We start from the raw sequence: 57,671 nt of genomic DNA on the forward strand, positions 1-57,671 counted from the left end.
CCGGGGTGTCTGACGCGGAGCGAGACACCCCGGAGCGCCAGCCAGAAACCGCGACCGGCGCGCCGCCCACCGGGAGCCCCGCGGGGGCGGCAGCCGGTGCCACGGCGGGAGCAGCCGGTGCCACGGCGGGAGCAGCCGGTGCCACGGCGGGAGGAGCCGGTGCTACGGCGGGGGCGGGGCGGTCGTCTCGCGGGTGATCAGCGTGGTGGAGAGGCGGATCTGGCGGGAGACCGGGTCGATGCCCGCGGACATCTGGAGCAGCGTCTTCAGGGCCAGGTCGCCGATGCCGTGCATCGGGGTGCGCACCGTGGTCAGCAGGTGGGTGGAGGCGGCGATCGCGGCGTACGTGTCGTCGTACCCCACCACCGACACGTCGCGCGGGACCGAGAGCCCCAGCTGGTACGCCACCCGGATCACGCTGAGCGCGTCGCCGTCGGTGGCCGCGAAGACCGCCGTCGGCCGGGCACCCGGCGGCAACGCGAGCATCGGCCCGACCGCGCGCTCCGAGCTGCCCATCCCCTCCTGCGACACCAGCCGGGGGTCGACGGTCACCCCGGCGGTCTCCAGCACCTCCCGGTAACCGCCGAACCTCTCCCGCAACCCCGCGTTGTCCGGCTCCCCGCCGACGAACGCGATCCGCCGGTGGCCCAGCGACAGCAGGTGCTGGGCCGCCTGCATGCCGCCCACCCAGTGGTGTGAGCCGATGCTCACCACCGAGCCGTCCAGCGCGTTCGGCGGGTCCACCGCCACCAGCGGCAACCCGGCCGAGGCGCAGGCGGCGACCACCGCGTCGCCGATGCGGGTGGTGACCACGAGCAGTCCGGTGTGCCCCTTGGCCGCGATCCGGTGGACGTACGCCGGATCGAACGGTTTCGCGGGCCGCCCGCTCGGGTTCGGGGCGAGCGCGCTGGTCACCAGGTCGACGCCGGCGGAGTCGGCCGCGTCGATCGCGCCCTCGAGGACCTTCAGCGAGTAGAGGTTGACCAGCGTGTCGAAGACCGCGGTGACCGTCCGGCCGGGGACCGGCGGGGTGGTGGTCAGGCTGTAGTCGAGCTCGCGCATCGCCTCCTCGACCCGCCGCCGGGTGGACGCGGAGATGCCGGGCCGGTGGTTGAGCACCTTGCTGGCGGTGGCCTTGGAGACGCCGGCGTGGGCGGCCACCTCGTCGAGCGTCGCGCGCCGCTGGCGGGTCATGCCGCGAGGGTAAACCCAACGAAACTGTTTCCACAACATACCCGGGCCCGATGACCATTGACGCGCAGGTCACACCGCCTTAAGGTCCAGGAAACTTGCGAAACATTGCGAAACAGTTTCGAAAGGCAACACCATGGCCGATCTCTGGCGTGACCCCACCCGTACCGTCGCCGAGCGCGTCGAGGCCCTTCTCGCCACGATGACCCTCGAGCAGAAGCTGGCCCAGCTCGGCAGCTACTGGCCCCGGGAGGAGGAGAAACAGCAGGACCCGGAGGGGGACGTGGCGCCGCTCGCGCACGCCATGCGCCCGCTGCACGACGACTTCGAGAGTGCGATCGAGAACGGTCTCGGGCACATCACCCGCGCGTTCGGCTCGGGCGAGGTGACCCCGGAGCGGGGCACCGCCCAGGTCCGGGAGATGCAGGCGCGGATCGCCGCCCGTTCGGAGATCCCGGCGATCGTCCACGAGGAGTGCCTCACCGGGTTCACCACCCTCGGGGCGACGGTCTACCCCTCCTCGCTCGGGTCGGCGGCCACCTTCGACCCCGAGCTCGTCCGGGAGATGGGTGCCGCGATCGGGCGGGACATGCGCGCGGTCGGCGTCCACCAGGGGCTCGCGCCGGTGATGGACGTGGTCCGCGACTACCGCTGGGGACGGGTCGAGGAGACCATGGGCGAGGATCCGTACCTGGTCGGGACGCTCGGGACGGCGTACGTCGCGGGCCTGGAGCGGGCCGGGATCGTGGCGACGCTCAAGCACTTCGCGGGCTATTCGGCGTCGCGGGCGGGGCGCAACCACGCCCCGGTGCCGATGGGGCGGCGCGAGCTGGAGGACGTGATCCTGCCGCCGTTCGAGATGGCGATCCGCGAGGGCGGGGCCCGCTCGGTGATGAACTCCTACGCCGATCTCGACGGGGTGCCCGCCGGGGCCAGCGAGTTCCTGCTGACCGAGGTCCTCCGGGATCGATGGGGGTTCACCGGCACGGTCGTCTCCGACTACTGGACCATCCCGTTCCTGGAGATGATGCACCGGCTCGCCGCGGATCGGGCGGGTGCCGGTGCCGCCGCGCTGCGGGCCGGGATCGACGTCGAGCTGCCCGACACCGACGGTTTCGGCCGACTGGTTCCGCTTATCAATTCCGGTCAACTTCCCCTGGTGTACGTCGATCGGGCCGCCCGCCGGGTCCTCGCCCAGAAGATCGAGCTGGGCCTGCTCGACCCGGGCTGGCAGCCGGTGCCGGACGAGCCCGTCGACCTGGACGGCCCGGGCAACCGGGAGATCGCCCGGCGGCTGGCCGAGGAGTCGGTGGTGCTGCTCGCCAACGACGGCGTCCTGCCGTTGACTTCCCCGAAAACCATCTCGTTGACCGGGCCGACGGCGGATCAGGCGCGCAGTTTCCTCGGGTGCTACTCGTTCCCGAACCACATTCTCGCGCGGACCAGTGACACCGAGAACGGCATTCCGATCGCCTCGCTCCGTGACGCTCTCGCCGAGGCGCTGCCTTTTGAGCGGATCGAGTACACCGACGGCGTACCTCTGAAGGATCTTGATCGAAGTGGCCTGGAGGCCGCGGCAGCGAGCGCATCCGCGGCGGACCTGGCGATCGTGGCCGTCGGAGACATGGCCGGGCTGTTCGGGCGCGGGACGTCGGGCGAGGGGTGCGACGCGCAGGACCTGCGGTTGCCGGGCGCGCAGGCCGATCTCGTGGAGGCCGTGCTGGCGACCGGAACGCCGACCGTGCTCGTGGTCATTTCCGGACGGCCCTACGCGCTCGGAGCGTTCGCGGATCGATGCGCGGCGATCGTCCAGGCCTTCATGCCGGGCGCCGAGGGTGGTGCCGCGATCGCCGGGGTGCTCACCGGGCGGGTGACGCCGAGCGGACGGCTACCGGTCGGTGTGCCCCGCCTGAGCGGCGGGCAACCGGGCACCTACCTCGCGCCGATCCTCGGGCGCGGCGACTACCCGGTGTCGAACCTGGACCCGACCGCGCTGTTCCCCTTCGGTCACGGCCTCTCCTACACCACCTTCGCGTACGAGACGATCGAGCTGGACCGCACGGCGATCGACGCCGAGGGCACGGTCGGCGTGACCGTCACCGTGCGCAACACCGGTGAGCGGGACGCCGACGAAGTGATACAGCTCTATCTCACCGACGACGTCGCCCAGGTGGCGCGGCCGGTCCGCGAGCTGGCCGGCTACCGGCGGGTCCGGATCGCCGCCGGGGCGACCGCGCGGGTCACGTTCGCGCTGCACGCCGAGCGGACCAGCTTCACCGGTCTCGACGGGCAGCGCCTGATCGAGGCCGGCACCTTCACCGTCGCGAGCGGCCCGTCCAGCGAGGACCTGCCGCTGAGCGCGACCTTCACGATCACCGGGAGCCGGGCCGTCACCGGCGCCCGGGTGCTGACCACCCCCACCTCGATCGGGTAGCGGAATGACCACCACTCTCAGTGATGAACAGCAGGCCACCAACCGTTTCGACTGGCGGCTCGCCGCCGGGCTCTTCCTCGCCGCGGTCCTCTGGATCGGGCCCTACATCGGCGCGATCGGCGTGGTCGTGCCCGCCCTGGCGGAGAAGGTCGCCCCGGACGACAAGGTCTCGGTCGTCGCCACCGCCGCGCTGATCGGCGCGCTGCTCTCGCTCTTCTCCAACATCGTCTTCGGGGCGCTGTCGGACATCACCCGGTCCCGCTTCGGCCGGCGCGCGCCGTGGATCGTGCTGGGCTCGGTGCTCAGCTTCGTCGGCATGTACTTTCTCAGTCAGGCGAGCAGCGCGGGCGCGCTGATCTTCTGGTGGTGCTTCTACATCCTGTTCCTGAACGCGATCATCGCGCCGATGGTGGCGGTGATCTCGGACCGGGTGCCGGAGAAGCACCGGGGCACGATCTCCTCGCTGTACGGCGCGGGCATGGTGCTCGGCGCGTCGCTCGCCCAGATCATCGGTTCGCGGTATGTCGGGGATCCGGGCGCGGGCCTGTTCCTCTTCGCGGTGATCTCGCTGGTCTCCGGGCCGCTCTTCGTCCTGCTCTCTCCGGACAGATCGAACCTCGACGTCGTTTCTCAAAAGCTCAGCGGAAAGGCGCTGCTGCACAACTTCAGCTTTCCGCGGCGCGGCGCCCGGGACTTCTACTTCGCGCTCTCCGGCAAGTTCCTGCTGCAGGCCGGGATGTACGCGATCACCAACTACCAGCTCTACATCCTCACCGACTACATCGGGCTCAGTTCGGCGAAGGCGGCCGGGATCATCGCGACCTCGGCGACGATTCAGCTGGTCACCTCGCTGATCTGCGGGTTCGGGTCGGGACCGCTCTCGGACAGGGCCGGGCGCCGCAAGCCGTTCGTGATCGGCAGCGCGCTCTTCGTCGCGGCCGGCCTGATCGTGCCGTTCCTCTTCCCGACCGCGTGGGGCATGCTCGTCTTCGCGCTGCTCGCCGGGATCGGCAACGGCGCGTACGCCTCGGTCGATCAGGCGCTCAACATCGAGGTTCTGCCGGACAAGGCCACGGCGGCCAAGGATCTCGGCATCCTGAACATGGCGAACTCGGGCGGTCAGATGCTCGGGCCACTGGTCACCTCGGTGATCGTCGGGGTGGCGGGCGGCTACCGTCCCGTCTTCCTGGTGGCCTTCCTGATTTTGATCGTCTCCGCACTGCTCATCAAGCCCATCCGCGGCGTACGGTAAAGAGGTTTTTTCGTGACTTACACTCCGCCGCAGGTGCTCTTCGGTGCGGCCTACTACCACGAGTACCAGCCCACGCCGCGGCTCAAGGAAGACTTCGCCGCGATGAAGGAGGCCGGCTTCACGGTGATCCGGATCGGCGAGTCGGTCTGGTCGACGTGGGAGCCCTCCGACGGCGTGTTCGACCTGGAGTGGATCACCCCGGTGCTCGACGAGGCGCAGGCGTCGGGGATATCCGTCATCCTCGGCACGCCGACCTACGCGATCCCGCCGTGGCTCCAGCGCCGCTACCCCGAGATCAACGCGGACATCGCCACCGGCCGCCCGTTCGGCTGGGGCATGCGCCAGGAGATCGACGTGACGCACGCGGCGTTCCGCTTCCACGCGGAGCGGGTGGTCCGGCAGATCCTCTCCCGGCATGCCGATCATCCGGCGATCATCGGCTTCCAGGTGGACAACGAGCCCGGCGCCTGGATCCTGCACAACCACGGCGTCTTCGAGCAGTTCCGTGATCACCTGCGGACGCGATACGGCACCGTCGACGCGCTCAACGAGGCCTGGGGTCTCACCTACTGGTCGCACCGGCTCAGCGACTGGTCGGACCTGTGGCGGCCGGACGCCAACTCGCTCCCGCAGTACGACCTCGCGTGGCGGCTGTTCCAGGGCGAGTTGCTCACCGAGTACATGTCCTGGCAGACGAGCATCGTCACCGAATATGCCGGGGACCGGTTCGTGACCACGTGCATGTCGTACACCCGGCCGACCATCCGGGACGACGCGCTGGGGCAGCTCTTCTCCGTCACCGCGGGGAACCCGTACTACAAGGCGCAGGACGCGCTGACACTTCCGGACACCGAGGTCAAGCAGCAGACCTGGTGGACGCAGGGCACCTGGGCGCTGTACCAGAGCGCGGACTGGATCTACGGCACCCGGCACGAGCCGTTCCTGGTCACCGAGGTGGGCGCCCAGTCGATCGGGTTCTCCTCGATGAACCACTCGGCCTACCCCGGCCAGCGCCGCCAGGGTGTCTGGGCACTGATCTCCCGTGGCGCCCAGATGATCGAGTACTGGCACTGGCACACGCTGCACTTCGGCCCGGAGACATACTGGGGTGGCGTCCTCCCGCACAGCCAGAAGCCGGGGCGGACGTACCGGGAGATCGCCGCGATCGGCGCCGAACTCGGGCGCCTCGGTGACCGGATCGTCGGGCTGCGGCCGGACGCGCAGGTCGGCATCCTCTTCGACCACGCCAGCAAGTGGTCGCTGGAGAAGTGGGGCTTCCTGCCCCGCCCCGGCGACGGCATGCCGATCGAGGACTCCTACTCCCCCACGGTCGAGGCGTTCGCCCGCGGCGCGTTCGACGCGGGCCTGCAGAGCCGGGTCTTCCACGCGTCGCTGCTCACCGATCACGATCCGGCGGCGGTCGCCGCCGAGATCCCCGTCTTCGTCGCGGCCGGCTACTACGTCGCCGACGATGCGGTGGTCGACTGGCTTCTCCGGTACGCCGCGGCGGGCGGCCACCTGATCATCGGCCCGCGCACGGCGTACGCCGACGTCGAGGCGCGCGCCCGGCTCGAGGTGGCCCCGGGTGCCGGGCTGTCCGCGGCGGCCGGCGCGTTCTACGACGAGTACTGCAACCTGGACGCCCCGGTGCCGGTGGTCGGCGTCGATCCCTCGTTCACCGCGCCCGAGGACGCCGCCGCCCAGCTCTGGATCGAGAACTACACGGCCACCGACGCCGAGGTGATCGCCCGCTACGAGCACCCGTTCCACGGTTCGTACGCCGCGGTGACGTCACGCGTTGTCGGTTCCGGCCGCATCACCACCGCCGGCCTGATCCCGAACCCGCAGCTCGGCGCGGCCCTGCTCACCTGGGCCGCGGGGCCGGACGCGGCGGCCTGGCAGCTCCCGGCACCGAGCGTACGGGTCCACTCCGCGGTCAACCAGCACGGCGAGCGCCTCTGGGTGGTGCAGAACTGGTCGTGGGACACGGTCACCGTCCCGGTCCCGTTCGACGCGACCGACCTGCACTCGGGAGAGAAGGTGGCATCCCTGGAGCTGGGTTCCTGGGATGTCCGGGTCCTGGTGACCCCGGTCTGAGGACGATAATCGCCGTGTGACGTTCAGCGGCTGGCCGGTCGAGGCCCTCGAGTTCTACGAGGGCCTCGCCGCCGACAACTCGAAGACCTACTGGACCGCGCACCTGGAGTTCTACGAATCCCGGGTGCGCGGCCCCATGCTGGAACTGCTCACCGCCCTGGAACCCGAGTTCGGGCCCGGCAAGATCTTCCGGCCCTATCGCGACGTACGGTTCAGTAAGGACAAGTCGCCGTACAAGACGCACCTGGGCGCGTGGATCGAGTCCGGCTGCTACGTCCAGCTCTCCGCCGACGGCCTGGCCGCCGGTTCCGGGCTCTACCAGATGTCGCCCGAGCAGCTCGACCGCTACCGCACCGCGATCCTCAACGACCTGACCGGCCCGGAGCTCTCCGTCGTTATCGCCGACATCGAGAAGGCCGGCATCGCGGTGCACGGCCACGGCAGCCTGAAGACCGCGCCGCGCGGCTATCCGAAGGACCATCCCCGGGTCGAGCTGCTCCGCCACAAGGGATTGACCACGTGGAAGGAGTGGCCGCCGGCCGAGTGGCTCGGCACGCCCCGGGCGCAGACCGAGATCCTGGAGTTCCTCCGCGCCAGCCTGCCCCTGCGCGACTGGCTGGACCAGAACGCGCGTTAGCTGGTCGCCTTCTCGATCACCGTCACCACCTCGGCCGCCGTGTCGATCCGGGCGTAGGCGCGGCTCATTCAGCGGCAAGAGGCAGGACCAGGCGAAACGTGCAGCCAGCGCCGGGACGGGTGTCGAGTTCAAGACGGCCACCGTGCGCCTGGGCGATCGATGTGGCGATAGCCAGCCCCAAGCCGGTGCCACCGGCGTCGCCGGAGCGGGACGGATCGGTCCGATAGAACCGCTCGAACACCCGGATGGCGTCACCCGCCTCCAGCCCGAGTCCATGATCGGCGACTTCGACGACGGCAACCGGTGTACCAGGCGGCAGAGCCGGCGTCGCGCTGAACCGATCGACCGGGTCGGAAGCAACCACGGCGCGGCCGACGCGTACATGAACCGGGTTTCCGGGCGGAGTGTGGATCAGCGCGTTGGTCAGGAGATTCGTGAGCACCTGCCGAAGGCGGTCGGCGTCACCGACGGCGTGTACCCGCTCCAGCGCCCCCGTCCCGGAAAGCCGCTCCAACCGGACCGGGCGTTCCAACCCTTCCTGTCGCCGCCCCCTCTTCTCCTGCTTTTCCGGGCCTTCCCAGCCTTCTGTTCTTTCTGTTCTTTCTGGTCTTTCTGGGTATTTCGGCACGCGCGGGGCGACCGCCGGAATGACGTCGGCAGCGAGTGCGAGCAGGTCGACGGGGTGGCGATGCTGATCCGGCTCGCGGTCCACCTCGGCAAGCAGCAGCAGGTCGTCGACGAGCCGGGACATCCGGGCGGCGTTCTCCGCGACGAGCTGATCGGCCTCACGGCGGGCCTCCGCGTCCGGCTGGGCACGCAGGGTGAGCTGGGCGAACCCCTGAATCGTGGTGAGCGGGGTGCGCAGTTCGTGCCCGGCGTCCGCGACGAACCGGCGTAGCCGCTGCTCGGAGGCCTCCCGGTCATCGAGCGCGGACTGGAGCTGGTCGAGCATGGTATTGAGAACCGCACCCAGCCGGCCGATCTCGGTAGCCGGATCGGTGTCCCGCGCCCGGGCGTCCAGGTCCCCCGCCGTGATCTCCCTCGCCGTACGCTCCATCCGCCACAACGGCCGCAACCCCAGCCGCACCACCCAGTGACCGATGACGATCAGCGCAATCAACAGCGCCGCCAGGACACCCGTGTCGAGCGCGATCAGCCGCGCGGTGGCCCCGTCCACGGTGTCCAGGGGCAGACAGACGACGAACACGGCACCGTCCGCAGCGGTATCCCGGCGAACCCGCCACCGGTCGTCGCCGCTCACCGCCCCGACGGTGGCGGGGCGGCCTTCGGGAAGGGTCAGCTCCGCGACGGTATCCGGCAGATCGGGCGTAGGCGTGGGACCGGACCCGACGACACCTCGCCGTTCCCCATCCGCGGCATAGACCACGATCCGGAAGTCCGAGGGCAACGACATCCCGGGCGGCGGCCCGAATTCGACCACGGCAACCGACCGCGGCACCGGAAACCCGTCCAGCTGGTCATCAACCTGCCGCAGCAGCCACGACCGAAGAACCTGCACCCCGATCGCCTCGGTGACGAGAACCGCGATCACGGCGAGTGCAACGGTCCCCCAGAGAAGCCGCCCGCGCAGCGACCGGGGCCGCCCGATCACGGCCCTCTCCCCGACTGTCCCTCCGGCTCTCCCCGTTCCCCCAGCTTCCCCCGTTCCCCCGGGTCTCCAGGGTTTCCAGGGTTTCCCCGCGGTTTTCCTCCCGAGTCGTGCAGGCGGTAGCCGATCCCCCGAACCGTGTGCAGCATCGGAGCACCGAGGCGATCGACCTTGCGGCGGAGGTACCGAACGTAGGTGTCCACAATCCCGGGATCACCGTCGAAGTCGTACCCCCAGACATCCTGAACGATCTGCTCCCGGGTCAGCACCTGTTCGGGGTGCCGCAGGAGGTACTCCAACAGCCGGTACTCGGTCGGCGTGAGCGGAATCTGCCGCCCGGCCCGGTGCGCGCTGTGGGCATGCGGGTCAAGCGCGAGATCCGCGTACTGCAGCGGCCCCTCGACCGGATGCAGCCGCCCGAGAATGGCCCGGATCCGCAGCAGCAGCTCCTCCACGTTGAACGGCTTGGTCACATAGTCGTCCCCACCCGCACGCAGCCCGGCAAGCCGATCAACGGTCTGCGCGCGAGCGGTCAGAAACAGCACCGGGGTGTCCCGCCCCGCCTCCCGCAGCGCCCGGGTGAACGCGATACCGTCGATATCAGGCAACATCACGTCCACCACCAGCAGATGCGGCTCGAACCGCTCAAGCTCCCGCCGCGCCGCCCGCGCGTCTGGCGCATCCCGCACGTCATACCCGACCAGCTTGACCGTCGAGCTGAGCAGCGCCCGAATCCCGGGATCATCCTCGACAACCAGAATCCGCTGCCGGGCGAGAGCGGAGACACCCTCGGGCACCGCGATCACTGCGTAGGCGCGCAATCGTAGAGATTGCTCGACACAGCCGTCACCACCGTGCAGTTAGCAGCAACCCACTCGGACCGGGCGGTCGCAGCTCCCCCGCCCATCCCGCCGAAGCCCCCACCGCCGAAGCCCTCACCGCGCCCATCGCCACCGCCGCCCTCGCCGCTGCCGCTGTCGCCGTTGCTACCGGTGCCCGTGCTGCCGGTGCCCGTGCTGCCGGTGCCGGTGCTGCCGGTGCCCGTGCTGCCGCTGGTGCCGGTGCCGGTTTCGCCGCCGCTGCCACGACCGCTGCCGGTACCGCTGGCCAGGACGAAACGCAGGCGACCACTGGAAGTCCACGCCTGCAACTGGTTCACCGACGGAGCATCATCGCTTCCCATGAACCCTCCCATGCCGATCACCACGGCGTCGCTGTTCAGGATGTAGGAGGAGGTGGCATTAGCGCCGCCCTCCACAGCGAGCTTGATCTCCGCCGTCCCAGAGTTCTTCGTTGCGTAATCCAGTACCTTCTGCTGCTCGCTGGTAAGCGAGTCGCCCCCACCGAAGCCGCCCCCACCACGACCGCCACCGCCGGCCCCACCGTCGCCGCCCCCGCCGTCGCCCTCGCCGCCGTCGCCCCCGCCGCCCCCACCAGCGCCGAAGCCGCCACCGCCGCCGGTGAAGCTCCCATTGGGGAATTCACCACTCCCGCCACCAGGGAACGTGCCGCCACGACCCCGGCCGCCCCCACCCCCGAAGCCGGTGCTCGCGGGCCCGGCGCTGGGGTTGGCACCGCCCATCGCCCCACCGCCGGACGCCGTCACGGACACGGACCACACCGTCGGCGCCGCCAGCACAGCGAGCACCCCGGTCAGCAACGCGACGATCGCCACCCGCCGCCTCAGCAGAGTGACCACCAGCGCCACCACCGCGACGACCCCGAGCCCGATGACCACCCAGCGCAGCCACCCGTTCCACGAGGTGTCCCGGGCGACCACCACGTAGGCCCAGCCCGCCGTGACCGCCACACCGACCACGCCCACCGCCAGCGGCCACTTCACCGCACCGGCTCGGTGCGCCCGGACCAGCGCGGTCACGAGTCCACCCACGAGCGCCCCGATCGCCGGCCCGAGCTGCGTCGTGTAGTACGGATGGAAGATCCCCTCCTGGGTCGAGAACACCGCCGCACACACCACGAGCCAGGTCCCCCAGAGAACCCACCCCGACGCGGCCAGCCGCTCCCCCACCGCGACACCACGCCGCCGCAGCAATCCGATCACCACCGCCACCACCAGCGCGATCCCGCTCAGTGGTAACAGCCAACTGATCTGTCCGGCCACCTGCTCGTTGAACAGCCGCCCGAACCCCGCCGCACCCCCGAACGAGATCCCGCCGCCGCCCCCACCGCCGCCGCCGTTCCCACCGCCACCGAAGCCGCCGCCGTTACCGCCGCCCTCGCCGAAGATCCGCCCGAGCCCGTTGTACCCGATCACCAGGTCCCACGCGCCACCGTCGGTACTGCCGCCGATGTACGGCCGCTCCCCGGGCCAGAGCGCCACCAACACGACCCACCAGAGCGACGACCCCACCAGCACCACCGCGGTGAGTCCCAACTGCCAGAGCCGCTTCGGCCACGGCGCCCGCGACCCGACCAGCCAGGCCGCCGCGAACGCCGGGATCACCATCCAGGCCGCGAGCATCTTGGTCAGGAACCCGACCCCGATCAGGAATCCGGAGAGCACCAACCAGAACGTCGACGAACCACCCCACCGCAGCGCCTTCTCACGCAGCGTCGCTCTCTCCCCCGGCGTCGCCGTCTCACCCGGACTCGCCGTCCCACCCGGACTCGCCGTCCCACCCGGGCTGGGCGCCTCGCCGGGTGCGGGAGCCTCGCTCGAGGTAACCGCTTCGCCCCGCGCCACGTTCTCGCTCCGCAGGGCACGGGTCAGCGCGTAGGCGGCCGCCACCAGGGTCAGCACCAGGAGGCTGTCCGGGTTGTTGTCCCTGGTGATGGCCACGGTGATCGGCGTCATCGCAGCCACCAGCGCCGCTATCAGCGCCGCCCCTTCACCCGCCCAGCGGCGTACCGTCCGGTGCAGCAGGAGGACGGTCAACAGCGCCTCGATCACCTGTGGGAGCACCATCGCCCAGCCGTGCAGCCCGAAGACCTTAGTGCTGATCACCTGCGGCCACAGCGCCGCGGGTGGCTTGTCCACCGTGATCACGCCGGCCGGGTCGTACGCCCCGAACAGGAAATTCGTCCAGCTCCGGCCCATCGACTTGACCGCGGCCGAGTAGAACGAATTCGCCCAGCCGAGGGAGGTAAGCGCCCAGCCATAGAGCACAGCGGCACCGATCAGAATCGCCGTGAGTGCGATCGGACCGCGGCGGACGGCGATGGTCGTGACAGTCATAGGAGTCTTCACTCTCCAGCGGGATCATGCAGGGCGGCGGAAGACGACACTGCGCAGGACGACGAAGCGGATGACGGTGACCAGCAGCGACGCGGCCACCAGCACGAGGGTCTCGCCCCACACCGCGGCAGCCGGTTCGAGCTCGCGGAAGAGCAGCACCGCCCCCGAGGTGACCAGGTAGCCGATCAGAAACAGCACTCCGGCACCGAGATGGGCCCTGCCCGCCTTGGTACCCGACCCACGGAAGGTCAGCCGCCGGGTGGCCTCAGTGCTGAGGACGGTCAGCACCGCGAGCGAGACGAAGGTCGCGACGGCGGGCGGCCACCAGGTGCGCAGCAGCCAGTAGAGCAATGCCTGCCCGATGGTGCACGCCGCGCCGACGGTGATGAAGCACCCGACCTCCCACAGCAACCGAGCACGTCCGTCGTCCGCCGCGAGCACCGCGTCGGGATGTTCCGAGCGCGGCGCGGGCCGTTCCGGCACCGCGATGCGTGCCTCCCCGGAGGCTTTCATCCTCGCGATCCGCAGCAGTCCACGTACGTCTTCCGTGGCCGTACGAACCACATCGACCCGGGTGTCCACGTCCTCCACCCAGTCCACCGGCACCTCGTGGATCCGCAGCCCGTTGTGCTCGGCGAGCAGCAACAACTCGGTGTCGAAGAACCACGCGTCGTCCGTGGTCCTAGCCAGCAGCGGCCGCAGCACCTCGGTCCGCGCCGCCTTGAACCCGCACTGTGCGTCGCTGAACCGGCTCCCGTGACTCAGCCGGATCATCGCGTTGTAGCAACGGGAGATCACCTCACGCCGTGGACCGCGTATCGTCCGCGAACCGGGTGCCAGCCGGCTCCCGATCGCCAGATCCGAGTGTCCGCTCGCCAACGGGGCGAGCAACGGCAGGAGCCCATCCAGTCCGGTCGACAGGTCGACGTCCATGTAGGCCACGATGTCGGCGCTGCTCGCTCCCCACACCGTCCGCAGCGCGAGCCCTCGCCCCTTGCGGTCCAGGTGCACCACGTCGACCTGTGGAAGCTCTTTCGCCAATTCGTTCGCAACCCGGAGGGTCCCGTCCGTGCTGGCGTTGTCCGCGATCACGATGCGCCACGGGAACGGCAGGTCATCCCGCAGGCGAGCGTGCAGTGTCCGGACGCACCCCGGCAGCGCCCGCTCCTCGTTGTACACCGGAAGGACGATCTCCACAGCAGGCGCCGCCCGTGACACTGTGCCGCCGCTGGCTTCCCCGCTACTGCGAGGGGCTGAGGTCGCGGTCATGTTCTCCTCATCCGGGTCGGTTGCGAGATTCGCCGACTCTGACCGTTTCGGCCCGAAAATCCGGGGGAGAAACCTGGGAGGAACCTGAGTGTCCACAGCTCCGAGCCAGCCTGGAAGCACGAGGCATCGCTCGCCTGTAACCCAGAACACAGACATGGCCCCTCCAGAAACCCGTTGTTCAGTCCTCCGCCAGTCCCGGACGATCCGGAGATGGCAACCCTCACATCCCGTTCCCGTCCGGTCGCGCTCGTCACCGGAGTCGGCCGGACGGTCGGTATCGGCGCCGGCATCGCCACCCGCCTGGCCGCCTCCGGCTGGGACATCGCCTTCACCTACTGGAACCCCTACGACGAGCGGATGACCTGGGGCATCGAGCCGGATGGCACCGAGGCCATCACAAGGACGCTCACCGATCAGGGCGCCACGGTCACCACCGTCGAGGCGGACCTCACCGACACCTCCGCGCCCGCGACGATCTACCACGAGACCGAACAGCGCCTCGGCCCGGTCACCGCCCTCGTGATGTGCCACTGCGAGTCGGTCAACTCCGGCCTGCTGGACACCACGATCGAGAGCTTCGACCGCCACTTCGCCGTCAACGCCCGCGCCACCTGGCTCCTGATCCGCGAACACGCCCGCCGCTTCAGCGGCCCCCACGGCGACGGACGCGTCATCGCTCTGACCAGCGACCACACCGTCGGCAACCTCCCGTACGGCGCGAGCAAAGGCGCCCTCGACCGCATCACCCTGGCCGCCGCCCGGGAGCTCGCCTACCTCGGCATCACCGCCAATGTCATCAACCCCGGCCCGATCGACACCGGCTGGATGACCGACAGCATCCGCGAAAGCGGCATCCGACAGACTCCTCTCGGCCGCCTCGGCACCCCACAGGACACCGCTCATCTCGTCGACTTCCTGTGCTCGCCACAGGGTCAGTGGATCAACGGCCAGCTACTCATGAGCAACGGCGGATTCGCTTGACCACCTGCCAACCGCTGGAACCGCCGACCTGCCCGCATGCCTCTTCAGCCACCCGGCGCCACTCGCCCGGCAGCCCGCCCGACGACGCCACCCGACCACCCTGCCGCCCGACAACGCCACCCGGCCACCCGGCTGCCCGGCTGCCCGGCCACCCAGCTGCCCGGCTGCCCGGCTGCCCGGGAAGCGTCAGGGACAGAACACGCCCGTGAGAGCCTGGAGAAGGCGTCACTCACATCGGGAGCCAGCGGCTCGTCCACGTTGCCGCGCTGATCGCGGCCGGGATCCAACACGTTGGCCACGAACACGAGCTGCCGTGTCGCGTCCACGCTGGTCACCGTCTGCATGTCCGCTCCTCAACTCGGTGGATGTCTGCCGATGAGTCTGGTCGTTGGCGGGCCTCGAATCGACCATGCAGTCCCCCGTCTTGGTTGCCGGGTTATCCCGGCATCAAGTCGGGGGCTGACCGGCTGTCCGGCCTCGCCGCGATCGGCCATCCTGGATCGCATGCGACGGTTGTCATACTCCCTGATCGGGCTTCCCCTGGGCCTTCTCGGCCTGCTCTACGTGGCGGTCACCGTGCTGGCGGGGTCCGTTCTCTCCCTCACCGCGATCGGGCTGCCGTTCCTGGCGGCCGGGGTCCGGGGCGCCCGTCTACTCGGCCGGCTCCATCATGGACTCGCCAGACGCCTGCTCGGGGTGACCTCGATCGGCCCGGCACCACCACGTCGGAGCAGTGGGTTCACCGATTGGGTCAAGGTCGGGCTGACCGATCGCGCCGGCTGGCAGGCGGTCGTCTATCTCATCCTCAAGGCACCGATCGGTCTGCTCGCGGCGGCGATCTCCATCTTCTTCTATGGGTACGGCCTTGCCGCGCTCTCCTATCCGGTCTGGTGGCGATTCATCCCCGCCCAGCCCGACAAGACGGGTGTACCGCGCAGCGGGCTCCCCCTGCCGGGTGACATCTTCCTCGACACGTGGACTCTCGCGCTCCTCGCGTCCGTCGTGGGAGCCGCGATGCTGCTGGCCGGGCCGATGGTGCTCCAGGTTGTCCTGTCGCTCGACCGCCTCGCCATCGCGGGGTTGCTCGGACCGGGCACACTGCGCGACCGGGTCCGCGAGCTGGAGCAGACCCGCGCGTTCGCCGTGCAGGACTCCGCCGCCGCTCTGCGCCGCATCGAGCGTGACCTGCATGATGGAGCGCAGGCCCGGCTGGTGGCGATGGCCATGAATCTCGGCGCGGCCAAGGAACAGCTGGACCAGTCCGGAGCCGATCCGAAGGCCCTCGAGCTCGTCGACTACGCGCACCGGGACGCGAAGGAGGCTCTCGTCGAGCTACGGAACCTGGCCCGGGGCATCCATCCACCGATCCTGGACAACGGGCTCGACGACGCCCTCGCCACCCTGGTCGCCCGCAGCCGGGTCCCGGTGGACCTGACGGTCTCCCTCACGGAACGGCCGGCGCAGGCGGTGGAGAGCATCGCCTACTACTGCGTCGCGGAGCTACTCACCAACGTCGCCAAACACAGCCGCGCGGATCGCGCCGCGATCAGTGTCGACCAGCGAGACGGCGCCCTGCACCTGAGGGTCGCCGACCACGGCCAGGGTGGAGCCGAGCCCCGGGGTGGACTCGCCGGGCTGGCCGAGCGGGTGCGTACGGTCGACGGCCGGCTCGCCATCAGCAGCCCGGCCGGCGGCCCGACCATAGTGACCGTGGAGCTCCCATGCGCATCGTGATCGCCGAGGACGCCGCCGTGCTCCGCGACGGCATGTCGCACGTCCTGACCTTACGCGGACATGAGGTGGCGGCCGCCGTGGCCACCGCCGACGATCTGCTCACCGCCGTCGCCGAGCACCGGCCCGACGTGGCGATCGCCGACATCCGGATGCCGCCGACCCACACCGACGAGGGCCTGCGGGCGGCGATCACGATCCGCCGGGATCACCCGGAGACCGGGGTGCTCGTCTTCTCGCAGTACATCGAGACCCGCTACGCCGCCGATCTGCTGGCCGGCGGCGCGCAGAAGGTCGGCTACCTGCTCAAGGACAGGGTCGCCGACGTCGGCGACTTCATCGACGCGCTCACCCGGGTCGCCGCCGGAGGTACGGTGCTCGACCCCGACGTGGTCACCCAGATGTTCGCGGTCACTCGCCGGGCCGACGGGCTGCGTGACCTGACCGATCGTGAACATGACGTCCTGGCGCTGATGGCCGAGGGCCGGTCGAACACCGCGATCGCCGAGCAGCTCTCCCTCGCCGGCACCTCCGTCGAGAAGCACATCACCCGCATCTTCAGCAAGCTCCGCCTGGAGGCCACCACGAGCAGTCACCGCCGGGTCCTAGCCGTCCTCCACTACCTGCGCTCATGACTCACGAAACACCGGGTCATGCCCACATCGTCCCGATCCCTGCTCCGTTGTAGACGCGTGGGCTCTCTCATGAAAAATGTAGTGAAAAGTCACGACCGGCGGTGCCGCTGAGTCATGTGGGGGACCCAGTGGCAGGATGTCCGGGTGCAGGGCGAGTTCAACACCGGGGGCGGAAGCGTTCCCGGCCATCTACCAGTGATCAAGGTCGTCGGTGTGGGCGGGGGCGGCGTGAACGCCGTGAACCGCATGATCGAAGCGGGGCTCTGGGGCGTCGAGTTCATCGCGATCAACACCGATGCGCAGGCCCTTCTGATGAGCGACGCGGACGTGAAACTCGACGTCGGCCGCGAGTTGACCCGAGGGCTGGGCGCCGGCGCGCGGCCGGAGGTCGGCCAGAGAGCGGCGGAGGACCATCGCCACGAGATCGTGGAGGTGCTCCAGGGCTCCGACATGGTCTTTGTGACCTGTGGCGAGGGCGGCGGTACCGGGACGGGCGCCGCTCCCGTGGTGGCGAACGTCGCCCGCGAGCTCGGAGCGCTGACCATCGGCGTGGTCACCCGGCCGTTCGCGTTCGAGGGCAAACGCCGGCAGGTGCAGGCGAGCGCCGGGATCAGTGAGTTGCGCGCTCAGTGCGACACGCTGATCGTGATCCCGAACGACCGGCTGCTCGCGCTCGGTGACCGCCGGATCAGCATGATGGACGCGTTCCGGAACGCCGACCAGGTGCTGTTCTCCGGCGTTCAGGGCATCACCGAGTTGATCACCACGCCCGGGTTGATCAACTTGGACTTCGCCGACGTGCGCAGCGTCATGACCGATGCCGGCAGCGCGCTGATGGGCATCGGCCGGGCGAGCGGGCCCGACCGGGCGGTCAAGGCCGCGGAGCGGGCGATCTCCAGCCCGCTGCTGGAACAGGACATGGACGGCGCCCGCGGCGTACTGCTCTCCATCGCCGGCGGTACCGATCTAGGCCTGTTCGAGATCAATGACGCGGCGAGGCTGGTCACCGACGCGGCTCACCCGGACGCGAACATCATCTTCGGCACCGTCATCGACGACACGCTGGGCGACGAGGTCCGCGTCACCGTCATCGCGGCCGGCTTCGACCGCGCCGACGACGAGTATCGCGACACCCACACAGCCCGAAAGAACCACACAGCCCAGAAAAGCCACACTGCCCAGAGGAACTACGCGGCCCAGAACAGCCACGAGACCCGGAACAGCCACGAGACCGGAGACACCCGCAGAACCCGCGATTGCCAGGACGCGGAGCAGAACATCAACCCGCCAACACCCGGAACAAATCCGGACAAATACCTAAATATACTGACACCCTACATGCCCAACAGCACAACGAACCCCAACAGCACAAGGAACCCCAACAGCACAGCGAACCCCAACAGCACGCCGAGCCCCGACAGCCCGCCAGATCCCCACAGCCCGCCGAAGCACCACACCGACCACTCACCCCACGGCGCCACGACAGAGCCCGGCCACGCCCCGAAAACCCAGAACCCCAGCTCAACCGGCCCGGCCGAGGAGATGGACGACGTCGACGTACCCGATTTCCTGAAGAACTAGATCAAAATGAAGACCTAGATTGATCCGCGCTGGGAGCGCTCCCGTACTACCGCCTGCCACCACTGAACGGTGCACGCGACGGCTCCCATAGAAGGCGCAGGCTCCAATGTACAGATCGCGGTTCAACAGGTCTCGCACCCAGGCACGCCGTTGGCAGATCGGCGCGGTAGCCGGCGTCACCGTCCTCATCGTCGGCGTCGGCCTGGGCGTCGCCTCGGCGAGCGAGAACGACGAGAGCGAGAACGCGAGCAGCGCGGTCCCGACCGTCAACTGTCCCGAGGTGACGATCGGCGTCGCGGTCCCGGCGCAGCAGCAGGCCGACGTACAGCGGAATCTGGAACTGCTCAACACGCAGATCGACGAGGCCAACAAGCGGATCGTCAGCACCCAGGGGCAGGGTGGCGCGAACTTCATCCAGAACGCGATCCTCGGCCCGCTGGAGGACAAGCGCTTCGCCACGATCCAGCGCATCGAGACCGCGATCGCCCGCAACGCCGCCCGCCCGGACCTGAACGCCGAGGGCCTCGCGCCGTGCACGCTCAACGAGAACGGCGAGGACTCGGCGGAGCAGCCGACCGAGGCACCGAGCACCACGGCGCCGACGACCGCGGCCCCCGCGGAGAGCGAGAACGTCGCAGCCCCGGAGGAGAGCGAGACGACGGAACCGGCAGCGACGGAGCCCGCCGCCGAGGGCGACACCCCGGTGGCCAAGAACGGTCAGCTCAGCGTCTGCGGCGTCCAGCTCTGCAACGCGTCCGGCACCGCGATCCAGCTGCGTGGCATGAGCAGTCACGGCCTCCAGTTCTTCCCGAACTGCGTCAACGCGAACTCCCTCGACGCGATCCGCAACGACTGGAACGCCGACTTCATCCGCCTCAGCATGTACGTGCAGGAGGGCGGCCTGGAGACCGACCCCGAGGGCTTCACCGCCAAGGTCAACGGGCTGGTCGACGAGGCCACCAAGCTCGGCCTCTACGCGATCGTGGACTTCCACATCCTCACTCCGGGTGACCCCAACAAGAACCTCGCGCTCGCCAAGACGTTCTTCGCCGACGTCACCGCCGCGCACAAGAACAACGACAACGTCATCTACGAGATCGCCAACGAGCCGAACGGCGTCAGCTGGGACGGCATCAAGACCTACGCTGACCAGGTCATTCCGGTGATCCGCGCGAATTCGCCGGAGAGCGTGGTGCTCGTCGGCACCCGCGGCTTCTCCTCGCTCGGCCTCACCGACGGCGCCGACGAGAACGAGATCCTCGCCGACCCGGTCGACTTCGAGAACGTCATGTACACGTTCCACTTCTACGCGGCGTCACACGGTGCCGACCGTCGCGCCGTCGTCAAGCGCGCGGCCGCCAAGCTCCCGATCTTCGTCAGCGAGTTCGGCACCCAGACCTTCACCGGCGACGGCACCAACGACTTCGCCAGCACCACGGAGTGGCTCGACCTGCTGAAGAGCCTCAAGATCAGCTACGGCATGTGGAGCCTCTCCGACGGCAACGAGACCAACTCGGCCTTCGTGAAGGGCACCTGCGCCGGCACCGACTTCACCGGCACCGCCGTCCTGACCGAAGCCGGTCGCTACATCCGCAGCCGCATCCTCACCGGCGTCGGCAGCCCCGACTAAGACCTCCATCCCCCACCCCGGTCCGGCTCGGCGTTCCTCCGCCGAGCCGGACCTTTTTCACGTACGACCCCAGACCAGGCGTCCACCCGTCCACACCGTCGACGCGGCAACCCACGCACAGCGAACGCCCAGCGGACGCCCCGCACGCGCGTCCCCTCACCGCCCGTGACACCCAGGGGCACTCCGAACACGTGGCGCCCCTCACCCGCTGTCACCGATTCTCCGCTCGCCACGCTCAACAGGACCTGTTCGGCGACCCGAAAACCAGCAGATCTAACGCTCCGTGATGTCGCCCGTCTTGACGAAGCGTAGTTTTTCCGTCATGCTGGATAAGTCCGATTCGCCAGACATGCCTGATGAGAGCGCCCACCCCTTCCCCCAGGGCTCGCAGCAGGCGAAGGAGTTCCCCACCCATGAGCTACGCCCTCGACGCCGACATCGTCCGTACGCGCTGCCTCACCGCTCTGGCCGAGCACCCCTCCACGAACCGTTTCGTCGCCCTCGCCATCGGCCCCACCGACCCGATGGCCGACGTGGCGCGCACCGTGGAGCGGATCGTCTTCGAGGCGTCGTTCGAGCTCGACGAGGCGACCATGCTCAAGGAGTACGGCCCGTACGAGGAGCAGAGCTTCTTCTTCCTGGTGATCGACCGCGAGACCGGCATGCCCGCCGGAGCCGCCCGTGCCATCGACGGCGGCGGCAAGACCCTGGACGACGCCCCCAAGCTCCTCAACACCGAGCTGTCCGAAATCGTCGACTACCACCACATGCACGACGGCGGCCGCATCTGGGACTACGCGACTCTCGCGGTCCTGCCCGCCTACCGCTCCGACCGGAACAGCCTGACGGTCAGCGGCATGCTCTACCGCACCTTCATCAACGCCGGCCACCTGCGCGGCGTCCGCCACGTCGTCTGCATGCTCGACGGCGGCGCCTACCGCAACCTCAAGATGCTTGGCGTACGATTCATCCCGATGGTCGGTTCCGAGCCCTTCGACTACCTGGGCTCCCCGGAGAACCGGGCCCTCTACATCCCGCTCGACGACATCGCCGCCTCGATGGCCGACCAGGCCGAGCTCCTCAGCCGGCCCGAGGTCCCCGACGCCAACGGCCGCCGCCGCCCCGGGCTGCGCCGCATCACCGCCCGCCTGGCCACCCAGGTCTCCTCCGGCCTCGACCTCGACCCCCACATCGAGATGGCCGCCATCGAGCGCCGCCGCCAGCCCCGCTGACACGGCCCACCCACATACGCCCCTCACGCGCGCCCAGCTCAACCGCGCCCAGCTCAACCGCGCCCAGCGCGATCACGGACCGCTCATAGGGCCAGCCCGGCAATCCCGGCTGGCCACCACGGTCGTATCAACACCCCCGATACACCGCTCACCGCCAGCCCGGCGACCCCGGCTGGCCGCCACGGCCGCATCCGCACCCCCGATACGGCCGCCGCACCCAGCCGGCCCGCTCCGGCGAGATCTCCGCACTGGACGCGCCCGTTGATACAGCGATGAGGGCCAGCCCGACCACAGGGCCGGCCCTCATCGCTGTTCCCCGCCCGGCAGGAACGACAGGCAGGGCCGGACAGGACAGACGGACTGAGCAGGGCGGGCAAAGCGAGGCAGCACGGGCGGGGCAGGCAGGACGGGCGGGGGCAGGCAGGACGGGCGGGGCAGGGCGGGCTGGGCAGGGCGGGCTGGGCAGGGCGGGCTGGGCAGGGCGGGCTGGGCAGGGCGGGCTGGGCAGGGCGGGCTGGGCAGGGCGGGCTGGGTGGCTGGCGCTGAGGGGTCTATCGCCAGCCTCGACACACCCCTCAGCGCCAGCCAAGAAGCGCAACCGAGCCGCAGACAGCAAGCTCCGACCACAGCCGGCGGCCCAACAGCCCGGCGGGACGGCGGGAACGGGCGGCGGGAACGGGCGGCGGGAGCGGGCGGCGGGTGGGGTCAGCTGAGGGTGGCGGCCTGCATGTCGACGTTGCCACAGTTCGGGTTGAAGACGGCCGTCGCGGACCATGTCAGCGTCAGATTCGTGCCGGCGTTCGCGCGGAAGTCGATGTCGAAGCGGGCCGTGGTGATGTCCGACGGGTTGGTGAGGGCGCGCGTCTCCGACTCGCCGTCCAGGGTCACCGCGAGTTTGCCGGTCGCCATCCACACCCCGGCGTAGAGGCGCAGGTGCCGCGTGGTCGGCGAGGCCGGGACCCGCAGCGTGAACCCGGAGCCTTCGCCGCAGGAGTAGATGCCGGTGGGCGTACCGGAGACGGTGTCTGTGGGTTTGCCGTTGGACCAGGAGAACGTCTGCGGGTTGTTGGAATAGCGGCCTCGCGAGGTGCCGCCCAGATCGGTGATCACGGCGGTGCCGGAGCGGCGGTCGACCGAGGTGGAGCTGGTCAATCCCCAGTGGATCCAGTCCCGGGTGCCCTCCTCGGTGAGGTCGACGTCGGACGGGACCGAGGAGAGCCCGACCGACAGCGACGGCTCGATGCGGGGAACCGGGGGCGTGGTCGGCTTCCGCGAGGCCGGCCTGGTGGTGGCGGAGGGCGACGCCGAGGTCGCGGAGGGCGAGGGCTCGACCGAGACCGGAGGTGTCGACAGCGACCACGACTCGTCCGGGTCGCCGGTCCAGATCGGGCCCGGCTCGGCGACCGGGCTGGTCGCGCCCCGACTGTCGGTGCCGCCGCCGGCCAGCTGCGCGGCGACGATCACGGCGACCGTGGCTACCGCAGCGGCGAGGGCAAGGCGTTGCCATCGACGGGAGGCCCGATGGCGGCCCACCGGGACGTCGGCCGCGTCGGCAGCACCGGTGTCGGCGGACGGGAGCGCCGCAAGGGCGGAGACCGACGGCGTGGTCGGGGGTGGGGGTGGTGAGGCGTCCGGGGCGGAGTGGCGCGGGGCAAGCCAGCCACCGATGCGGAGTCGGCTGGAACTCTCGCTTCTCCGGTCCTCCACTCGGCCAACTCCCAACGTCGTCCCGATAAGAGCCCCGCGAGGTAAACCTGTTACCACTCTGTGCGTCGCCTAAGATACGTCCTGCACTCGATTCTGTCGATTACTCGCGAGTTGCCATGTTCTGAAGAGAAAGGGCGACATTGCCAGTAGTGACGACATTGTCACTGACGGAAATGGCCGGGACCCCCGAAGGAATCCCGGCCATATGCGGTACGCGTGAACGCTCAGGAACGGCGTACGGGAAGAATCAGGAACCGGTCTCGATCACCATCTCGGGGTGACCCAGCAGGAACTCCTCGACCTTGTCGTCGGCGGCCGCCTGGAAGAGTTCCTTGGTGACGTCGTTGATGCCCTCGCCGCCGCCGTTCGAGACGAAGCTGCCGCTGTTGGTCCGGATCGGCACCAGGTCGGCGGTGGCCATGTCCTTCAGCCCGTAGAAGAAGTCGGTGAGCTGCACACCGCCGGTGTCCATCTTCAGCGAGTTGCCGGCCGCCGAGACGAGCTTCGACACCTTGGAGAAGTTGGTCAGCACGCCGCTGCTGGTGGCCTTCTTCGCCATCGCGCGCAGCAGCTGCTGCTGGTGACGCTGACGGTCGTAGTCGCCGTTGGTGGAGTGCCGGATGCGGGAGTACTCCAGGGCCTCCCACGCCTTCATGTTCCGGCAGCCCTTCTTGAACCAGAGGGCGTTGCTCGGCGGGGAGGTCGGGTCGGCACCCTTGGCGTAGGTGACCTTGCCCTTGGAGTCGACGACGTAGTGGCTGGACCACATGTCCTGGTCGACGCACATGTACACGCCGCCGAGCGCCTCGAGGATGTCCTTGAAGCCGGAGAAGTCGATGACGATGACGCCGTTGAAGCTGATCCCGGTCAGCTGGTGCACGGTCTTGGCCGCGAGCGCCGCGCCACCCTCCCAGCCACCGCTGCCACGGGACCCGAAGTAGAAGGCCGCGTTGATCTTGTCGGTGGAACCGGCGTAGTCGGTCTTCTTGTACGCCGGGATGCTGACCTCGGTGTCCCGGGGGATCGAGATCATCTCGGCCTTGTCGTGCGTGGCCGGGATGTGCAGCACGATGATCGTGTCGGACCGGGAGCCCAGCCCGCTCGCCTCCCACCCGGTACGGGTGTCGAGGCCGAGCATCAGCAGGTTCAGCGCGCCGTCGGGCAGCTTGCCGCTGACGTTGGTCACGCCGACGCCGTCGGTGTCGCTCAGCACCGAGCTCGAGGTCTGGACCGTGTCGTTGACCTTGTCGAGGAGGTATTCGGCGGCGACACCGGTGCCCCCCGCGGCCACCAGAGTCACCGCGCCCAGCGAAGTGACCAGTTTGGCCCACAAAGGCGCCTTGGGGCCCTTGACCTTTTTGGGCTTCTTCGGACGCGCCTTCCCACCCTTGGGGGCCGGACCGTTCGCCAGAACCTGGCCAGCAGCCCGTTCGGGTGCCACTGTCATGCATGACTCCTCGACGATGAACGGCAAGGCGCGGCAGCCCCCGGAACGATGGTCTGCATCCAGCCCGCGGCGGGAAGAATAGTGAATCTATTTCAACGCCGATAGCCCGGGTTGCCCCCCTTGTTGAAGCTGTGAATGGCCTGAGACTTGCCGGACCAAAGGCTCACTAAAGCCACAAGAGTCGCGGCGGCGAGCCGAAGCGGGCCTCGCCGGGCGCCGCGGAACCCTCCGCCGGGCGCCGCGAACGGCCCGAGAACGCCCCGAGCGAGCCGGCTCCGCCCGACCGAGAAGACCCTGACCTGCAACATCACCTCGCGCCGAACAGCGGCTCCGGCAACAGTGGTCGCGCTCCCATTCTCACCCACGCCGATGTTCCCGACCGTCGCGCGGCACGCCCACGATGGACCGCCGGACCGGGCACCCGCGCCGGGGAGGCCCGGAGCGATCAATCCGACAGAGACGATGATCACACTGAGCAACCCTTTGGGGCCCGGCACTTCCCTAATGATCAGTGCCGTTGTGATAGCGACGAGTAATGGTGAACATGCGGGTGGATCCGGCTGAAATGTCCAGGCCGGTAACCTCGTATCAACAAAGCCACGTAGATCGCCGTGAATACCGGCAGACTGGGGGCATGCGCAGGAGCCAGGACCGGTCACGCCGGATCGCGACACTGGATCCCGAGACCGACCATCGAGAGATAACCAGCCTCTTCTACCTCGACTTCGCGACGATCATGCTGCTCCAGGCGGTCACCGGCAATCTGATGACCTTCGCCGTACCCCGGATGTCGCGGATCCTGAGCGCCACCGGCCAGTTCGAGCGGCACGCCGCCAAGCGTTTCGTCGACACCTCCCTGCTCACCGGCGCCGTCCTCGAGCACGGCCTGCAGCCCGGCCCGGGACGCGACGCCGCCCGCCACGTCAACGCCATGCACCGGAAGTACCCGATCCACCCGGACGACTTCATCGCGGTCGGCTGCGACGCCCCGCTGATGTCCCTGGAGATCGCCGACCGCTTCGGCTGGCGAGAGGTCTCCGCGATCGAACGCGAGGCCCTCCGCATCCACTACAGCGCCGAGGCCCGCGCGTTCGGCTCACATCGCCCGCTACCCGGCACACTCCCCGAGATGCGTGCGTTCCGGGAGGAATACCTTCAGGAGCAGATCGCGTACGAGCCACAGAACCGCAGACTCGCGGACGGTTTCATGACGTACGTGGCGACCCTGGTCCCCCGTCCCCTGCGCCCGCCGGCGACGTCGGTCCTGCTCGCCCAGGTGGAACCACGCGTCCTCGAGGGCTGCGGCTACCCGGTTCCGTCCGGGTCCCGGAAACGGATCTCCGACGGGCTGATGCGCGCGATCGGCCGGCTCGGCCCGGCCCCCGATCCGGTCCCCGGCAAGCCGAGCCCGGTGGACCGGATCGTCGCGTCGGTCTACCCACACGGCTGGACCCTGAACGACCTGGGCCCGGTCCCCGGCGAACGTCACCGCTGCTGAGACTGCGCCTGGTTCTGCACCGCCGGAGCCGGGGCCTGCGGGAGGGGCTGCGCCGGGCGTCCGGGAACCACGGGCGCCTGGAACGGGCGTTCGCTGCCGAGGTTCGCGGCACTGCTCCTGTTCTGGAACGGGTTGAGGTGCGCCGGATAGTCCGAGACGGGCGCCGCCGGAGCGGCCTGCTTCGCGGCGCTGGTCATGTTCCGGAACGGATTGAGGTGCGCCGGATAGTCCGACGCCGGCCCGGCCGCCGCCTGCGGTTGCTGGGCCGCCGCCTGCGGTTGCTGGGCCGGCACCTGCGGTTGCTGGGCCGGCACCTGCGGTTGCTGGGCCGGCACCTGCGGTTGCTGGGCCGGCACCGGTGCCTGCTGGGCCGGCGCCCTCTCCACCGGAGCGGACGTGACCACGGCCGGTGCCGGTTTCACCTGGTCGCCGAGGTGTGTCGTCTGGGGCAGCAGGCCGTTGCGCTGGATCTGCCGGATCTCGATGTGCCCCCGTTCCACGATGTCCCGCATGAACTGCCCCGCCGCCTGCATCGCCACCGGATCCCGGAGCACCTCCCGCGCCACGGCGACCCTCATCTCCCCGCCGGGTTTGTCCAGACGGGTCACCGCGTTCCCGGTCATCTGGTTCTGCAGCTTCCAGTACGACATGGCGCTCTCCATCGACTTCGGGTCCACCCCGGAGTTGCGGGGACCGAGCTTCTGGAGCGCCTTCAGTTCGTCGCCGAGCACGGTCAGACCGGCCAGGTGGGCCTCGGCGGCGTGGTAGTGGCTGTCCGGTAACGGCGACTGGGGCACCGGCGAGAAGAACCGGGTACCCAGCGGCTGCTTGCCGCCCGGCACGGTGGTCGGTACGAACGTCGGCAGGCGGTCGGGCTGCGGGAAGGCCGACGGCGAACCGGTCTGCCGTTCGAGGGCCTCGGCCTGACCGACGAGCGCCATCGAGGCCGGGAGCCTCCGGTCCTGGTAGAGCTGGCGTAGATCCGCGTGCGCGTCGGTCACCTGCCGTACCGCCTGGCCGGCGTACATCCGGTCCATCGCGTTGGTCATCGAGAATTCCATCATCCCGGGAGTGGGCATGGCCCGGTTGTTCCCGATGCCCCAGTTCGGATGGACCTGGCCCTCGGCCTTCAGTGCCGCGTACGTCGCGTTCTCCTGGCCGGCCACGTGCTGGGCGGAGGAGGCGAGCGCCCGGGGATCGACCCCGGTCCTCTTCGCGTCCTGCCCCTGCAGGCGGGCGAGATCGTCGCGGATCGTCGCGAGCCCGTACTGCATCTGCTGCGCCGCGGTGAGGGTCGAGTCCGGGAGCCGGACGTGCGGCACGGTCTGGTAGATCACGGATCCGATGATCAGGTTCGGCTGACTGGGCGGCGCCATGAATCCTCCGTCGGTCACGGTGAGCGGGACGAGAGCCCTACGCACCGAGCCGCCCACCGGTTCACCTCACCACCCACTACCGCGCTCTCCCCCTCTGACCCGGGCCCGGCCGGTGTCCGGGAGAGGGGCCCTGGCAGTACCCGTTTACCGGCTGACTCCCATCCGCCGCGGCGAACCGGTGTGATGGGAGCGTGAATCCGTTCCTCTTCGCCGTCGCCGCCGGAGCCGCGGTCGGCAACCTCTACTGGGCCCAGCCGCTGCTCGACACCATCGCCGGCGATCTCCACGCCACGCACGGCACCGCGGGCTGGCTGATAACGCTCACCCAGCTCGGGTACGCCGCCGGGATCCTCTTCGTGGTACCGCTCGGCGACGTCCTCGACCGCCGCAAGCTGATCCCCACGATGATGCTGCTGGCCTCGGTCGCGCTGGTGCTCTGCGCGGCCGCCCCGTCGATCGGGTTCCTGCTCGTCGCGATCACGCTGCTCGGCCTGACCACCGTCTCCGGCCAGATCCTGGTGCCGCTCGCCGGCGACCTGGCCCCGGACCACCGGCGCGGGCACATCGTCGGCATCGTCGGCTCGGGCATCCTGACCGGCATCCTCACCTCGCGCACCATCGCCGGGCTGGTCTCGGGCGTCGCCGGGTGGCGTGCCGTCTATCTGGCCGCCGCCGTCCTCACCGTGGTGCTCGCCGCGACGCTCTACCGGGCCGTTCCGGCCCTCGAGCCCAAGACCAGCCTGCGTTATCCGGCGCTTCTCGCGTCGGTCGCGGCCGTCGTCCGTTCCGAGACCTCCGTACGGTGGACCTTAGCCCTCGCTTCGACCGGCTTCGCCGCATTCACCCTGTTCTGGACCGCGTTGACGTTCCTGCTCAGCGGCCCGCCCTTCGGCTACCCGGCCGCAACCATCGGTCTGTTCGGGCTCGCCGGACTGGCCGGCGCGGTCGCCGCGCAGCGGGCCGGACGGCTGCACGACCGCGGCTGGTCCCTCCCGGCCACCGGCATCGGCTGGGCCGTGATCCTGCTCGCGTTCGGCGTCGCCGCGTTCGCCGGGCACTCGGTCGTCCTGGTCCTGCTCGCCATCCTGCTGCTGGACGTGGCGATGCAGGGCGTGCAGATCCTCAACCAGACCCGGATGTTCGCCATCTCGCACGAGGCCCGCAGCCGCCTGAACACCGTGTACGTGACCGCGAACTTCCTCGGCGGCGCGGCCGGTTCGGCGGCGGCGACGGTGCTCTGGTCGGCCGGCGGCTGGACCGCGATCAGCGTCGCCGGGATGGTGCTGAGTTGCCTCGCGCTGACCATCTGGGAGTACGGGCGGCGCGGCCCGCTGAAACAGGCGCTGTCTACGGTGGAGGCGTGACGAGATTCGCTCTCGCCGGGTTCGGGTTCCGGGCCGCGGCGTACCACCGGCTGTCCCGGGCCCTCCCCGATCTCCGCTGCGTCGGCGCGGTCGTCCGGCACCCGCAGGGGCGGGAGCTGCCGGTGCCCACGTTCGGCGACCTGTCCGATTGTGTACGCGCGACCGGCCCGGACTTCCTGATCACCGCGGTGCCGCGTACCGCAAACGCGGGGTTGATCTCTGAAGCGGTGAGCCTGGGATTGCCGGTGCTCGCCGAGACACCACCCGCCACGGATCTCGCAGGCCTGCGCGAGCTCTGGACCGAGGTGGGCAAATCCGGTCAGGTGCAGATCGCCGAGCAGTACCTGCTGATGCCCGCGCACGCCGCCCGCCGGAACGCGGTCCGCTCCGGGATCATCGGCACGCCGACCCAGGTGCAGGTCTCCTCGACGCAGCAGCACCACGCGATGTCCCTGATCCGCGGCCTGCTCGGCGCCGGCCACGCCACCGCGTCGGTCCGCGCCGTCCGGACCGTGGCACCGCTGCTGAACCCGCTCGACCGTTCCGGATGGACCGACGACGAGGAACCGAGACCGGCCACCACGACGATCGCCACGCTCGACTTCGGCGACGGGCGCTCGGCGGTCTACGACTTCACCACCAACCAGACCCGCAACCTGCTGCGCTCCCGGCGGCTGCTGGTCCGCGGCACGCACGGCGAGCTGCACGACGACACGATCGTCCACATGCCCGCCGCGCGCACGGTGACCCGAACCCCGCTGGTGCGCCGGCAGAGCGGCCACGACCTGGACCTGAACGGCTTCGACACCGAGACGATCGCGCTCGGCGACCGCGTGGTGTACCGCAACCCGTTCCCCGGCCTGCGTCTCAACGACGACGAGATCGCCACCCTGACCCTGCTCTCCGCCATGCTCACCTGGGTCCGCGGCGAGGGCCCGCCCCCGTACCCCCTGGCCGAGGGCCTCCAGGACCAGGCGCTGGCCCTGGCCGTCGAGGAGTCCGCGGAAACCGGCCGCGAGATCCTCACCCGCCTCGAGGCCTGGTCCTGCTGACCGCAGGCCGCCCGTGCCGCGCGGGGGCGGGGATGGTCGTGGCCGGGCGGCCCTGCTCGCCGAGCGCGCCGTCGCGGCGATGGCATGGGCCGCCCGTCCTCTCACTCCGGGCCGAACCAGGTGATGATCTTCTCGGGGTGGATGCGGATGACCTCGGGGCTGAAGTGCTCACCCAGGTCGTGCGGACCGACCAGCAGCTCGGCGGTGCCGCGGATCTCGACCATCCGGGGGCGCCACGGGTTCACGCTGATCACGTCGTCGACGACCAGGGCGACCTTCGGGTTGTGCTGGAGGTTGCGCCACTTCTTGGAGGTGCCCATCCGGAACCCGCCGATCAGCAGCGTGCCGTCCTCCTGGAGCCGGTACGCGACCGGGTTCGCCTGGGGCTGGCCGTGCGGGTCGACCGTGGCCATCCGGCCCAGCCGCTGGCTGAGCAGGTACTCCCGCTCGGCGTCGCTGAACTCGGCCATGTCTCAGCCCGCCAGGGTCGGGTAGTCGGTGTAGCCCCGGTGGTCGCCGCCGAACATGCTGGAGCGCTCCGGGTCGTTGAACGGGCCACCCGCGGCCAGGCGTACCGGAAGATCGGGGTTGGCCAGGAAGAGGGCGCCGTAGGAGATCAGGTCCGCGGTGCCGTCCTCGATCAGGGCGAGCGCCTCCGGGCCGGTGACCGCGGGATAGGTGCGCGGGTTGAGCACGAACGTGGACGGCCACTGGGCGCGCAGGCTGCGGGTCAGCGCCGGGTCGTCGCTCTCCACCAGGTGCAGGTACGCCAGCCCGAGCGGCGCGAGCCCGTCGAGGAGTGACTGGTAGAGGGCGTCGGTCTCCTGCTCGGCGATGTCGTTGTACGGGTTCGCCGGCGAGATCCGGAACCCGACCCGGTGACCGCCGATCGCCGCGGCCACCGCGGACGCCACCGCGACGCCGAAGCGGACCCGGTTCTCGACGGATCCACCCCATTCATCCGTACGCACGTTGGCGCTGGACGACAGGAACTGGTGCACGAGGTAGCCGTTCGCGCCGTGGATCTCGACGCCGTCGAAGCCGGCCGCGATCGCGTTGCGGGCGGCATCCGCGAAGTCGGCGACGGTCTGCTCGATCTCCGCCGGGGTCAGCTCCTTCGGGGTCTCGAAGTCCTTGAGCCCAGCCGGTGTGAACAGTTGCCCGGCCGGCTTCACCGCGGACGGGCCGACCGGGGTCAGGTCGCCGGGCAGGGTGCTCGGGTGACCGATCCGGCCCGCGTGCATGAGCTGCGCGAAGATCACTCCGCCGGCGGCGTGCACGGCGTCGGTGACCGTACGCCAGGCGGCGACCTGCTCGTCGGAGTGCAGTCCGGGGGTGTGGGTGTAGCCCTGGCCGACCACGGACGGCTGGGTGCCCTCCGTGATGATCAATCCCGCCCCGGCCCGTTGCGCGTAGTACGTCGCGGTCAGCTCGGTCGGGCTGAGACCGGGACCGTACGCGCGGCTGCGGGTCATCGGCGCCATCGCGATCCGGTTCGCCAGTTTGGTGCCGGCGAGGTCGTACGAGTCGAACGCGGTAGCCATGGTGATCCTCCGTACCTCGGTGCGATTTACCTGTTCGAACAGGTATCCCTCCCGGGCGGATTCCCGCACTGCGTGCGACGTGCGTCACATTGCGCGCCACGGGATAGAATGCTTCCTGTGGCGCAGGACGAAGTCATCACCAACGCGATCGTGCGGGTCGCCCGCCTGCATCGGATGCTGGCCGGACAACTACTCCGCCGCGTCGGCCTGCACCCCGGCCAGGAACTCGTGATGATGCAGCTCTGGAACGGCGGGCCGCAGCGCCAGGCCGACCTGGTCCAGGTCCTCGGCTCGGACGCGGCCACGATGACCCGCACCATCCAGCGCCTGGAGCACGCCGGCTTCGTCCGCCGCTGCCCGTGCGCCGACGACCGGCGCGCCAGCATCGTCGTGCCGACCCCGGCCAGCCTGGCCCTGCGCGAGCAGGTCGAGCGGATCTGGGCCCAGGTGGAGGAGCAGACCGTCGGCGACCTGACCGAGGCGGAGCGCGCGGACGCCCTGCGGGTGCTGCACCGGGTGGAGGAGAACCTGACACGGGCCATCACCCCAGCAGAGGGGTCAGGCCGACCGCGCACTCCCGGGCCGCCGCCAGGGTGTCCAGGGGCGCCTCCGGCCGGGGAGCACTGACCGCCACCGCCGCGGCGCACCCGGCTGCGGACCGAGGCGGACGCCCAGCGCACCGCGGACAACCTGCGCGCCCGGACGTGGCTGGTCGGCAATCCGGACCGGCAGAACCGGCTCGGCCAGGACGTCGCGTACGCGCTCTGCCCCGAGGGCCGGCCGACCCTGCTCGCCGATCCCGGCTCGGTGATCGCCCGCCGCGGCGCCTTCGCCACGCGACACCTCTGGGTGACGCCGTACGACCCGGAGCAGCGCTGGGCGGCCGGCGAGATCGTCAACCAGAGCCCGGGCGGTGCGGGGCTGCCCGCGTTCACCGCCGGGCGTGCCGGCCGTCCGGTACGTCGGACGGCAGGCGCCGCCACGCCGGGAGTGGCCGCCGGTCAGGCGCCGCCGCACCGGGAGTGGCCGCCGGTCAGGCGCCGTCCACCAGCGGCCAGCCGTTGCCGAGGTGGACGGTGAGCGGCAGCAGCAGGCTCAGCGGACGCTGCCGTTGCGCCACGGTCACCCCGCCGACCCCGAGGGTGCCGCCGACGTCGCAGGTCCCGGCGCCGACCGCGACCAGACGACCGGCCCGTACCGTCACCTGGAGGCTGCGGATCACCGCCTCCAGGTGGATCTGCAGGCTGACGGTGGCGAGCTTCTGCTGGCCGAACCGCAGCTCGATCGAGGGCTCGTGGTTCAGCGCGAGGGTGTGCGCGGCGAGGCCGACCGTCCGCTTGGCCTCCGGATCGGCGAGGCTCTCCAGCGCGGCCGCCCGGATGTCCCGGTGCCGGGACCAGCCGGCGCAGAACACCTCGGTGACGTCCTGCGTCAGCAGCCCCTCGGCGGCCTCGGTGAAGCGGGTCAGCGCGCCCGCCCGGGTCGCCTCGGGCATCCTCCGCAGCACGTCACCGATGCCGCCCGGCCGGCCCAGCACCGCTGCGGAGATCGCCTCCGCGGCGGCGGCCGGGTCGTCGAAGAACACGTCGCGGAGGTTCACGGAGCCGGTCATCGGGGCACCCCCTCGTGGATCGTCGGGTCGATCGTCGGCAGCACGCTGACCAGGTGGAACGCGGGTCGCTCCCGGTCCTCGGCGGTTATCACCGGCCCCCGCGGGCCGTCCACGACCACGGCGGTCACCCCGCGCGCGGGATCGTCGTCGGCGCCGTCGTCCGCGCGGTGCTCGCTCCGGACGCGGCGGAACAGGTCGAGGATCCGCTGGCGGACCGGGGCCAGAAGCAACGGCAGGACGAGCGCGAGCACGGCGAGCAGGATCTTGGCCAGCAGCGGCACCGGCGGGTCCGGCGGGGCCGGCTCCGGCGGCAGCACCTCGAACAGGGTCAGGCCGTTCGTGGTGGCCGTCCCGGCGCCGCCGGTCTGCTGATACGCCAAGCGCCACCGCGCCTGCGTCCGGCCGGGCGGCGTGGACGCGGGGATCGTCAGCTCGGCGACCCAGCCGTCCGGCGTACGGTCGCAGGCCCGCATGTCGTCGTCGGAGAAGCCGGCGCTGCACTCGGTGATCTCCACGCCCTCGACCAGGGAGGTGTGCGCCAGCCGGACCGTGGTGCCGGCCGGCGCGGCTGCCGGATCCGGCAGCACCGAGAACGCCGCGGCGGGCGAGCCGCCGAGGACCTCGTAGTCCACCGTTCCGGTGCGTGAACCCGCCCTCCAGCGCAGCGGCAGGATTCCCGGGTCGGCACGGCGCGGCACGGTCAGTGTCGCCGCCCAGGTACCGGCGCTCCGGCGGCAGGAGACGTCGCCGTGCCCGGAGAACGCGACCGTGCAGCCGCTGATCTCGGTGGCCGGGTTCACCGGGGCGATCGCCACCACGACCGGATCGCCGGGCGCCGCCGACTCGGGATCGGTGGTCACCGCAAAGTCCTCGGTGGGCACCCCGGTCGGCTCCGTGGTGGGTTGCTCGGTGGGTTGCTCGGTGGGCTCCTCCTGATCCCTATCGGTCGGCGTCGGGGTGGTACGCGACGGCTTGACGGTCGGCGGGGCCAGCACCGTGTAGTCGAGCGCGCCGTTGTCCGAAAGCTCGGCGCCGGCCGTGTTGCGCGCGGCGATCCCCCAGCGGAGCACGGCGGTTCCCGGTACGGCGTCCTCCGGCACCCGGGTCTGCGCGAACCAGCGCCGGGTCGAGTGGCGGCACCGGTTGCCCGCGGTGCTCGCGAAGGCGGCAAGGCAGCCGGTGATCGCGACCCCCTCGGTGGCCGAGGTGAAGGTCAGGGTGAGCGGCTCGCCGGGTGCCGCCGCGGCGGGCTCGATCGTCACCACGAACTGCCGCGGCGGGGTCACCACCTCGACGGCCACCGTGCCCTCGGCGCCGTCACCCTGATCGCCGGAACGGGTGGTGCGGTAGGTGAGCTTCCAGGTCATCTCCGCGGCGCCGGGTGACCGGTCGGCGGGGATGCGTACCGTAGCGGTCTTGGTCTTGGGATCGCAGGGCACCCGAGCCACCAGGGTGACCGAGCAGGTGTCCACGGTGACGCCGGCCGTCGTGGAGGCGAACGTGACGACGACCGATTCCGCCGGCCCGATCGTCTTCCGGTCGGTCGTCACATCGAACACCGGCGGCGGCCACGGTTCGATGGCGAACTCCCGGACGCCGGGCGCCTCGCCCTCGAAGACCTGGCCCGCCCGGTACCGAATGGTCCAGCTCAACTCGGACGGTTCGGTCCCGTCCGGCGGCGGCACGGTGATCGTCCAGTCCCGGCCGTCCTGACCGCACGACCCGGTCGCGCCCAGCAGCCGCGCCTCGCAACCGGTGATCCGCACCTCGGCGGGCGCGCTGCGGAGACTGAGAGTGATCACGGTGCCCGGCAGCCCGGCAGAGGCCGACGGCGTCACCTCGAAGCTCGCCCCCAGCACCTCGAATTCGAGCTTGCCCGCGGCCCTCTCCCCCTTCGCGCCCTCCTCCGCTATCAGCCCCTCATGGGCGCGGTACCAGTAGTGCCAGATCAGAGTCAGTCCACCCGGCCTGGCCTTCTCCGGCACCGTGAACGTCACGACCGGGGCGATGCCGTCCTTCTCGTCCACATCGCCGCAGTCGAACGACACCTTGTCCGTGCCGGTGGCCACGTCGACGGAGCAGTCGCCGAACTCGAGGACCCCGTCGCGGAACGGGCAGAAGGTCATCGTGACCCTGTCGCCGGGCCATCCCGAGGATGCGCCGACCGACGGTGTGTGGTCCTCGGCGGTGCACCTCTCGCTCGCTCCCGCACTCGGGGCCGGCGACGGCGCCAGCGCGGCCGGCGACAGCACGGCCGGCGACAGCACGGCCGGCGACAGCACGGCCGGCGACAGCACGGCCGGCGACAGCAGGAGCAGGAGCACGGCCGACAGTCTGGACATGAAGGCGGATATCGCACGGAATGCCATCGCGGGCTTCTTTCGGGACGGCGCGTCGCCCTCATGCTCTGCCCAAACCCACCCCGGCGGAGACCAGAGTCCATGACTCGACACGCCCACCCCGGTGGCTGGTCCTCCGGGGTGCCTCGCGGCCTCGACACACCCCGGAGGACCAGCCAGAACCGTGGCCGTACGATCCTGATCATGTCCCAGCCTCGGCGGGTCGCGCTGGCTCTGGGGTCCGGCGGCGCCCGCGGTTACGCGCACATCGGCGCCGTCCAGGTCCTCAACGAGCGCGGCTTCGAGATCGCGGCGGTGGCCGGGTCGTCGATGGGCGCCCTGGTCGGCGGGATCCTCGCGGCAGGGCGGCTGGACGAGTTCACCGCCTGGGCGACCGGGCTCAAGCAACGCGACGTGCTCCGGCTGATCGACCCGAAGTGGGCGTCCCCCGGCGCGATGGCCGCCGACCGGCTGATCAACCACCTGAACGGCTTCCTCACCGACGTGGAGATCGAGAACCTGCCCATCCCGTACACCGCGGTCGCCACCGACATCGCGGCGCGGCGTGAGGTGTGGTTCCAGAAGGGACCGCTGAGCTCGGCGATCCGCGCCTCGATCGCCATTCCGGGCGTGATCACCCCGGTGGTCATCAACGGACGGCTACTCGCGGACGGCGGCATGCTCAACCCGGTCCCGATCGAGCCGACCGCGGCGGCCGGCGCGGACCTGACCGTGGCGGTGTCGCTGCAGGCCCCGCGCCCGGCGAGCGAGTCGGCGGCGCCGGTACGGACGACGGCGCAGCCGCAGTGGGTGGAGGACTGGCGGGTACGCCTGCGCCAGATCTTCCGCCGCGACGCGCTGGAGGTCCCCGTTCCCGAACCGGCGCTCCCCGCGGACCTGCGGATCGCGGACGTCCTCTCGCTCTCGCTCGACGCCATGCAGGACCTGATCGCCCGGTACCGGATGGCCGGGCTCCCGCCGGACGTCCATGTCACCATCCCGGTGACGTCCTGCCGGGTGATGGACTTCCACCGCGCCCCCGAGATGATCCAGATCGGCCGCGATCTCACCACGAAGGCTCTCGACGAGGCCGGGCTCTGAATCCGGCGTGTCGACACTTCATCGACGAATGTTGCTCTAAGCTATCGATCGATGCCGCACCGTCACGACCCCCTGGAACCCGCGGCGGCCGCCACCATGGAGGAGCTGGTGGCGCTGCTGCGACGACTGCATGCCCGGGCCGGGAAGCCGTCGCTCCGGGACCTGGAGGCGTGGGCGATCCGGCAGCAGCGGGCCGGACGGCGGGACGTGCTACTGAAGCGGACCACGATCTCGGAGGTGCTCTCCGGGAAGCGGGCGCCGGGGCGCAACTTCGTGGGCTGGTTCGCCGAGGCCTGCGGCGTGCCGGACGGCGACGCGGTGCGCGCCTGGCTCCGCGCCTGGGAGGTCGCGGCCGAACGCCCCGCGCCGGCGGGCCGGGAGGACGGGGAGGCGCTGCGGCGGATCCGGGAGCTGACCGAGGAGAACGCCCGGCTGCGGCGAAAGCTCTGGCGCCTGCAGACGAGGCGGCACACCCGGCGCCTAAGCTCACCCTGACCGTGCCGTACAGCGGAGGGGACGACCGTGCGCGACGATGAGGCCACCCCGACGGTGATCGCCCGGGTGACCGGGCACCTGGGGCATCTCACGCTCAACCGGCCCGCCGCGATCAACGCGCTCACCGCCGAGATGGTCGGCCACGTCCGGCGCACGCTCGATCGGTGGGAGTCCTCCGATCGGGTACGCACCGTCCTGATCACCGGCGCCGGCGAACGCGGACTCTGCGCCGGCGGGGACATCCGGGCGCTGCACGCCGACGCGGTCTCCGGTGGCGAGGGCGCGCTCGCCTTCTGGGCCGACGAGTACCGGATGAACGCCGCCGTGGCGTCGTACCCCAAGCCGGTGGTGACCTGGATGGACGGCATCGTGATGGGCGGCGGGATCGGGATCGCCGGCCACGCCTCGGTGCGGCTGGTCACCGAGCGGTCGCGGCTGGCCATGCCCGAGGTCGGCATCGGCTTCCACCCGGACGTGGGCGGATCCTGGCTGCTCGCACACGCGCCGGGCGAGATCGGCACGCACCTCGCCCTCACCGGCGGCGCGGTCGGCGCGGAGGACGCGATCCTCGCCGGCCTGGCCGACCACTTCATCCCGTCCGACCGCCTGCCGCACCTGACGCTGGCCCTGGCCGAGCGACCGGCCGACGAGGCGGTCACGCTGCTCACGGCCGCAACGCCGGGCCACACGTCCCTCGCGGCCGCAACGCCGGGCCACACGTCCCTCGCGGCCGCAGCGCCGGGCCACACGTCGCTCGCGGCCGTGCCGCCGGGTGATCTCGCTGACGCACGGGAGTGGATCGACGTCTGCTACGCGGCGGACAGCGTCGGCGAGATCGTCGAGCGGCTCACGCGGCATCCGGCGCCGGGAGCGCAGGCGGCGGCAAAGGAGATCGCCACCAAGTCGCCGACCTCGCTGGCCGTCACCCTGCGGTCGGTGCGCACCGCCGCCACCCTGCCGGATCTGACCGCCGCCCTGGCCCAGGAGTACCACCTCTCGGCGCGGATGCTGCGATTCCCGGACTTCGCCGAGGGCGTCCGCGCTCAGATCATCGACAAGGACCGGAACCCGCGATGGCAGCCGCTCGCCGACATCGACGCCTTCTTCCCTTGATCGCCGGCATCTTCCCCTGCTCGCCGGCGGGGGCCGCCCCGGTTGGCTCGGCCTCGCCGCTGTATTCATTGTCGGCGGCCTCCTCGCGTCCCGCATCATCCCGTGGTCGCGCTACTCCGGTTCCAAACCCCCCTCCCCCAGACCTGGTCCGTTTTCTTCCGCTTCCCTTTCCCGTACGCCGTCCGCGCCCCCGCCACGCTCAAAAAGCGACCGAAATCCGTCGACACCACCCCGTTGATCGGGCCTGTTACGCTGCGCCGTGTCCCTGAAATCGGCCCAGCGGCTGACCCTTTTCTTCGCGGCGCTCACCGTGGTGCTGCGCATCATCTCCGATGTCTGGATTCGTCCCCTTCTCGTCGCGAGCTTCTCGTCGGGGCACGCCCTGCTCCTGGTCACACTGATCGGGTTCCTGAGCCTGATCGTGCCGCTCGGCGCCTATGCGCTGGTCCTCCGTCCACCGTGGCGTTCACCACGGCTGTGGGCCGTCGACGCGGAGAAGCGCGAATTCTCGGCGAACGCGACCCCCACCGCGATCGGCCCGCTCGTCGTCGTGTTCGCCTATATCGCGAGCGGCGCGATTTCCGGCGCCATCGCCGACTTCGACACCGTCGCGGTATCCGGCTTCTCCCTACTTCTGGGAATCGCCCTTTTAACCCCGTTCATCGCGATACTGATGACGGCCCGCCCCCGGCTCACCCTGAACCGCGACGGCATGACTCTTCACGGCCTCCGACGCCATTCTCATTACCCCTGGGACGGCCCTTTCCCGCGGCGCCCACCCGGACAGTGGCTGAACGTGGACCGCGGTTTCCTCGCGTTCACCCTGGACCGTTATCGCCTACACGCGGACACCCGCGACCGCATCGGAACCCAGGCCGAGATGGAGGATCTGCAAGCCGCTTTCGCCGCGATCAAGGATCAGCCCTCGTAACCCGCCGCGCCCGACGGATCCGATTCTCCGGAGACGACCGCCTTTTGAGCGGTCGGGTGCGCGGACGGCGTACCGCGGAAGGGGCGGGAAGCGAGACGCCTGGGGTGACCAGAGTCAGACAGCGGCACGGTCCTCCAGGAGGGCCAGGATCTGCTCGCGGAGCGTGACGAACTCCCGGGTGGCCTGGTCCCGGGGGCGGGACAACCCGACCTCGACCACCCGGAGAACCCGGGCCGGGCGTGGGGAGAAGACCACCACCCGGTCGGCGAGGACCAGTGCCTCGCTCACGTCGTGGGTGATCAGGACGGCCGTGAAGCCGCGTTGCCGCCAGAGTCGGTGCAGTTCGGACTGGAGCACGCGGCGGGTCAGGGCGTCGAGCCGGCCGAGGGGCTCGTCGAGCAGCAGCACCGACGGCTCGTTGACCAGGGCCCGCGCCAGGGCCGCCCGCTGGGCCATCCCGCCGGAGAGCTGGGACGGCCACGCATCGGCGAAATCGGTCAGGCCGACCAGTTCGAGGGCCTCGTCGACGCGGCGGGCGGACTCGATGACGGGAAGGCCGCGCGCCTGCGGGCCGATCGCGACGTTGTTGCGGACGGTGCGCCACGGCAGCAGCGTCGGGTCCTGGAAGACGAGGGCGCGTTCCGGATCGGGGCCGCCGACGCGCCGCCCGTCGACGTAGACGTCGCCGAAGAGCGGCCGGTCCAGGCCCGCGAGGAGCCGGATCAGGGTGGACTTGCCGCTGCCGCTGGGGCCGATCAGCGCCACGAACTCTCCGGGACTGACCGATATTGATACGTCGTCGAGGACCGGCAGATCGCGGCCGCCGGTGCGGAACGCCTGCGTCACCCCGACCACGTCGACGGCGGCACCGCTCACCATCGGGTCAGCTCCTTCTCCCAGCGCAGCACCCAATTCCGGACCCGGAAGAGAATGGTCAGCAGAACGCCGCAGACGACCACGAGAACCACGATGCCCGCGTAGACGGCGGGGAAGTCGCCCCAGCCCTTCTTCCAGTTGAGGTACCAGCCCAGGCCGGAGTTGACGCCGAAGTTCTCCGCGACGGTGAGACTCACGAAGGACGCGCCGAGGGCCATGAACGCGCCGGTGAAGATGCTCGGCAGCGCCGCGGGCAGGCTGACGCGCAGCACCAGGAACCAGCCGCGGGCACCCAGCGTCTGCGCCACGTCGAAGTAGGACCGTGGCACGCCGAGCACTCCGGCCCTGGTCAGCACCGTGATCGGGAACCAGACGCTGAACGCGATCAGGAAGACGGCGCCCGAGTACGCGGTTGGGAAGAGCACGAAGATGATCGGCACCCAGGCCAGTGACGGCACCGGGCCGAGGAAGACCAGGATCGGGTGGACCCAGTAGTTGGCGGCCTGAAACCACCCTATCACCACACCGGTGATCAGCCCGGCGGTGAGTCCGACCACGAAACCGGCCATGAGCAGCAACAACGAGTTGCCGAGGCTCTCCGAGAGGATCACCCGGTCGGTCCACATGCGGCCGAGGATCTGCTGGGGCGCGGCGAAGTACGGCGGCGCCAGCAGCTGCGTCTTGGCCGTGACGATCTCCCAGACCAGGAGCCAGAGTCCGGCGCCGTAGCACCAGGCGGCGAGCCGTTTCACGCGCGGCCGGGCGCTGCCGGCCAGGCATGATGTCGCCCAGATCACCGCGACGAGCAGTCCGGCGCCGGCGGTGAAGGCGCCGAACGCGAGCGGTTCGCGATCCGGGACGTAGCGGGTGACCGCGGCGAATCCGGCCCAGGCCAGGGTGCCCGCCACCGCGAGCAGTGGGTCGACCCGGCCGGGGTTCGCGATCCGGTCCAGCGCCACCCGGATGGGGACGGCGGTCATCAGAAGTCGAGGCCGAGGTCGACGAAGGCCCGGTCGGCCAGCGCCCTCGGGTCCACTCCGGCGGGCAGGAAGCCCGTCTTCACGTACTTCTCGATGCCGGGCAGCAGCGATTCGCGCAGGTTCGCAGGCGACGGGTCGAAGGTCAGTGTCTTCAGCACCTGCAGGATCTCCTCGGGCGTGCCCGCCACGTAGTTCCGGTTCGACTCGATCGCGGCGGTCTCCTCGAGGTGCCGTCCCGCCCACCGCGCCCCCTCGGCCCACGCGGTCACCAGCTTCCCGGCGGTCACCGGGTCCTCGCTGACGAAGTCGCTGTTCAGGGCCACCGCGCAGCACGGTTGGTGGGCGTTCATGCTCATCGTCCTGTCGTTGTTGCTGGACAGCACCCGCGCCCAGCCCCGCTCGACCGCCTCGATGATCGGCAGGTACCCGCCCGCCGTCGCGATCGCGTCCACCCGCCCGTCCTCCAGCGCCTGGGGCAGCAGGCTCTGCTCGATCACCACCCACTCGACCTGTCCGGCCTCGGGACTGGAATTGATCCCCGCGTCCAGCAGGTCGAGCGAGAAGAAGTTCGTCGCCGACCCCTGCAGGCTGCTGACCCCGATCCGCTTCCCCCTGAGCGACGCGATCGTGGGCACCGACCCGTCGTCGCGCGCGTAGAGGTCGAGACAACCGTGGTGCAGTCCGCCGCTCAGCCGGATCGGCGTCCCGTTGTAGATCGGCCCCAGGTAGTTGAAGAAGATCCCGTTCGACGCGACGTACTTCCCCGACCCCACCGCCGCCGTGACGTCCTCGTCGTTCCCGGTCTTCTTCAGAACGACGTCGAGACCCACATCCTTGAAGAACCCCTTCTCGTACGCGATGACCAGGGGCGCGTCACAGGCCCCACTGGGTGTCGTGAGGGTGAGCCGCCGCCCGGCCCAGGACCGGGTGACCGCCGGATCGCCCCGGCGCGCCCGCCAGAACGCGAACCCGGAGATCCCCCCGGTGGCGAGCAGGCTCGCACCCACCCCCGCCGTCGTACCGGCCGAGCCGAGGAACCGCCGCCGGGTGATCCCGCGCGGGGCACCGGGATCATCCTCGACGATCTCGGCACCACTGGGCAGCGACGGCGGCGGGCACATGATCCCCAGCCCAGCACACGACGGGCCGGACCGGGCCGGAAACCCGGGGCATCACCCTCCCGAGACACGTACTCGTACTCCCACGAATGCTTTTCTGTCGACAGTTACCACCGGGAAGCGACAAGGAAGGCCGTGCTTGGTCACTTGACCCGTCAATCTGTCGACATTAGTGTCCCAGCCATGCGCTGACGGCCCGTTCCGGCAGGGACCACCGCTCCCTCCCCGCCGGACCGGCGCACGGCCGTCGCCGAGCGTCGTGACGTCCCACGACGCCGTGCCGAGCAAAGGAGAGATCGGTGCCCACCACTCCCGAGCCACCCACCACACTCTCGCGGCCCAACCTCTCGAGACGACGCGTCCTCGTCGTCGCGGCGGCCGCCGCCGTCACCACGCCACTGATCGCCCCGTTCGGGAGACCGGCCGTGGCGGCACCCCGGAAGGCACCGGCCCTCACCGTCGGTGCCGGGGAGACCTACACGTTCAGCAGCACCTCGACGTACGGGAGGCTGATCCTGGAAGAGGGCGGCGCCCTCGCCGCGCCGGACGGCTACGACCTCAGCGTGACCGTCGACGGGGTGGAGGTCGGCGCCACACTGGAGAGCCTCTACGTCGACGACGGCATCCACACGTACATCGCCGCGGGCACCTACAGCGGACAGGTGGTCGTCACCGTGGCGGCCGAGAACCTGATCACCTACCAGGGCTCGGAGTGGCCGATCCGCCAGGCGCTCTACGTCGACGCGGACGGCGTGAGCAGCGCGAAGTCGGTGCTCGCCGCGGTGCGGGGCGGTCGCGTCGGCCTGAGCGAGGCGTCCGGGGTCTCGATCACCTCGCGCGGGCAGGCGTTCAACGGGGTCTGGGTGGCCGGTGGGTCGTACACGCTGACCAAGCCGGCGATCGCGTTCACGGGCAACGGGCGGTGCGACTTCGTCGGGTACGGCAGCGGGATCGTCGGCAGCGGCGCGGGCACCACGCTGGTCGTCGACGGCGCCACCATCCGGAACGAGGGCGTGGTCCGCGACGGCATCGTGGCCGACGACGGCGCCGTGCTCGTGGTCAAGAACAGCACCATCAGCGTCAAGGACGGCGTGCTCCCCGAGGAGTACGAGAACACCGGCGACCCGGCGTTCATGATGTCCTGCCCGTGGCTGCTGGGGATGTACGGCACCGTGCGGGCCACCAACACGCTCGGCGTCAACACCCGCGCGACCTACCTGAACACCCAGATCACCAACGAGAACTGGGCGCTGTGGTCGATCGACAGCGGCGCCTACGGTGGCAAGGACATCGTGCTGGTCGTGGTCAACAGCACCGGGCGGCACACCGGCACCGACGGGTACGGGTCGTACGCGATCGGCAACCCGACCGAGTACTTCCTGGGCGTCACCCTCGACGTGGCCACCTACGTGGCGATCATCTGGGGCAGCGCCGGGATGCACTACGGCGACAGCAGCCGGGCCACCGTGGACACCCTCAACACCAGTCTCGGTCTCGGCCTGACCGCTTCCGATATCCGCTGCGTGGAGTCGCGGCCGTCCCGGCTGACGTCCCGCAAGTTCGGGTTCATGTGGCACTCGACGGGGCCGGTCCACATCGACGGGCGGACCCGTCTGCACACCGATCAGACGACGTTCCTCTCCAAGGCGGTCGCCTCCTCGGTCTTCGTCGACGGGTCGGCCGGCGCCACGCTCTCCACCGGCAACGGCGTCCTCTACCAGATCATCGACAACGACAACCCGGGCCGCGTCGCCGTCACCGACAAGCCCTGGTCGGCGGAGTACACCAAGTCGTACGTCCAGCCGACCGCCGATCCGGTCAAGTCGGCCACCTTCGATCCGGCGGTCGTGCACACCGCCGACGCCACCGGATCGTTCTCGCACATCACCCTGGCCGGCGACTTCTACAACGGGGTCCTGGGCGGCGGCGTCGGCAACCTGCAGGGCCAGAACCTGGTGCTCACCTTCACCGACGCCCGGGTCACCGGCACGATCTCGGCCAGCCGTGCCGTGCACCCGGAGAGCCCGATCAACTTCGACAACTACGACCAGCTCGGGGTCGTCACCAACACCCCGACGGCGGTGGTCAACAACGGCGTGATCGTCACCCTGAGCAGCGGTTCGGTCTGGAGCGTCTCCCGTACGTCGTACCTGAGCGCCCTCACGCTGAGCGCGGACTCGTCGATCGTCACCGCTTCGGGGAGCGCTCCGGTGCTGACCGTCGACGGGGTGGAGACCGCCCTCACGCCGGGGTCGTCCTACACGGGTGCCATCACCCTCACCGTGTAGACGGCTCCGCCCCGAACGGCCCGGTGCGGGCGCCCCACCTTCAGCCCGCACCGGGCCTTCGCCGTACCCGGACACCGTCACCCCCGCTTCCCGACCGGCGCCCTGCCCACCCCCGGCCCCCGTCACCCCGTTTCCCGACCGGCGCCCTGCCCGCCCCCGGCCGTCCGTGGCACCCTTTGGCGCCGTCAGCCTTCCGCCCTCGGCGTTCAGGGGTGCCTGGGCCCCGCGGGCACACCCCGGGTGCCCGGCCGCCGGGTCCTGGCTGGCGCTGAGGGGTGTGTCCGCAGGCCCGAGACACCCCTCAGCGCCAGCTGACTGGTCAGCCGGCGCGGGTCCCGGTGCCCGGTGCGGGGTTTCGTCAGAAGCCGAAGAGGTCGGTGGGGTTGGTGACCAGGAGGCGGTGGCGCAGGGACTCCGTCGGGGCCATCTCGGTGAGCAGGTCGACCAGGAGGCCGTCGTCCGGGGCCGGGCCGGTGATGTTGACGTGGGGGAAGTCGGTACCCCAGAGGACCCGCTCCGGGAAACGGTCGACGAGCAGGGCGGCCAGGGCTGCCGCGTCATGGTAGGGCGGGCCGGAGAGCGAGACGCGGTCGGCACCGCTCAGCTTGACCCAGATGTTGCCACGGTCCAGGAGGCGGGAGAGGGCGCGGACCGCGGGACCGTCCACGCCGTCGTGGAGGTCCACCCGGGCCATGTGGTCGATCACCACCCGGGAGCGGATGGCGGCGATCATCGGGGCGTGTTCGACGATGCCCAGGCCCTGGACGTGGATCTCGGCGTGCCAGCCCATCTCGGCGATCGTGTCGAGGGACGTACGGATGCGGGTGGGGTCGGGGGCGCCGCCCAGATGATCCAGGAAGTGCAGGCGGGCGCCGCAGACCCCGGCGGCGTCCAGTTCGGCCGGATCGACGCCGGGGCCGAGCAGGGCCACCCCGCGGAGCGAGGCCGGGTCGGAGCGGAGGGCGTCGAGCAGCGCGCGATGGTCGGTGCCGTAGCCGGAGGACTGGACGATGACGGCCCGCTCGAAGCCGAGGGCCCGCTGCGTGGACTGGACCCGGGAGTAGGGCACGTCGACCGGGGTGAAGGTGCGGCCGGGCGCGTAGGGGAACCGCGAAGCGGGGCCGAAGACGTGGCAGTGGGCGTCGGTCGCCCCCGGGGGAAGGACCAGCGACGGACGGCTCGGCGCCGGATGCGGCCCGGGATTGCCCGGCGACGGATGCGGGTTCGGTGCGGGGGTGGCCAGCTCAGTCACAGCGCACCGTCATTCCGCCGTCCACGACGATCTCGGTGCCGGTGACGAAACGGGACTCGTCACTGGCCAGGTAGAGGGCGGCGTACGCCGTGTCCCGGCCGTCACCCATGAAGCCGAGCGGGATGCGCGCCTGACGCTGGGAGAGCAGCTTGGCGACGTCGCCGCCGGCGCGCTGGCCGGCCAGGCGGGCCTCCACCATCGGGGTGTGCAGCTGACCGGGAACGACCGTGTTCACCCGGATGCCGTCGGGGGCGTACTGCACCGCCGTCACCCGGGAGAGCTGGATGATCGCGGCCTTGGCGGCGGCGTACGCGACCTGGGCGGCGCCGGTGTACCGCAGCCCGGAGGCCGACGAGACGTTGACGATGGCGCCGCCGCCGGAGGCGCGCATCACCGGAACGGCGGCCTTGCAGCCGAGGAAGACGCTGGTCAGGTTGACCTCGAGCTGGGCGTTCCAGTCCTCGACGCTGAGCTCGCCGACGCCGCCGGCCCGGGAGCCGCCGACGTTGTTGATCAGCACGTCGAGGGCGCCGAGCTCCGCCACGCAGGCGTCGACGGCGTCCTGCACGGCCTGCGGGTCGGTCACGTCGGCGAGCCGGGTACGCGCGGCGCCGCCCTCGTCGGCGATCTGCCGGACGGTCTCGTCGAGCGCGGCGGCGTCCCGGTCGATCAGGAACACCCGGGCGCCCTCGCGGGCGAACATGACGGCGGCGGCCCGGCCGTTGCCCCAGCCGGGCCCGACGCTCCCGGCCCCGGTGATCATCACAGCCTTCCCGGCCAGCCGGCCCGCCCGCTCCGGACCGGCCGGCGCAGCGGACCGTGGCGCGCCGGAGCCCGGCTCCCCGCCGGTCATCGCGGGGCCGCCGGGGAGTCGACGCCGAGGGCGACGATGACCCGCGAGACCATGTTGTACGCCGCCACCGTCACCACCAACTCGACCAGCTGGGACGTGCCCAGGCGGGAACGCAGGTCCTCGAGGAGGTCGTCGGGCACCGTGATGTCGCGGGTCATCGCGTCGGTCAGCGCCAGCACCAGCCGTTGCACCGCGTCGAACTGGTCCGGCCGCGGCGGATCGTCACCGCGCAGGGCCGCCCGCAGCTTCGGGCCGATCCCGGCGAGCTCGGCGTCGGCCACATGGGAGTCCCACTCGTACGCCGCCCCGTTGAGCACGGCGATCCGCAGCACCACCAGCTCACGCAGGTCGGGGCGGAGGGCCGTACCGCCGCGCAGGGTGCCGAGCAGCGTGTTCCAGCCGTCGGCGACCGGTGGCGAGTGCAGCAGGACCCGGTCGATGGGCCGCAGCCGCCCGCCCGGCCGCCGGCGCCGAATCCGCTCGGCCACCTCTCCCCCGCCTCGTGTCTCCGGAATCCGCGCCACCGGCGTCACCTCCCCCTTCACGATCGACCAGCACCTAGTGTCGACACTAGGGCCCGGAGATGACAATGTAGCGGGTGAATCGACAACAAGAGAACACACAAGTGTTGATAGTGTCGACATTGCGAAGGGGAGGGTGGTCGTCGTGGAGAAGCCGCCGCTGTTCACCGACGAGGAGATCGCGAGCTTCCGGGCGGACATCGCCTCCCGGCGGGTGCCCGGCGCGTACGAGCCGGGGCGCTGGTCGATCAGCCCGCTGAACCGGACCGGGACGATGCCGGCGAGCGTACGGCTGCGGGACTCGACGCTGCGCTCGCTGGAGACCGTGCCGGGGTCGATCCCCGACGAGGCGAAGCTGCACTACCTGCGGCGCCTGGTCCGGGCCGGCGTACCCGAGGTGGTCGGCGCGGGCGCGGCCAAGCGGACCACCGCGCAGCTCCGGAGCGAGGTCGAGGCGGTCAAGCAGGAGAACCCGGACTGTCGGGTGATCTGCCCGCTGGTCCTCTCCCCCGACGACATCGACCGCGCGGCCGAGGCCGGGTTCGACGGCGTCCAGGTGTGGGTGCAGGGCTTCGGCGAGGCGGCCCAGATCTACCGCCGCGTCCACGACCTGGCCTGGTCCGGCGAGGACTGGCGGCGGACGATGCCGGTGCAGTCCCGCGCCGAACTGCTCGGCACCGCGACACGCCTGGTCGGGCACGCGCGCGACCGCGGGCTCCGGGTCGCCACACCGATGCTGATGGTCGGCTACCTCACCGGCGAACACCTGGAGGAGACGGTCGAGGCGCTGAGGGACGCGACCGAGCTCACCCTCTTCGACGGGCCGGGCGCGCTCGGCCCGGAGGCGTTCGCCCTGTTGATCGAGGAAGTTCGCCGCAGGACGACAGCGGAGATCGGACTGCATCCGCACAACACCTTCGGGATGGCGGTGGCGTGCGCGGTCGCGGCGGTCCGCGCCGGAGCGACGGTCGTCGAGGTCTCCGCCAACGGCTACTGCGGCGGGCCGGGCAATGCGGACCTGGCCGTGACCGCCACCGCCTTCGAGTCGCTGTACGGCGTCTCCACCGGCATCCACCTGGGCGAACTGACCGGGCTGGCCCGCGCCGGGGAGGAGCTGACCGGGCTGCGGCTGGCCCGCAACCACCCGATCACCGGCGAGCACGCGTTCGACTGGGGCGGCATGGACCTGATCACCCAGGAGACCGCCGTCGACCCGCTGCTGCACAACTGCCTCGCCCCGGAGCTGGTCGGCAACCGGCGGCACCGGCCGGTCACCGGATCGAGCGGCCCGTACACGCTCACCGACCGGCTGACCGACCTCGGCCTGGACGTACCGCACGATCGGGTGGTGCCGCTTCTGGAGACGCTGAAGAAGCAGGGCGGGACGACCGACGCCGACATCATCCGGGAATCACGGCGGGGCGACCATTTTGGCGGCCCCTCCTAGAATGACGATCGGCGTGGGGCAAAGCCGCCCGATCACGCCGTGGACTCATGGAGGCGAATTCCGAGATGTCCGATCCCGCGGGCGGTTCCGGAAAAGATCCCCACCTGCCCAATCTGATCTTCATCACCCTCGTCCTGATGATCCTCGCCGGCGGGACCTACGCCCTGCTCGTCATCCATAACAGCGCATTCCTGGTGACCACCGGCGTGATCGTCATCGCGATCCAGATGTGGCATCCCGCCATCCAGCATCTGGCCGAACCATTACTGAATCGACTTTCTGACCGAATCGGATCATCGACCGGGCATGCCCTGAGGCGCGCCGGAAAGGGAACGGCGGCGGGCACAGCCGTCGTCATCATCGTCAGCGGTCTGATCATTTTCGAGTTGACGCATTCCGAGCCCTGTCCGCACACCGTCGAATTGCGTGTTCTCACCTCTACCGAGGGTCTCCAGGCCGCGCGTGAACTGGCCAACGGCTACATCGCGGCCACCGCACGCGAGAACGACGGTTGCGCCACCGTATTCGCCCACGTCTACGCCGCCACCACCGCGGAGGTCACCAGCCCGCTGGCCCGGAGCTGGGTCGACACCGAGAACGAGCAACCCAGCGTCAACGTGGGCACCCGTCCCGACGTCTGGCTGCCCGACTCGATGCTGGACGTTCGCAACGTCTACGACACCATCGTCAAGAACCGCACCAGGGAAACCGACGAGGCCGACGCTCAGGTCACGCCCACTACCACCGCTTCGGAAAACCCGGCTGCGGGCCTACCGGCGCCGCTGGCCTCGATCACCTCGATCGCCTCGTCGCCGATCGTGCTCGCCGGCACGAAGGCCGGCGTCACGTCCGCCGGCACCACGTCCGCCGGCAACGCCGACCAGACCCTGTCCTCGCTGGTGTCCGCCCTGATCAGCCGATCGAAGGCCACCCTGGCCGCGGCCGACCCCGGGTCCTCGGCCGCCGGGCGGCTCGCCGTCACCGCCTACCTGCACGACGCCGACGACCAGATGGTCGACACCGTCGTGGCCCGGCAGCGCCAGCAGCTCGTCTCCCGGTCCACCCCGGCCGCCACCGACGAGATCAGCCTGCTCTGCGACGCCCTGCGGCACGGCGCGGTGCCCTCCGCGGTGCTGACCAGCCTGCGTACCTGGCGCCGGCTGATGGCCCGGAAACCGCTCGGCGGCGCCGGCTGCCCGGCGGCCCCGGCCACGGCACCCGGCCTCCGCGCCGAGCCACTCGCGACGCGGGACGCCCCCGCCCTCGACCTGCCGTTCGTCCAGTTCACCTGGACCCGGGAGAACCACGATCAGCAGGCGGCCGCCGACGGCTTCCGGCACTGGCTGCTGAGCTCGGCGGGACGTGACCGGCTGGCCGGTGCGGGACTCGACCCGCCGATCGCCGGCTGCGGGAGCCTGGACCACAACCCGTGCATCCCGGACGACCTCACCGCCACCCTCAAACGGTATGACCAGGCCAAGGCCCCTGGACGGGTCCTGCTCGCGATGGACGTCTCCGGGTCGATGACCGCCCGGACCGCCGCCGGCCCGGCCCGGGCCGTGGTGGCGGCGCAAGGGGTGACCGCCACCCTCGGACAGCTCGGCGAACACGACGAGTTCGGGCTCTGGACCTTCCCCGGCCGCGACCGGGACTTCACCGAGCTCGCCGGCCTCGCGGCGGGCTCCGCGAAACAGCGGGTCACGATCGCCGATGCGCTGCGGAGGATCCGGCCCAGCGGGTCGACGCCGCTCTACGCGACGATCCTGGCGGGGATGCGGACGGTCGCGGACAGCGGGGACGCCCCGATCCGGGCGCTGGTCGTACTGACCGACGGCGACGACACGACCAGCACGCTGAGCCCGCAGCAGGCGGCCGGCGAGATCGAACGGCTGGCGGCCGGCTCGGGGCCCCGGCTCTACCTGATCGCCATCGGCGAGGCGCGATGCGAGGACGGCCCGGGCCGGACCGGCACGGGACTACACCTGTTGACCGACGCGGGCCGGGGCAGTTGCCTGCAAGCCGACACGGGGAAGGTATCGGCAATCATGGATCACATCTTCGGTACGCTGTGGAGCGGGCGATGACGGCGGACGGCGGACGCCCCCGATGGCTGGCCCGTCATCCGGGTACCTGGTTCATCATCGGCCTCCTGACCATGGGCCTCGCCCTGAAGGCGACGGGCGTGCTCGACGAGGACGAACCTTCCATCAACACCCGCTCCGAGCTGGTCGTGCTGAGCGGGGCGGACGAGAGCGCAGGCCGCCAGCGCCAGCGACTGATCGACGAGTGGAACAGCGTCCCGGGGCACGTCAAGGCCCGGTTGGAGAGCCTCTCCACGGAATCGGACGACCAGCACAGCGGGATGGTGTCGCGGGCACAGGCGTCGAATCCCACCGTCGACGTCTACAACCTCGACGCGACCTGGACCGCCGAGTTCGCCACGGCCGGCTATCTGTACCCGCTGGACTCCCCCGACGTCACCGGTTTCCTCCCCGGCCCGCTGGCGACCTGTCAGTACGACGGGAAGACCTGGGCGCTGCCGTTCAACACCGACGCGGGCCTGCTCTACTACCGCAAGCAGGTGGCGGACCGCCTGCCCCGGACCCTGCCACCGGCCCCGAACGACATCCGCTCGATGCGGGAGGCCGATCCCGCGCTGAAGGCCGGCTTCGCCACCCCGCTCTCGTCCTACGAGGGGCTGTCGGTCAGCGCGCTGGAGGCGATCTGGGCCAACGGCGGCGACGTGTACGACGAGGAGAAGGACCTCATCGTGATCGACCAGCCGAAGGCCGTCGAGGCGCTACGGCAACTGGCCGCCGCGATGAAATCGGCCGACGGTCTCCCGCCCTCCGTCGATCCGGGGTCGACCGGCTTCCAGGAGAGCACCACCCGGCAGGCCTTCCAGAGCGGCGAGGTGGCGCTGATGCGCAATTGGCCGGTGGCGTACACCGCGCTGTGGAACGCCGACCCGCCGATGCGGGACTTCGGGGTCCGGGCGCTGCCGTACGCCAGCGTCCTGGGTGGCCAGAACCTCGCGGTCTCCTCCGGCACCTGGGACCAGAAGGCGGCCCAGGAGCTGGTCGAGTTCCTCACCAGCCAGACGAGCGAACGGACCCTGTTCGAGAAGGGCGGTCTCGCGGCCACCCGGACGGCCGTCTATGACGAGCTCAAGGACACCCATCCGTACGCCGCGACCCTGCTCGACGCGCTGCGGACCGCCCGTCCGAGACCGAAGACGGCGTACTACGCGCTGTTCAGCAACACCCTCCAGGATGTGGTCACGGAGGCGCTGAACAACGACGGTGAGCTGCCCGCCGACGCGGTCGCCCGGCTCACCAACGCGGTGCACGGCCGGGTGAATTGACCGCGTCGAGCAGGCCGAGGGCGTCGGCGCGGGGCATCGGCGCGGACCGGACCGGATCGCCGAAGACGATCACCCGGGCGTCCGGGCCGGCGTCGAAGCGGGGCCACTGCGGCAGCCCCGGTCCGTTCGGGTCGCCGGTCGCCACGAACCGCGCCCACGCGTCGGCCATCACCCGGGCCAGCTCCCGGTCGGACGGGCGCCACGGCCAGTCCCGGACGTGCAGGTTGTCGCCGGTGTAGGGCAGCTCGCTCGTGTGGTATGCCCCGTACCCGGGCAGGCCGTCCGGCGGCGGGAGCAGATCGATGCCGGGCGGCAGCGGCGGCGCGACGTCGAAGCGGTACATCCAGGTCGGCGCGCCGGCGGTGGCCACGTGCGCCCGCGCCCAGCGCCACACCGGATAGACGAACCGGGTCTCGCCGACGTAGAGCCGGGCCGAACCCTCCGGATAGCAGTCCGCCAGGGCCGGCGGGACGGCGGGCGCACCGTGGGCGTAGACCGCGCCCTCGTCGGCGGTGGTGCCGACCAGCAGCGGGATCGGGGCCTGCCGCCCGGCGACGAAGACCTCCCGGGTGTCCCGGGTGATCAGCCGGCCGTCGACCACCACGCCGAGATGGGCGTCGAGCAGCAGGGACGTCGCCGGGAGCCGCCGCAGCCCGGCCAGGGACGCGTCGCCGACCGCCGCGAGCCCGGCCCGCTGCGCCTCCCGCTGGTCGAGCATCGGGCCCTCGGCCCGGAAGATGCCGGAGGAGCTCTGGCCGATGGCCGCGCGGAACAGGCCGCGCGCGGCGGGCGCGGCCATCAGGTGGGTCACGATCGCGGCGCCCGCGGAGTTCCCCGCAAGGGTCACCTTCGCCGGGTCACCACCGAACGCGGTGATCTCCCGCCGCACCCACTCCAGCGCGGCGACCACGTCGAGCAGGCCGTAGTTGCCGGAGGCGCCGAGCTCGTCCTCCTCGGCGAGTTCGGGGTGGGCGAGGAAGCCCAGGGCGCCCAGTCGCATGTTGACGGTGACGACCACGACGCCCCGGCGGGCCAGCGCCGCTCCGTCGTGGATCTCCTGGCCGCCGTGGCCGAACCGGTGCGCGCCGCCGTGCAGGAAGACCATCACCGGGAGTCGCGCCCCCTCGAACGGGTCCGGGGTCCAGACGTTGAGGTAGAGACAGTCCTCGCTCATCACCAGCGCTCCGCGGTCGGCGAAGTTCGTGTGCCACATGACACTGGCCCGGTCGGGTTGCGGCTGGACCGGTGCCGGGCCCGGGTCGTACGCGAAACGCGCCTCCGGCCACGACGGAACCGGGAGCGGCGGCCGCCAGCGCAACGCACCGACCGGCGGAGCCGCGTACGGGATGCCCCTGGCGGCGACGACGCCGTCGAGGCGGCGGCAGAGCAGCTCCCCGGAGCCGATCCGAATGCGCATGGAAACCTCCAAGTGCCGACACTTCGTGCGCACATTAGCCGAGAAGTTCCCCAGGAGCACGGATACAGCTAGGCTAATGTCGACAGAAGGGCAGACAGAAAGGAAGGCCGATGACCTCCTACCTGATCACGAACGCCCGTGTCTTCGACGGGAGCGGCGCCCCCGCCGAGCACGCCGACGTGCTGGTCGAGAACGATCGCATCATCATGGTGGCCGACCGGATCGAAACCGGACCGGACACACGGGTGATCGACGGCGCCGGGTGCGTGCTGACGCCCGGGCTGATCGACGGCCACGCCCATCTCGGCTTCGGCTCCTCGGTCGAGCACGTCTCGGACCGCACCGAGCCGGACGAGGAGAAGGTGCTGCTCACCGCGCACTGCGGCCGGGTACTGCTCGATCACGGCTTCACCAGCGCGTACTCCGGCGGCAACCGCCTGCCCGGCGCCGAGGTCGCGGTGCGCAAGGCCTTCGCCGAGGGCTGGATGCCCGGCCCGCGCTTCCGCGCGGCCTCCTGGGAGGGCAGCGCCGGCATGGTCTCCCCCGGACAGTACGACTTCCCCGGTACCGACGTACGCCCCTCCGACCCGCAGTCGGTGGCCGATTTCGTCAGCGCGATGGCGGACCGCGGCGTGGACATCGTCAAGCTGAGCCTGACCGGCGAGAGCGCGGTCGTCGAGGGGACCTCCCGGGTCCTGCAGTTCCACCCGGAGGAGCTCGCCGCGGCGGCCGCGACCGCGCGCGAGCGGGGCGTCTGGCTGACCGCGCACGCGCACTCGGCCGAGGCGATCACGATGGCCGTCGAGCACGGCATCCGGGCGATCTACCACGCCACGTTCGCCGACCAGACCGCGATCGACGCCCTCGCCGCAGCCCGCGACCGGGTCTTCGTCGCGCCGACGCCCGGCATCATCTGGGCGCACCTGCACGACATGGAGCATCCCCCGACCGAGGGAATGGAGACCCAGGAGACCTTCGAGAGCATCTGCCGGGTGGCACCCGAACTCCACAAGCGCGGGGTCCGGCTGGTGATCGGCGGGGACTACGGTTTCGGCTTCAACCCGATCGGCCGTAATGCGCGCGATCTGCGCCTGTTCGTGGAGTGGTTCGGGCTCAGCCCGGCCGAGGCGCTGCGGTGCGCCACCGAGTTCGGCGGGCAGCTCATGGGCCTCGGCGACGAGCTCGGGCTCATCCGTCCGGGTTACCTCGCCGACCTGCTCCTGGTCCGCGGGGACCCGACCACAGACATTACGCTCATGCAGGATCCGGCGAACTTCGCGCTGATCATGGCGGGTGGGCGCGTACACAAGCTTGATCCTTCGTGACCTTGATCTTTCGTGACATCGCGGCACCGGCCTGAGCGTCTGGTCCGTGCCGCTCGATCGCCAGCCACACAGACGGGAATAGAATGAGCGACAACGCGTCCCACGAGCTGACCCGGCTCCTCAAGCTGGAGGAGCGGCGCGAGCCCGCGGTGGCGCAGGTGGCGATCTGGGTGGGGCTCGGCATCGTCGAGGGACGCCTGCGCCCCGGCCAGGACCTCAACTCGGTCGACCTCGCCAACCGCTTCCAGAGCAGCCGCACGCCGGTCCGCGAGGCGCTGATGCTGCTCGAGTCGGAGGGCCTGGTCGAGATCCGTGCCCGCAAACGCCCCCGGGTCGCGTCCTTCACCCCCGAGCGAGTTCAAGAGATCTATTTCGTACGCCGCCACCTGCTCGCCCTGATGGGATCCCTGGTCACCCAGCGCGTGACGGACGAGGAGCTCGCCGACCTGCGCCTGCGGCTGGACCGGATGCTCGCCTCGGCGGACGCCGGTGACGTGGACGCCTACTTCTGGGGCCACGTCGACCTGCAGGGCCGTCTCCTGGCCATCTCCGGCAACCAGATCCTCGCCGGCATCCTGGACACGCTCGCCCTGCGCACCCTGGTGCTGCGGCACGCCTCACTGGCCCGCGAGGGCCGCCTCAAGGCCTCCGCCGCCGACCAGGTCCGCATCATGGACGCGATCGCCTCCCGCGACGGCGAGCTGGCGTCGATCCTGCTCTCCCGCGCCACCGACGCCGCCCTGTCCGCGATCGATCTCTCCGCCCTGACCCCCACCGACGTCTAGGTGCCTGGTGTTGAACGCCTAATTGATCTCCGGGAGGGGGTCTTCCTGACCATCCTCCGCCGCCGTTCGGCCGCGAGTGGCCGACACAGCCGTGTTTTTTCCACTACGCGCCGCGATGGCGCCGTTTAACACCAGTCACCTAGCGCCCGGGCGGGGTTCGCCACGAACACCGCCCGCGCCACCGCGGCGCCCAGCTCCGACTCCACCCGCTCGCGAAGACCGCCGGCCAGGAACGGCATCCCCGGGCCGTCCGCACCGGAGCGCGCCGCCGTCGTCACCGTGTCGCCACCCAGCAGGATCCGGTCCGCGTGCCCGGCCTCGGCGAGGGCGGCGATCGAGCCCAGCAGCCGCCAGTCGGTGGCGTGGTGCGCGCGGGACGGCCCGTCGAAGGCCAGATACGCGCCGGCCTCGGCGGCCCGCCGGTGGATCGCGGCGTCCGGGAACCGGTGCAGGTGCCCGAGGATCACGCTGCCCGGCGGTACCCCGCGTGATCCGCAGAGCAGGTCGAGGACGTCGAGGGCGCCGGTGCCGCCCTCAAGGTGCACCCCGATCGGCGCGCCGGTCGCGTGGTGCGCCTCGGCGGCGGCGGTCATCACGTGCCGGGCGTACGCGTCCAGGCCGTGGAACGACCCGGCGACCTTGATCAGCCCGGCGCGGACCGGGGCCTCGGTCAACTCGTACACGAAGATCTCGGCCAGCCGGTCCCACACCCGGGCCGTCCGGGCGGGGTCGTAGTGCCGCGCCTGGTGCAGGCCGGTGGCGGCGACGAGGTGCACACCGGAGCGCCGCGACAGTCCCGGCAGCTCGGCGATCCGGCGGCCCATCCCCCAGGGTGTCCACTGGATCACCGCGGACCCACCGCGCGCGGCGAAGGCGTCCAGCTCACCGGCCGCGGCCTCGACGTCGTCCAGCTCCTGCCCGGGCAGCGCCGCCGAACGGAGGAACAGGTGGTCGTGGGCATCGCAGACGCCCAGCTCCTCCCCCGGGATGTCGCCGAGGACGGTACGGATCACCGCTCGGCCCCGTCCAGCACGGCAGTGGCGACCCGCAGCCCCGCGAGAGCCTTGGGCACGCCGATGTAGGGCGCGAGGTGGACGAAGACCTCGGCGATCTCGGTCCGCGTCAGCCCGACCCGGAGACCGGTCAGCACGTGACCGCGCAGCTGCGGATCGACCCCGCCGACGGCGGTCAGCGCGGCCAGGTTGACCAGCTGCCGATCCCGGAGCGACAGGCCGTCGCGCTGGTAGGTGCCGCCGAACAACGCGGTGACGACCCAGTTCGACTGCGGCGCGGTCTGGTTGAACCTGCTCGCCACCCGGGGTCGCACCTTCAGCGCCGCCCCGGTGGAGCGCCTGGCCACCCCCGGGCTGCTCGCCTCCTGGCTGGAGAGATGCGAGCTGGTGCCGGTGACCGCTCCCGACCAGGACGACCTGGACCACTTCCACCGGGTACGCGAAACGCTCCGGTCCCTGGCACTGGCGACGGTGGACGAGCAGGCGCCACCGGCCGAGGCCGTCGCCGGGCTGGCCGATTTCCTCGCGGAGCACGACGACCCGGTCCGCCTCATCGCCGGGGACCGGCTGCACCGCGAGGCTCCGGCGTCGGCCGGGCACGCCCTCGCCCGGATCGCCCGGCAGGCGGTGGATCAACTGACCGGCGCGGACCGGCGCGCGCTGAAGGTCTGCCCCGAGCACGACTGCCGCGGCGTCTTCATCGACCCCCCGGGCCGCCGCCGCTGGTGCCCCTCCCCCGCCTGCGCCAGCCGGGGCCGCGTCCGCGCACTCCGGGCCCGGCGCACCGCCGAGGAGCAGTGACCGGCCGGCCGCCGGGGCTGGTCCCGCCGGCCTGTTCGAGACGCGTATGCCGGCAGCCCGTCCCGGGGTGAGGGGGTGGCCGCCGTCGCGTCAGCCCTGTTTCACACGGCCTGCGGCGCCGCGGTCCGGCGATCCCGGTGCGGTCAGGCGGGGCTGCCGACGATGCCGTGGCCGCGGATCTGGCCGAGCACGTGGGTGCGCAGCTCGGCGAAGCGCGGGGTGGCCCGCGTGGTCATCTGGTCGCGGTCCGGGCCCAGGTCGATCGGGAGGTCCTCGATCACATGGGTCGGCGTGCCGGCCACCACGACCACCCGGTCGGAGAGGTAGACCGCCTCGTCGATGTCGTGGGTGACCACCACGACCGTGATGCCCAACTCGCGGCGGAGCCGGAGGACGAGGTCCTCCAGCTCGAAACGGGCCTGCGCGTCGACCGAGCCGAACGGCTCGTCCATCAGCAGGATCGGGGAGCGGTACGCGATGGCCCGCGCGATCGCCGCCCGCTGCTGCATGCCACCGGAGAGCTGTCCCGGGTACTTGTCGCCGACCGCGCCGAGCCCGACGGCCTCCAGGCACTCCT

Annotated in this window: 47 protein-coding genes and 1 pseudogene (1 of these 48 running past the window's edge); 26 read left to right on the forward strand and 22 right to left on the reverse strand. The window is 70.8% G+C overall.

Annotated features, from left to right (window positions below):
• Window positions 1–162: 162 nt before the first annotated feature.
• Window positions 163–1,194, reverse strand: coding sequence for a substrate-binding domain-containing protein (locus AB0M08_RS12585; protein WP_364492125.1), 1,032 nt, complete (start codon window positions 1,192–1,194; stop codon window positions 163–165).
• Window positions 1,195–1,327: 133 nt separating this feature from the next.
• Between AB0M08_RS12585 and AB0M08_RS12590 the strand changes: the two genes are divergently transcribed.
• The 4 genes from AB0M08_RS12590 to AB0M08_RS12605 are packed head-to-tail and all read left to right on the forward strand — an operon-like array spanning window position 1,328 to window position 7,611.
• A complete protein-coding gene (locus AB0M08_RS12590; protein WP_364492127.1) occupies window positions 1,328–3,625 on the forward strand; it encodes a glycoside hydrolase family 3 N-terminal domain-containing protein in 2,298 nt (765 codons plus the stop codon).
• A 4-nt stretch (window positions 3,626–3,629) separates the two neighbouring features.
• Entirely contained in the window at window positions 3,630–4,877 is a 1,248-nt protein-coding gene (locus tag AB0M08_RS12595) for an MFS transporter (protein WP_364492129.1), read from the forward strand.
• Window positions 4,878–4,889: 12 nt separating this feature from the next.
• Entirely contained in the window at window positions 4,890–6,974 is a 2,085-nt protein-coding gene (locus AB0M08_RS12600) for a beta-galactosidase (RefSeq protein WP_364492131.1), read from the forward strand.
• A gap of 16 nt (window positions 6,975–6,990) precedes the next feature.
• Window positions 6,991–7,611 (forward strand): DUF2461 domain-containing protein, encoded by a 621-nt coding sequence (locus tag AB0M08_RS12605; protein ID WP_364492133.1) that lies wholly within the window; start codon window positions 6,991–6,993, stop codon window positions 7,609–7,611.
• A 64-nt stretch (window positions 7,612–7,675) separates the two neighbouring features.
• Here the strand turns inward: AB0M08_RS12605 and AB0M08_RS12610 are convergent, their stop codons facing one another.
• Genes AB0M08_RS12610 through AB0M08_RS12625 form a run of 4 tightly spaced genes read right to left on the reverse strand, consistent with a single transcriptional unit; the run spans window position 7,676 to window position 13,685 of the window.
• Window positions 7,676–9,223, reverse strand: a complete 1,548-nt coding sequence (locus AB0M08_RS12610) for a HAMP domain-containing sensor histidine kinase (RefSeq protein ID WP_364492135.1) — start codon at window positions 9,221–9,223, stop codon at window positions 7,676–7,678.
• Complete coding sequence (locus tag AB0M08_RS12615) at window positions 9,220–10,026, reverse strand: response regulator transcription factor (RefSeq protein WP_364492137.1); 807 nt, start codon at window positions 10,024–10,026, stop codon at window positions 9,220–9,222. Before AB0M08_RS12615 ends, AB0M08_RS12610 begins: the two co-directional genes overlap by 4 nt.
• On the reverse strand, window positions 10,023–12,416 hold the full coding sequence (locus tag AB0M08_RS12620; RefSeq protein WP_364492139.1) for a glycosyltransferase family 39 protein: 2,394 nt from the start codon (window positions 12,414–12,416) through the stop codon (window positions 10,023–10,025). Before AB0M08_RS12620 ends, AB0M08_RS12615 begins: the two co-directional genes overlap by 4 nt.
• Window positions 12,417–12,440: 24 nt before the next feature.
• A complete protein-coding gene (locus tag AB0M08_RS12625; protein WP_364492141.1) occupies window positions 12,441–13,685 on the reverse strand; it encodes a glycosyltransferase in 1,245 nt (414 codons plus the stop codon).
• 210 nt (window positions 13,686–13,895) lie between these two features.
• Here AB0M08_RS12625 and AB0M08_RS12630 point away from each other — a divergent pair, with 210 nt between their 5' ends.
• The 6 genes and pseudogenes from AB0M08_RS12630 to AB0M08_RS12655 all read left to right on the forward strand — a co-directional run bounded on the left by AB0M08_RS12630 (window position 13,896) and on the right by AB0M08_RS12655 (window position 21,475).
• Complete coding sequence (locus AB0M08_RS12630; RefSeq protein WP_364492143.1) at window positions 13,896–14,666, forward strand: SDR family oxidoreductase; 771 nt, start codon at window positions 13,896–13,898, stop codon at window positions 14,664–14,666.
• Between the two features lie 504 nt (window positions 14,667–15,170).
• A complete protein-coding gene (locus AB0M08_RS12635) occupies window positions 15,171–16,400 on the forward strand; it encodes a sensor domain-containing protein (protein WP_364492145.1) in 1,230 nt (409 codons plus the stop codon).
• The gene (locus tag AB0M08_RS12640; RefSeq protein ID WP_364492147.1) at window positions 16,388–17,032 is read left to right on the forward strand and encodes a response regulator transcription factor; all 645 of its coding nucleotides are present in this window, start codon (window positions 16,388–16,390) and stop codon (window positions 17,030–17,032) included. Before AB0M08_RS12635 ends, AB0M08_RS12640 begins: the two co-directional genes overlap by 13 nt.
• A gap of 195 nt (window positions 17,033–17,227) precedes the next feature.
• Window positions 17,228–18,139: pseudogene (gene ftsZ / locus AB0M08_RS12645) on the forward strand (cell division protein FtsZ); the annotation flags it as partial.
• A gap of 580 nt (window positions 18,140–18,719) precedes the next feature.
• Window positions 18,720–20,243 carry a cellulase family glycosylhydrolase gene (locus tag AB0M08_RS12650; RefSeq protein WP_364492149.1) on the forward strand — a complete coding sequence of 508 codons (1,524 nt, stop codon included), beginning with the start codon at window positions 18,720–18,722 and terminating at the stop codon, window positions 20,241–20,243.
• A gap of 413 nt (window positions 20,244–20,656) precedes the next feature.
• A complete protein-coding gene (locus AB0M08_RS12655; RefSeq protein ID WP_364492151.1) occupies window positions 20,657–21,475 on the forward strand; it encodes a hypothetical protein in 819 nt (272 codons plus the stop codon).
• Between the two features lie 705 nt (window positions 21,476–22,180).
• Here AB0M08_RS12655 and AB0M08_RS12660 read toward each other — a convergent pair.
• Window positions 22,181–23,182, reverse strand: a complete 1,002-nt coding sequence (locus AB0M08_RS12660) for a hypothetical protein (RefSeq protein ID WP_364492153.1) — start codon at window positions 23,180–23,182, stop codon at window positions 22,181–22,183.
• Between the two features lie 247 nt (window positions 23,183–23,429).
• Entirely contained in the window at window positions 23,430–24,629 is a 1,200-nt protein-coding gene (locus tag AB0M08_RS12665) for an LCP family protein (protein WP_364492155.1), read from the reverse strand.
• Window positions 24,630–25,263: 634 nt separating this feature from the next.
• Between AB0M08_RS12665 and AB0M08_RS12670 the strand changes: the two genes are divergently transcribed.
• On the forward strand, window positions 25,264–26,127 hold the full coding sequence (locus AB0M08_RS12670) for an oxygenase MpaB family protein (protein WP_364492157.1): 864 nt from the start codon (window positions 25,264–25,266) through the stop codon (window positions 26,125–26,127).
• Here AB0M08_RS12670 and AB0M08_RS12675 read toward each other — a convergent pair.
• Entirely contained in the window at window positions 26,115–27,503 is a 1,389-nt protein-coding gene (locus AB0M08_RS12675; protein WP_364492159.1) for a hypothetical protein, read from the reverse strand. The genes AB0M08_RS12670 and AB0M08_RS12675 overlap by 13 nt on opposite strands.
• Window positions 27,504–27,694: 191 nt before the next feature.
• Here AB0M08_RS12675 and AB0M08_RS12680 point away from each other — a divergent pair, with 191 nt between their 5' ends.
• Together AB0M08_RS12680 and AB0M08_RS12685 are read left to right on the forward strand one after the other, a co-directional pair.
• Entirely contained in the window at window positions 27,695–28,867 is a 1,173-nt protein-coding gene (locus AB0M08_RS12680) for an MFS transporter (RefSeq protein ID WP_364492161.1), read from the forward strand.
• Window positions 28,864–29,919 (forward strand): Gfo/Idh/MocA family oxidoreductase, encoded by a 1,056-nt coding sequence (locus AB0M08_RS12685; protein WP_364492163.1) that lies wholly within the window; start codon window positions 28,864–28,866, stop codon window positions 29,917–29,919. The genes AB0M08_RS12680 and AB0M08_RS12685 overlap by 4 nt, the downstream gene beginning before the upstream one ends.
• A gap of 101 nt (window positions 29,920–30,020) precedes the next feature.
• Here AB0M08_RS12685 and AB0M08_RS12690 read toward each other — a convergent pair whose 3' ends face one another.
• Together AB0M08_RS12690 and AB0M08_RS12695 are read right to left on the reverse strand one after the other, a co-directional pair.
• Window positions 30,021–30,389 carry a PPOX class F420-dependent oxidoreductase gene (locus AB0M08_RS12690; protein ID WP_364492165.1) on the reverse strand — a complete coding sequence of 123 codons (369 nt, stop codon included), beginning with the start codon at window positions 30,387–30,389 and terminating at the stop codon, window positions 30,021–30,023.
• Between the two features lie 3 nt (window positions 30,390–30,392).
• Window positions 30,393–31,463, reverse strand: coding sequence for an alkene reductase (locus tag AB0M08_RS12695; RefSeq protein WP_364492167.1), 1,071 nt, complete (start codon window positions 31,461–31,463; stop codon window positions 30,393–30,395).
• A gap of 117 nt (window positions 31,464–31,580) precedes the next feature.
• Here AB0M08_RS12695 and AB0M08_RS12700 point away from each other — a divergent pair, with 117 nt between their 5' ends.
• Complete coding sequence (locus AB0M08_RS12700; RefSeq protein ID WP_364492169.1) at window positions 31,581–32,090, forward strand: MarR family winged helix-turn-helix transcriptional regulator; 510 nt, start codon at window positions 31,581–31,583, stop codon at window positions 32,088–32,090.
• Between the two features lie 24 nt (window positions 32,091–32,114).
• Complete coding sequence (locus tag AB0M08_RS12705; RefSeq protein ID WP_364492404.1) at window positions 32,115–32,543, forward strand: hypothetical protein; 429 nt, start codon at window positions 32,115–32,117, stop codon at window positions 32,541–32,543.
• Here AB0M08_RS12705 and AB0M08_RS12710 read toward each other — a convergent pair.
• A complete protein-coding gene (locus AB0M08_RS12710) occupies window positions 32,497–33,075 on the reverse strand; it encodes a hypothetical protein (protein WP_364492171.1) in 579 nt (192 codons plus the stop codon). The genes AB0M08_RS12705 and AB0M08_RS12710 overlap by 47 nt on opposite strands.
• Window positions 33,072–35,417 (reverse strand): hypothetical protein, encoded by a 2,346-nt coding sequence (locus tag AB0M08_RS12715; RefSeq protein ID WP_364492173.1) that lies wholly within the window; start codon window positions 35,415–35,417, stop codon window positions 33,072–33,074. The genes AB0M08_RS12710 and AB0M08_RS12715 overlap by 4 nt, the downstream gene beginning before the upstream one ends.
• Before the next feature lie 201 nt (window positions 35,418–35,618).
• On the opposite strand from AB0M08_RS12715, the gene AB0M08_RS12720 reads away from it, so the two are divergent.
• The 4 genes from AB0M08_RS12720 (at window position 35,619) to AB0M08_RS12735 (ending at window position 39,054) form a co-directional block, all read left to right on the forward strand.
• Window positions 35,619–36,515: a patatin-like phospholipase family protein gene (locus tag AB0M08_RS12720; RefSeq protein WP_364492175.1), complete on the forward strand. Its 897-nt coding sequence runs from the start codon at window positions 35,619–35,621 to the stop codon at window positions 36,513–36,515.
• A 51-nt stretch (window positions 36,516–36,566) separates the two neighbouring features.
• Complete coding sequence (locus AB0M08_RS12725; protein ID WP_364492177.1) at window positions 36,567–37,010, forward strand: hypothetical protein; 444 nt, start codon at window positions 36,567–36,569, stop codon at window positions 37,008–37,010.
• Between the two features lie 27 nt (window positions 37,011–37,037).
• Entirely contained in the window at window positions 37,038–38,123 is a 1,086-nt protein-coding gene (locus AB0M08_RS12730; protein ID WP_364492178.1) for an enoyl-CoA hydratase/isomerase family protein, read from the forward strand.
• 259 nt (window positions 38,124–38,382) lie between these two features.
• Complete coding sequence (locus AB0M08_RS12735) at window positions 38,383–39,054, forward strand: hypothetical protein (RefSeq protein ID WP_364492180.1); 672 nt, start codon at window positions 38,383–38,385, stop codon at window positions 39,052–39,054.
• A 114-nt stretch (window positions 39,055–39,168) separates the two neighbouring features.
• Here the strand turns inward: AB0M08_RS12735 and AB0M08_RS12740 are convergent, their stop codons facing one another.
• Genes AB0M08_RS12740 through AB0M08_RS12750 form a run of 3 tightly spaced genes read right to left on the reverse strand, consistent with a single transcriptional unit; the run spans window position 39,169 to window position 42,031 of the window.
• Entirely contained in the window at window positions 39,169–39,933 is a 765-nt protein-coding gene (locus tag AB0M08_RS12740; RefSeq protein WP_364492182.1) for an ABC transporter ATP-binding protein, read from the reverse strand.
• A complete protein-coding gene (locus AB0M08_RS12745; RefSeq protein WP_364492184.1) occupies window positions 39,927–40,910 on the reverse strand; it encodes an ABC transporter permease subunit in 984 nt (327 codons plus the stop codon). The genes AB0M08_RS12740 and AB0M08_RS12745 overlap by 7 nt, the downstream gene beginning before the upstream one ends.
• Window positions 40,910–42,031 (reverse strand): ABC transporter substrate-binding protein, encoded by a 1,122-nt coding sequence (locus AB0M08_RS12750; RefSeq protein WP_364492186.1) that lies wholly within the window; start codon window positions 42,029–42,031, stop codon window positions 40,910–40,912. Before AB0M08_RS12750 ends, AB0M08_RS12745 begins: the two co-directional genes overlap by 1 nt.
• Window positions 42,032–42,327: 296 nt before the next feature.
• Here AB0M08_RS12750 and AB0M08_RS12755 point away from each other — a divergent pair, with 296 nt between their 5' ends.
• Window positions 42,328–44,316 carry a hypothetical protein gene (locus AB0M08_RS12755; RefSeq protein WP_364492188.1) on the forward strand — a complete coding sequence of 663 codons (1,989 nt, stop codon included), beginning with the start codon at window positions 42,328–42,330 and terminating at the stop codon, window positions 44,314–44,316.
• Window positions 44,317–44,674: 358 nt separating this feature from the next.
• Here the strand turns inward: AB0M08_RS12755 and AB0M08_RS12760 are convergent, their stop codons facing one another.
• The 3 genes from AB0M08_RS12760 to AB0M08_RS12770 form a co-directional block, all read right to left on the reverse strand.
• On the reverse strand, window positions 44,675–45,568 hold the full coding sequence (locus AB0M08_RS12760; protein WP_364492190.1) for an amidohydrolase family protein: 894 nt from the start codon (window positions 45,566–45,568) through the stop codon (window positions 44,675–44,677).
• Window positions 45,561–46,331 (reverse strand): SDR family NAD(P)-dependent oxidoreductase, encoded by a 771-nt coding sequence (locus tag AB0M08_RS12765; protein ID WP_364492192.1) that lies wholly within the window; start codon window positions 46,329–46,331, stop codon window positions 45,561–45,563. The genes AB0M08_RS12760 and AB0M08_RS12765 overlap by 8 nt, the downstream gene beginning before the upstream one ends.
• Window positions 46,332–46,417: 86 nt before the next feature.
• Entirely contained in the window at window positions 46,418–46,945 is a 528-nt protein-coding gene (locus tag AB0M08_RS12770) for a carboxymuconolactone decarboxylase family protein (protein WP_364492194.1), read from the reverse strand.
• 142 nt (window positions 46,946–47,087) lie between these two features.
• On the opposite strand from AB0M08_RS12770, the gene AB0M08_RS12775 reads away from it, so the two are divergent.
• From AB0M08_RS12775 to AB0M08_RS12785, 3 genes are all read left to right on the forward strand, one after another.
• Entirely contained in the window at window positions 47,088–48,389 is a 1,302-nt protein-coding gene (locus AB0M08_RS12775; RefSeq protein ID WP_364492196.1) for a hypothetical protein, read from the forward strand.
• A gap of 65 nt (window positions 48,390–48,454) precedes the next feature.
• Entirely contained in the window at window positions 48,455–50,473 is a 2,019-nt protein-coding gene (locus tag AB0M08_RS12780) for a vWA domain-containing protein (protein ID WP_364492198.1), read from the forward strand.
• Window positions 50,470–51,753 carry an extracellular solute-binding protein gene (locus AB0M08_RS12785; RefSeq protein ID WP_364492200.1) on the forward strand — a complete coding sequence of 428 codons (1,284 nt, stop codon included), beginning with the start codon at window positions 50,470–50,472 and terminating at the stop codon, window positions 51,751–51,753. Before AB0M08_RS12780 ends, AB0M08_RS12785 begins: the two co-directional genes overlap by 4 nt.
• Here AB0M08_RS12785 and AB0M08_RS12790 read toward each other — a convergent pair.
• On the reverse strand, window positions 51,722–53,170 hold the full coding sequence (locus AB0M08_RS12790) for a carboxylesterase family protein (RefSeq protein ID WP_364492202.1): 1,449 nt from the start codon (window positions 53,168–53,170) through the stop codon (window positions 51,722–51,724). The two genes, AB0M08_RS12785 and AB0M08_RS12790, sit on opposite strands and share 32 nt — an antisense overlap.
• A 110-nt stretch (window positions 53,171–53,280) precedes the next feature.
• On the opposite strand from AB0M08_RS12790, the gene AB0M08_RS12795 reads away from it, so the two are divergent.
• Complete coding sequence (locus AB0M08_RS12795; RefSeq protein ID WP_364492204.1) at window positions 53,281–54,495, forward strand: amidohydrolase family protein; 1,215 nt, start codon at window positions 53,281–53,283, stop codon at window positions 54,493–54,495.
• An 83-nt stretch (window positions 54,496–54,578) separates the two neighbouring features.
• A complete protein-coding gene (locus tag AB0M08_RS12800; RefSeq protein ID WP_364492206.1) occupies window positions 54,579–55,280 on the forward strand; it encodes a GntR family transcriptional regulator in 702 nt (233 codons plus the stop codon).
• A gap of 125 nt (window positions 55,281–55,405) precedes the next feature.
• Here AB0M08_RS12800 and AB0M08_RS12805 read toward each other — a convergent pair whose 3' ends face one another.
• Together AB0M08_RS12805 and AB0M08_RS12810 are read right to left on the reverse strand one after the other, a co-directional pair.
• Complete coding sequence (locus AB0M08_RS12805) at window positions 55,406–56,293, reverse strand: hypothetical protein (RefSeq protein WP_364492208.1); 888 nt, start codon at window positions 56,291–56,293, stop codon at window positions 55,406–55,408.
• Window positions 56,290–56,595, reverse strand: a complete 306-nt coding sequence (locus tag AB0M08_RS12810; protein WP_364492210.1) for a carboxymuconolactone decarboxylase family protein — start codon at window positions 56,593–56,595, stop codon at window positions 56,290–56,292. Before AB0M08_RS12810 ends, AB0M08_RS12805 begins: the two co-directional genes overlap by 4 nt.
• Here AB0M08_RS12810 and AB0M08_RS12815 point away from each other — a divergent pair.
• Entirely contained in the window at window positions 56,579–57,094 is a 516-nt protein-coding gene (locus AB0M08_RS12815) for a CGNR zinc finger domain-containing protein (protein WP_364492212.1), read from the forward strand. The two genes, AB0M08_RS12810 and AB0M08_RS12815, sit on opposite strands and share 17 nt — an antisense overlap.
• A gap of 143 nt (window positions 57,095–57,237) precedes the next feature.
• On the opposite strand, the gene AB0M08_RS12820 is transcribed toward AB0M08_RS12815, so the two are convergent.
• On the reverse strand, window positions 57,238–57,671 hold the 3' portion of the coding sequence (locus tag AB0M08_RS12820; RefSeq protein ID WP_364492214.1) for an ABC transporter ATP-binding protein. The gene runs 343 nt beyond the window's last position; the window shows 434 of its 777 coding nt (coding positions 344–777); the start codon falls outside the window, past its right edge; it ends in the stop codon at window positions 57,238–57,240.

Source organism: Actinoplanes sp. NPDC051851 (assembly GCF_040681165.1).
Classification (GTDB): Bacteria; Actinomycetota; Actinomycetes; order Mycobacteriales; family Micromonosporaceae; genus Actinoplanes.

What these genes read in the sequence shown, in the direction of transcription:
- AB0M08_RS12585 (WP_364492125.1), bottom strand. Translation starts at nt 1,194, where the DNA reads ATGACCCGCCAGCGGCGCGCGACGCTCGACGAGGTGGCCGCCCACGCC.
- AB0M08_RS12590 (WP_364492127.1), top strand. Translation starts at nt 1,328, where the DNA reads ATGGCCGATCTCTGGCGTGACCCCACCCGTACCGTCGCCGAGCGCGTC.
- AB0M08_RS12595 (WP_364492129.1), top strand. Translation starts at nt 3,630, where the DNA reads ATGACCACCACTCTCAGTGATGAACAGCAGGCCACCAACCGTTTCGAC.
- AB0M08_RS12620 (WP_364492139.1), bottom strand. Translation starts at nt 12,416, where the DNA reads ATGACTGTCACGACCATCGCCGTCCGCCGCGGTCCGATCGCACTCACG.
- AB0M08_RS12625 (WP_364492141.1), bottom strand. Translation starts at nt 13,685, where the DNA reads ATGACCGCGACCTCAGCCCCTCGCAGTAGCGGGGAAGCCAGCGGCGGC.
- AB0M08_RS12630 (WP_364492143.1), top strand. Translation starts at nt 13,896, where the DNA reads ATGGCAACCCTCACATCCCGTTCCCGTCCGGTCGCGCTCGTCACCGGA.
- AB0M08_RS12635 (WP_364492145.1), top strand. Translation starts at nt 15,171, where the DNA reads ATGCGACGGTTGTCATACTCCCTGATCGGGCTTCCCCTGGGCCTTCTC.
- AB0M08_RS12640 (WP_364492147.1), top strand. Translation starts at nt 16,388, where the DNA reads ATGCGCATCGTGATCGCCGAGGACGCCGCCGTGCTCCGCGACGGCATG.
- AB0M08_RS12650 (WP_364492149.1), top strand. Translation starts at nt 18,720, where the DNA reads ATGTACAGATCGCGGTTCAACAGGTCTCGCACCCAGGCACGCCGTTGG.
- AB0M08_RS12655 (WP_364492151.1), top strand. Translation starts at nt 20,657, where the DNA reads ATGAGCTACGCCCTCGACGCCGACATCGTCCGTACGCGCTGCCTCACC.
- AB0M08_RS12665 (WP_364492155.1), bottom strand. Translation starts at nt 24,629, where the DNA reads ATGACAGTGGCACCCGAACGGGCTGCTGGCCAGGTTCTGGCGAACGGT.
- AB0M08_RS12670 (WP_364492157.1), top strand. Translation starts at nt 25,264, where the DNA reads ATGCGCAGGAGCCAGGACCGGTCACGCCGGATCGCGACACTGGATCCC.
- AB0M08_RS12675 (WP_364492159.1), bottom strand. Translation starts at nt 27,503, where the DNA reads ATGGCGCCGCCCAGTCAGCCGAACCTGATCATCGGATCCGTGATCTAC.
- AB0M08_RS12690 (WP_364492165.1), bottom strand. Translation starts at nt 30,389, where the DNA reads ATGGCCGAGTTCAGCGACGCCGAGCGGGAGTACCTGCTCAGCCAGCGG.
- AB0M08_RS12695 (WP_364492167.1), bottom strand. Translation starts at nt 31,463, where the DNA reads ATGGCTACCGCGTTCGACTCGTACGACCTCGCCGGCACCAAACTGGCG.
- AB0M08_RS12710 (WP_364492171.1), bottom strand. Translation starts at nt 33,075, where the DNA reads ATGACCGGCTCCGTGAACCTCCGCGACGTGTTCTTCGACGACCCGGCC.
- AB0M08_RS12715 (WP_364492173.1), bottom strand. Translation starts at nt 35,417, where the DNA reads ATGTCCAGACTGTCGGCCGTGCTCCTGCTCCTGCTGTCGCCGGCCGTG.
- AB0M08_RS12720 (WP_364492175.1), top strand. Translation starts at nt 35,619, where the DNA reads ATGTCCCAGCCTCGGCGGGTCGCGCTGGCTCTGGGGTCCGGCGGCGCC.
- AB0M08_RS12725 (WP_364492177.1), top strand. Translation starts at nt 36,567, where the DNA reads ATGCCGCACCGTCACGACCCCCTGGAACCCGCGGCGGCCGCCACCATG.
- AB0M08_RS12740 (WP_364492182.1), bottom strand. Translation starts at nt 39,933, where the DNA reads ATGGTGAGCGGTGCCGCCGTCGACGTGGTCGGGGTGACGCAGGCGTTC.
- AB0M08_RS12745 (WP_364492184.1), bottom strand. Translation starts at nt 40,910, where the DNA reads ATGACCGCCGTCCCCATCCGGGTGGCGCTGGACCGGATCGCGAACCCC.
- AB0M08_RS12750 (WP_364492186.1), bottom strand. Translation starts at nt 42,031, where the DNA reads ATGTGCCCGCCGCCGTCGCTGCCCAGTGGTGCCGAGATCGTCGAGGAT.
- AB0M08_RS12765 (WP_364492192.1), bottom strand. Translation starts at nt 46,331, where the DNA reads ATGATCACCGGGGCCGGGAGCGTCGGGCCCGGCTGGGGCAACGGCCGG.
- AB0M08_RS12780 (WP_364492198.1), top strand. Translation starts at nt 48,455, where the DNA reads ATGTCCGATCCCGCGGGCGGTTCCGGAAAAGATCCCCACCTGCCCAAT.
- AB0M08_RS12785 (WP_364492200.1), top strand. Translation starts at nt 50,470, where the DNA reads ATGACGGCGGACGGCGGACGCCCCCGATGGCTGGCCCGTCATCCGGGT.
- AB0M08_RS12790 (WP_364492202.1), bottom strand. Translation starts at nt 53,170, where the DNA reads ATGCGCATTCGGATCGGCTCCGGGGAGCTGCTCTGCCGCCGCCTCGAC.
- AB0M08_RS12795 (WP_364492204.1), top strand. Translation starts at nt 53,281, where the DNA reads ATGACCTCCTACCTGATCACGAACGCCCGTGTCTTCGACGGGAGCGGC.
- AB0M08_RS12800 (WP_364492206.1), top strand. Translation starts at nt 54,579, where the DNA reads ATGAGCGACAACGCGTCCCACGAGCTGACCCGGCTCCTCAAGCTGGAG.